58 protein-coding genes and 4 tRNA genes (1 of these 62 running past the window's edge) are annotated in these 55,166 nt (G+C 68.1%); 44 read left to right on the forward strand and 18 right to left on the reverse strand.

From position 1 onward, the window contains the following. Window positions 1-209: 209 nt before the first annotated feature. From ESP70_RS00005 to ESP70_RS00015, 3 genes are read right to left on the reverse strand one after another with little or no spacing between them, the layout of a single operon-like run. On the reverse strand, window positions 210-578 hold the full coding sequence (locus ESP70_RS00005; RefSeq protein WP_149687354.1) for a hypothetical protein: 369 nt from the start codon (window positions 576-578) through the stop codon (window positions 210-212). 16 nt (window positions 579-594) lie between these two features. Continuing rightward, window positions 595-1,452 (reverse strand): hypothetical protein, encoded by an 858-nt coding sequence (locus tag ESP70_RS00010; protein WP_149687355.1) that lies wholly within the window; start codon window positions 1,450-1,452, stop codon window positions 595-597. A gap of 54 nt (window positions 1,453-1,506) precedes the next feature. Then, entirely contained in the window at window positions 1,507-2,496 is a 990-nt protein-coding gene (locus ESP70_RS00015; protein ID WP_149687356.1) for a LacI family DNA-binding transcriptional regulator, read from the reverse strand. A 181-nt stretch (window positions 2,497-2,677) separates the two neighbouring features. Between ESP70_RS00015 and ESP70_RS00020 the strand changes: the two genes are divergently transcribed. The 4 genes from ESP70_RS00020 to ESP70_RS00035 all read left to right on the forward strand — a co-directional run bounded on the left by ESP70_RS00020 (window position 2,678) and on the right by ESP70_RS00035 (window position 7,737). Beyond that, window positions 2,678-3,601 carry a carbohydrate ABC transporter permease gene (locus tag ESP70_RS00020; RefSeq protein WP_149687357.1) on the forward strand — a complete coding sequence of 308 codons (924 nt, stop codon included), beginning with the start codon at window positions 2,678-2,680 and terminating at the stop codon, window positions 3,599-3,601. A gap of 1 nt (window position 3,602) precedes the next feature. Then, the gene (locus tag ESP70_RS00025) at window positions 3,603-4,505 is read left to right on the forward strand and encodes a carbohydrate ABC transporter permease (RefSeq protein ID WP_149687358.1); all 903 of its coding nucleotides are present in this window, start codon (window positions 3,603-3,605) and stop codon (window positions 4,503-4,505) included. 48 nt (window positions 4,506-4,553) lie between these two features. Continuing rightward, window positions 4,554-5,888, forward strand: coding sequence for an ABC transporter substrate-binding protein (locus ESP70_RS00030; RefSeq protein ID WP_149687359.1), 1,335 nt, complete (start codon window positions 4,554-4,556; stop codon window positions 5,886-5,888). 94 nt (window positions 5,889-5,982) lie between these two features. Next, window positions 5,983-7,737, forward strand: a complete 1,755-nt coding sequence (locus tag ESP70_RS00035; RefSeq protein WP_149687360.1) for a glycoside hydrolase family 35 protein — start codon at window positions 5,983-5,985, stop codon at window positions 7,735-7,737. A 23-nt stretch (window positions 7,738-7,760) separates the two neighbouring features. On the opposite strand, the gene ESP70_RS19915 is transcribed toward ESP70_RS00035, so the two are convergent. Continuing rightward, entirely contained in the window at window positions 7,761-7,925 is a 165-nt protein-coding gene (locus ESP70_RS19915; RefSeq protein WP_188110420.1) for a hypothetical protein, read from the reverse strand. Between the two features lie 171 nt (window positions 7,926-8,096). Between ESP70_RS19915 and ESP70_RS00040 the strand changes: the two genes are divergently transcribed. Further along, window positions 8,097-8,300, forward strand: coding sequence for a hypothetical protein (locus ESP70_RS00040; protein WP_149687361.1), 204 nt, complete (start codon window positions 8,097-8,099; stop codon window positions 8,298-8,300). A gap of 7 nt (window positions 8,301-8,307) precedes the next feature. On the opposite strand, the gene ESP70_RS00045 is transcribed toward ESP70_RS00040, so the two are convergent. The 4 genes from ESP70_RS00045 to ESP70_RS00060 all read right to left on the reverse strand — a co-directional run bounded on the left by ESP70_RS00045 (window position 8,308) and on the right by ESP70_RS00060 (window position 9,932). Then, entirely contained in the window at window positions 8,308-9,543 is a 1,236-nt protein-coding gene (locus ESP70_RS00045; RefSeq protein ID WP_149687362.1) for an adenine nucleotide alpha hydrolase family protein, read from the reverse strand. A gap of 107 nt (window positions 9,544-9,650) precedes the next feature. Then, a tRNA-Val gene (locus ESP70_RS00050) sits at window positions 9,651-9,727 on the reverse strand. Between the two features lie 34 nt (window positions 9,728-9,761). After that, window positions 9,762-9,832: transfer RNA gene (locus ESP70_RS00055), tRNA-Cys, on the reverse strand. A gap of 28 nt (window positions 9,833-9,860) precedes the next feature. After that, window positions 9,861-9,932 (reverse strand) — tRNA-Gly (locus ESP70_RS00060). An 81-nt stretch (window positions 9,933-10,013) separates the two neighbouring features. Between ESP70_RS00060 and ESP70_RS00065 the strand changes: the two genes are divergently transcribed. From ESP70_RS00065 to ESP70_RS00075, 3 genes are all read left to right on the forward strand, one after another. Beyond that, window positions 10,014-10,847, forward strand: coding sequence for an aminotransferase class IV (locus ESP70_RS00065; protein ID WP_149687363.1), 834 nt, complete (start codon window positions 10,014-10,016; stop codon window positions 10,845-10,847). Window positions 10,848-10,901: 54 nt separating this feature from the next. Next, window positions 10,902-10,973, forward strand: a tRNA-Val gene (locus ESP70_RS00070). A 356-nt stretch (window positions 10,974-11,329) separates the two neighbouring features. Beyond that, a complete protein-coding gene (locus ESP70_RS00075; RefSeq protein ID WP_149687364.1) occupies window positions 11,330-11,656 on the forward strand; it encodes a hypothetical protein in 327 nt (108 codons plus the stop codon). A 3-nt stretch (window positions 11,657-11,659) separates the two neighbouring features. Here the strand turns inward: ESP70_RS00075 and ESP70_RS20525 are convergent, their stop codons facing one another. After that, the gene (locus ESP70_RS20525; protein WP_281287280.1) at window positions 11,660-11,788 is read right to left on the reverse strand and encodes a hypothetical protein; all 129 of its coding nucleotides are present in this window, start codon (window positions 11,786-11,788) and stop codon (window positions 11,660-11,662) included. After that, the gene (locus ESP70_RS19920; RefSeq protein ID WP_188110421.1) at window positions 11,785-11,943 is read right to left on the reverse strand and encodes a hypothetical protein; all 159 of its coding nucleotides are present in this window, start codon (window positions 11,941-11,943) and stop codon (window positions 11,785-11,787) included. Before ESP70_RS19920 ends, ESP70_RS20525 begins: the two co-directional genes overlap by 4 nt. Window positions 11,944-12,138: 195 nt before the next feature. On the opposite strand from ESP70_RS19920, the gene ESP70_RS00080 reads away from it, so the two are divergent. Beyond that, on the forward strand, window positions 12,139-12,471 hold the full coding sequence (locus tag ESP70_RS00080; RefSeq protein WP_149687365.1) for a cupin domain-containing protein: 333 nt from the start codon (window positions 12,139-12,141) through the stop codon (window positions 12,469-12,471). Window positions 12,472-12,475: 4 nt separating this feature from the next. Here ESP70_RS00080 and ESP70_RS00085 read toward each other — a convergent pair whose 3' ends face one another. Genes ESP70_RS00085 through ESP70_RS00100 form a run of 4 tightly spaced genes read right to left on the reverse strand, consistent with a single transcriptional unit; the run spans window position 12,476 to window position 15,516 of the window. Beyond that, on the reverse strand, window positions 12,476-12,856 hold the full coding sequence (locus tag ESP70_RS00085; protein ID WP_149687366.1) for a hypothetical protein: 381 nt from the start codon (window positions 12,854-12,856) through the stop codon (window positions 12,476-12,478). Window positions 12,857-12,875: 19 nt separating this feature from the next. Further along, window positions 12,876-13,478, reverse strand: coding sequence for an acetoacetate decarboxylase family protein (locus ESP70_RS00090; protein ID WP_149687367.1), 603 nt, complete (start codon window positions 13,476-13,478; stop codon window positions 12,876-12,878). 3 nt (window positions 13,479-13,481) lie between these two features. Then, window positions 13,482-14,921, reverse strand: coding sequence for a flavin-containing monooxygenase (locus ESP70_RS00095; RefSeq protein ID WP_149687368.1), 1,440 nt, complete (start codon window positions 14,919-14,921; stop codon window positions 13,482-13,484). A 13-nt stretch (window positions 14,922-14,934) separates the two neighbouring features. Then, on the reverse strand, window positions 14,935-15,516 hold the full coding sequence (locus ESP70_RS00100; RefSeq protein ID WP_149687369.1) for a TetR/AcrR family transcriptional regulator: 582 nt from the start codon (window positions 15,514-15,516) through the stop codon (window positions 14,935-14,937). Between the two features lie 56 nt (window positions 15,517-15,572). Between ESP70_RS00100 and ESP70_RS00105 the strand changes: the two genes are divergently transcribed. Together ESP70_RS00105 and ESP70_RS00110 are read left to right on the forward strand one after the other, a co-directional pair. Continuing rightward, a complete protein-coding gene (locus tag ESP70_RS00105; protein WP_149687370.1) occupies window positions 15,573-17,261 on the forward strand; it encodes a GMC family oxidoreductase in 1,689 nt (562 codons plus the stop codon). Window positions 17,262-17,316: 55 nt separating this feature from the next. Further along, window positions 17,317-18,801 (forward strand): flavin monoamine oxidase family protein, encoded by a 1,485-nt coding sequence (locus ESP70_RS00110; RefSeq protein WP_149687371.1) that lies wholly within the window; start codon window positions 17,317-17,319, stop codon window positions 18,799-18,801. Window position 18,802: 1 nt separating this feature from the next. Here ESP70_RS00110 and ESP70_RS00115 read toward each other — a convergent pair whose 3' ends face one another. Then, on the reverse strand, window positions 18,803-21,142 hold the full coding sequence (locus ESP70_RS00115) for a PAS domain S-box protein (protein WP_188110422.1): 2,340 nt from the start codon (window positions 21,140-21,142) through the stop codon (window positions 18,803-18,805). A 136-nt stretch (window positions 21,143-21,278) separates the two neighbouring features. On the opposite strand from ESP70_RS00115, the gene thrS reads away from it, so the two are divergent. Further along, on the forward strand, window positions 21,279-23,255 hold the full coding sequence (gene thrS / locus ESP70_RS00120; protein WP_149687373.1) for a threonine--tRNA ligase: 1,977 nt from the start codon (window positions 21,279-21,281) through the stop codon (window positions 23,253-23,255). Window position 23,256: 1 nt separating this feature from the next. Here thrS and ESP70_RS00125 read toward each other — a convergent pair whose 3' ends face one another. Then, window positions 23,257-23,472 carry a hypothetical protein gene (locus ESP70_RS00125; RefSeq protein WP_149687374.1) on the reverse strand — a complete coding sequence of 72 codons (216 nt, stop codon included), beginning with the start codon at window positions 23,470-23,472 and terminating at the stop codon, window positions 23,257-23,259. A 106-nt stretch (window positions 23,473-23,578) separates the two neighbouring features. Here ESP70_RS00125 and ESP70_RS00130 point away from each other — a divergent pair, with 106 nt between their 5' ends. The 29 genes from ESP70_RS00130 (at window position 23,579) to ESP70_RS00270 (ending at window position 49,593) form a co-directional block, all read left to right on the forward strand. Beyond that, complete coding sequence (locus ESP70_RS00130) at window positions 23,579-24,130, forward strand: HIT family protein (RefSeq protein ID WP_149687375.1); 552 nt, start codon at window positions 23,579-23,581, stop codon at window positions 24,128-24,130. A 3-nt stretch (window positions 24,131-24,133) separates the two neighbouring features. Continuing rightward, the gene (pgsA, locus tag ESP70_RS00135; protein WP_149687376.1) at window positions 24,134-24,772 is read left to right on the forward strand and encodes a phosphatidylinositol phosphate synthase; all 639 of its coding nucleotides are present in this window, start codon (window positions 24,134-24,136) and stop codon (window positions 24,770-24,772) included. A gap of 125 nt (window positions 24,773-24,897) precedes the next feature. Further along, the gene (locus ESP70_RS00140) at window positions 24,898-26,532 is read left to right on the forward strand and encodes a sigma-70 family RNA polymerase sigma factor (RefSeq protein WP_149687377.1); all 1,635 of its coding nucleotides are present in this window, start codon (window positions 24,898-24,900) and stop codon (window positions 26,530-26,532) included. 84 nt (window positions 26,533-26,616) lie between these two features. Next, complete coding sequence (locus ESP70_RS00145; RefSeq protein WP_149687378.1) at window positions 26,617-27,222, forward strand: sortase domain-containing protein; 606 nt, start codon at window positions 26,617-26,619, stop codon at window positions 27,220-27,222. A 151-nt stretch (window positions 27,223-27,373) separates the two neighbouring features. Next, window positions 27,374-27,961 carry a superantigen-like protein SSL4 gene (locus ESP70_RS00150; protein ID WP_149687379.1) on the forward strand — a complete coding sequence of 196 codons (588 nt, stop codon included), beginning with the start codon at window positions 27,374-27,376 and terminating at the stop codon, window positions 27,959-27,961. 162 nt (window positions 27,962-28,123) lie between these two features. Next, window positions 28,124-29,143 (forward strand): AurF N-oxygenase family protein, encoded by a 1,020-nt coding sequence (locus tag ESP70_RS00155; protein ID WP_149687380.1) that lies wholly within the window; start codon window positions 28,124-28,126, stop codon window positions 29,141-29,143. Between the two features lie 34 nt (window positions 29,144-29,177). Beyond that, window positions 29,178-30,896: an FAD-dependent oxidoreductase gene (locus ESP70_RS00160; protein WP_149687381.1), complete on the forward strand. Its 1,719-nt coding sequence runs from the start codon at window positions 29,178-29,180 to the stop codon at window positions 30,894-30,896. Between the two features lie 34 nt (window positions 30,897-30,930). After that, window positions 30,931-31,821 (forward strand): pyridoxal 5'-phosphate synthase lyase subunit PdxS, encoded by an 891-nt coding sequence (gene pdxS, locus ESP70_RS00165; RefSeq protein ID WP_056214400.1) that lies wholly within the window; start codon window positions 30,931-30,933, stop codon window positions 31,819-31,821. A gap of 205 nt (window positions 31,822-32,026) precedes the next feature. After that, a complete protein-coding gene (locus ESP70_RS00170) occupies window positions 32,027-32,560 on the forward strand; it encodes an alternate-type signal peptide domain-containing protein (RefSeq protein WP_149687382.1) in 534 nt (177 codons plus the stop codon). 74 nt (window positions 32,561-32,634) lie between these two features. Further along, window positions 32,635-33,168 (forward strand): signal peptidase I, encoded by a 534-nt coding sequence (locus ESP70_RS00175; RefSeq protein ID WP_246161723.1) that lies wholly within the window; start codon window positions 32,635-32,637, stop codon window positions 33,166-33,168. Beyond that, window positions 33,155-33,766 (forward strand): TasA family protein, encoded by a 612-nt coding sequence (locus tag ESP70_RS00180; RefSeq protein ID WP_149687384.1) that lies wholly within the window; start codon window positions 33,155-33,157, stop codon window positions 33,764-33,766. Before ESP70_RS00175 ends, ESP70_RS00180 begins: the two co-directional genes overlap by 14 nt. Then, entirely contained in the window at window positions 33,763-34,710 is a 948-nt protein-coding gene (locus ESP70_RS00185) for a signal peptidase I (protein ID WP_149687385.1), read from the forward strand. Before ESP70_RS00180 ends, ESP70_RS00185 begins: the two co-directional genes overlap by 4 nt. 142 nt (window positions 34,711-34,852) lie before the next feature. Next, window positions 34,853-35,320, forward strand: a complete 468-nt coding sequence (locus ESP70_RS00190; protein ID WP_149687386.1) for a S24/S26 family peptidase — start codon at window positions 34,853-34,855, stop codon at window positions 35,318-35,320. A gap of 406 nt (window positions 35,321-35,726) precedes the next feature. Next, on the forward strand, window positions 35,727-36,248 hold the full coding sequence (locus tag ESP70_RS00195) for an alternate-type signal peptide domain-containing protein (protein WP_149687387.1): 522 nt from the start codon (window positions 35,727-35,729) through the stop codon (window positions 36,246-36,248). Between the two features lie 92 nt (window positions 36,249-36,340). Beyond that, window positions 36,341-36,895, forward strand: coding sequence for a signal peptidase I (locus ESP70_RS00200; protein WP_149687388.1), 555 nt, complete (start codon window positions 36,341-36,343; stop codon window positions 36,893-36,895). Beyond that, window positions 36,892-37,521 (forward strand): hypothetical protein, encoded by a 630-nt coding sequence (locus tag ESP70_RS00205; RefSeq protein WP_149687389.1) that lies wholly within the window; start codon window positions 36,892-36,894, stop codon window positions 37,519-37,521. Before ESP70_RS00200 ends, ESP70_RS00205 begins: the two co-directional genes overlap by 4 nt. Then, complete coding sequence (locus ESP70_RS00210) at window positions 37,514-38,107, forward strand: TasA family protein (RefSeq protein ID WP_149687390.1); 594 nt, start codon at window positions 37,514-37,516, stop codon at window positions 38,105-38,107. The genes ESP70_RS00205 and ESP70_RS00210 overlap by 8 nt, the downstream gene beginning before the upstream one ends. Beyond that, window positions 38,107-39,120: a signal peptidase I gene (locus ESP70_RS00215; RefSeq protein WP_149687391.1), complete on the forward strand. Its 1,014-nt coding sequence runs from the start codon at window positions 38,107-38,109 to the stop codon at window positions 39,118-39,120. Before ESP70_RS00210 ends, ESP70_RS00215 begins: the two co-directional genes overlap by 1 nt. A 31-nt stretch (window positions 39,121-39,151) precedes the next feature. Next, window positions 39,152-39,751: a pyridoxal 5'-phosphate synthase glutaminase subunit PdxT gene (gene pdxT, locus ESP70_RS00220; RefSeq protein WP_149687392.1), complete on the forward strand. Its 600-nt coding sequence runs from the start codon at window positions 39,152-39,154 to the stop codon at window positions 39,749-39,751. A gap of 15 nt (window positions 39,752-39,766) precedes the next feature. Continuing rightward, window positions 39,767-40,528: a YebC/PmpR family DNA-binding transcriptional regulator gene (locus ESP70_RS00225; RefSeq protein WP_149687393.1), complete on the forward strand. Its 762-nt coding sequence runs from the start codon at window positions 39,767-39,769 to the stop codon at window positions 40,526-40,528. A gap of 85 nt (window positions 40,529-40,613) precedes the next feature. Continuing rightward, the gene (gene ruvC, locus ESP70_RS00230) at window positions 40,614-41,153 is read left to right on the forward strand and encodes a crossover junction endodeoxyribonuclease RuvC (RefSeq protein WP_149687394.1); all 540 of its coding nucleotides are present in this window, start codon (window positions 40,614-40,616) and stop codon (window positions 41,151-41,153) included. Then, complete coding sequence (gene ruvA, locus ESP70_RS00235) at window positions 41,150-41,740, forward strand: Holliday junction branch migration protein RuvA (protein WP_149687395.1); 591 nt, start codon at window positions 41,150-41,152, stop codon at window positions 41,738-41,740. Before ruvC ends, ruvA begins: the two co-directional genes overlap by 4 nt. After that, complete coding sequence (gene ruvB, locus ESP70_RS00240; RefSeq protein ID WP_149687396.1) at window positions 41,740-42,786, forward strand: Holliday junction branch migration DNA helicase RuvB; 1,047 nt, start codon at window positions 41,740-41,742, stop codon at window positions 42,784-42,786. Before ruvA ends, ruvB begins: the two co-directional genes overlap by 1 nt. Before the next feature lie 149 nt (window positions 42,787-42,935). Continuing rightward, entirely contained in the window at window positions 42,936-43,229 is a 294-nt protein-coding gene (gene yajC / locus ESP70_RS00245) for a preprotein translocase subunit YajC (RefSeq protein WP_188110423.1), read from the forward strand. Further along, complete coding sequence (gene secD, locus ESP70_RS00250; RefSeq protein WP_149687398.1) at window positions 43,229-44,866, forward strand: protein translocase subunit SecD; 1,638 nt, start codon at window positions 43,229-43,231, stop codon at window positions 44,864-44,866. Before yajC ends, secD begins: the two co-directional genes overlap by 1 nt. Continuing rightward, window positions 44,866-45,963 (forward strand): protein translocase subunit SecF, encoded by a 1,098-nt coding sequence (secF, locus tag ESP70_RS00255; protein WP_149687399.1) that lies wholly within the window; start codon window positions 44,866-44,868, stop codon window positions 45,961-45,963. The genes secD and secF overlap by 1 nt, the downstream gene beginning before the upstream one ends. Before the next feature lie 85 nt (window positions 45,964-46,048). Continuing rightward, window positions 46,049-46,519, forward strand: coding sequence for a hypothetical protein (locus tag ESP70_RS00260; protein ID WP_149687400.1), 471 nt, complete (start codon window positions 46,049-46,051; stop codon window positions 46,517-46,519). Window positions 46,520-46,590: 71 nt separating this feature from the next. Then, a complete protein-coding gene (locus ESP70_RS00265) occupies window positions 46,591-47,121 on the forward strand; it encodes an adenine phosphoribosyltransferase (protein ID WP_149687401.1) in 531 nt (176 codons plus the stop codon). A 171-nt stretch (window positions 47,122-47,292) separates the two neighbouring features. Then, entirely contained in the window at window positions 47,293-49,593 is a 2,301-nt protein-coding gene (locus ESP70_RS00270; RefSeq protein ID WP_149687402.1) for a RelA/SpoT family protein, read from the forward strand. Between the two features lie 88 nt (window positions 49,594-49,681). Here ESP70_RS00270 and ESP70_RS00275 read toward each other — a convergent pair whose 3' ends face one another. Both ESP70_RS00275 and ESP70_RS00280 read right to left on the reverse strand, forming a co-directional pair. Continuing rightward, window positions 49,682-50,650 carry a hypothetical protein gene (locus tag ESP70_RS00275; protein WP_149687403.1) on the reverse strand — a complete coding sequence of 323 codons (969 nt, stop codon included), beginning with the start codon at window positions 50,648-50,650 and terminating at the stop codon, window positions 49,682-49,684. Window positions 50,651-50,777: 127 nt separating this feature from the next. Beyond that, the gene (locus ESP70_RS00280) at window positions 50,778-52,013 is read right to left on the reverse strand and encodes a DUF349 domain-containing protein (protein WP_149687404.1); all 1,236 of its coding nucleotides are present in this window, start codon (window positions 52,011-52,013) and stop codon (window positions 50,778-50,780) included. Between the two features lie 64 nt (window positions 52,014-52,077). Between ESP70_RS00280 and ESP70_RS00285 the strand changes: the two genes are divergently transcribed. The 3 genes in view from ESP70_RS00285 to aspS are tightly spaced (each overlapping or abutting the next) and all read left to right on the forward strand, a layout consistent with a single transcriptional unit that may run on beyond the window. After that, the gene (locus ESP70_RS00285; RefSeq protein ID WP_149687405.1) at window positions 52,078-52,773 is read left to right on the forward strand and encodes an MBL fold metallo-hydrolase; all 696 of its coding nucleotides are present in this window, start codon (window positions 52,078-52,080) and stop codon (window positions 52,771-52,773) included. After that, window positions 52,770-54,107, forward strand: coding sequence for a histidine--tRNA ligase (hisS, locus tag ESP70_RS00290; protein WP_149687406.1), 1,338 nt, complete (start codon window positions 52,770-52,772; stop codon window positions 54,105-54,107). The genes ESP70_RS00285 and hisS overlap by 4 nt, the downstream gene beginning before the upstream one ends. Continuing rightward, window positions 54,104-55,166 carry the 5' portion of an aspartate--tRNA ligase gene (gene aspS / locus ESP70_RS00295; RefSeq protein ID WP_149687407.1) on the forward strand. The gene runs 716 nt beyond the window's last position, so 1,063 of the gene's 1,779 nt are visible here — the first part of the coding sequence; it begins with the start codon at window positions 54,104-54,106; its stop codon lies off the right edge, out of view. The genes hisS and aspS overlap by 4 nt, the downstream gene beginning before the upstream one ends.

A 55,166-nucleotide genomic window follows, 5' to 3' on the forward strand; every position in this document is an offset into this window, starting at 1 on the left:
GGGAGTCATCTCAACCTTGGGGCCCACTGAAGGGTTCTCACCCGACCCATGTCGTTCCAGATCGGCGCACTGACAACACTACGACAGATCACCGACAAAGTCGAACACCTGTTCGAATGGTGAGACGACGGCGGGATGGTCCAAGAGAATCCGCTGTCGCTCCCAGCTGTGTGATCCGACCTTCGAGCGTACTTCGAACGCCGCGCGGCTCAGTCTTGGGACGAGCGAAGCGGCGTGAAAAGCGCGACGACGGTCGAAGTGGCGGCAACGACGGTGCCGAGCAGTGCAACGAGGCCGTCCCCGATCCCGACCATGCCGTCGTAGAAAAGTTCATCGAAGACCAGAACTCCCAGGCATGCGAGCCATCCCAAGCCCGCCGCGACGACTGGAATGCGTGTCACCCACCTGGCCGATAGCGCGGCCGCAAGCGCGAACGCGACCCCGGCGCCTGCAGCCGCGTAGACGGTCCCCGACCAGGTGAAGTCGTTCTCGTCACTGGGCGCGAATGCCCAGATCGAGAGCGGTGTGAGGAAGACCAACGCTGCGAGAAGGCGCGAGGTGACATAGTCACGAATCATGGGCAGTGCCTAACGGTCAGAGCTTGTCGAGCGGGTTGACCGCAGCCCACGCCACGATCGTCGGCACGATGATCCACACGAGCACCAGCAGGATCGACGCGATCGTGGCGAACAGCTTGGCCCGGTCACGGGGTGGGTTGCCGGCATCGCCGATGACCTCCCAGAGCGCCTTGAACGACGCGTCGAGCGCGATCCGCGTACGACTGCGGGCGATGCCGGCTGCGCGGAGGATGCACCAGAACATGCCGAGCCCGATCACGAAGAACGCTGCCGCGAACGTGTACTGGGCCCAGGTGTCGCCCGTCAGGCTGTTCTTGATCACCGAGAGGAGCCCGGAGATCGCGGCACCACCGACGAGGAACGCCGGCAGGGGGAGCGACGACTTGTTGAGGTCGTTCGTGATCGTGTCGACCTGGATCCGGGCGGTGGCCAGCAGCTGGTAGTCGTCGGACCCGACGGGGCTGTTGGCCTCGCGCAGGGCATACAGCTGCCGGAGGTCCTTGACGAGGCGCTTCTGGTGGCTGCGCACGATCGCCGTGATCAGGAGCTGGACGACCTTGTTGGCGACCGGCTTGATCAGTCGCGGCACCTTGAGCGCCGACGGCTGGCGGGCACCGTTGCGGTCGAACACCTCGAGCGCGCGCATCGCCCGGCGATGAGCCTCGTCGAAGCGGGCCGCGTGCTTCAGCGGCTGCCGGCTGCTGAGCTCCTGGAGCATCTGGTCCTCGATGACGCCGGAGCTGCCGAACTTCTCGAGCACGGCGTTGGCCTCGGCCTCGTCGTGCTCGCGGAACAGCCGCAGCGAGTCGAGCCGGGAGGTCAGCTCGTCAAGAAGCAGGCTCTCCTCCTCGCGCAGCGGTTCGTCGATCGCCATAACGCGAACGCTAGACCTCCGAGAGGTTCACTGTCCCCGTTATGCCCTCTCGTTTCAGTCCTGCGGGGGCGGGGCTGTGCTCTTGCGGACGACGAGCCGAGTGGGTACGAGGGTCACGCCGGGCTCGCTGACGCCGTTCTCGACCTGGTCGAGCGCGTCGGTCACGCACAGCCGGCCGACCTCAGCGAAGTCCTGATGGATCGTCGTCAGGGGCGGCAGGTAGGCCGCGGAGTCCGGCAGATCGTCGAACCCGACGACCGAGATGTCCTCGGGCACCCGCCGGCCGCCTTCGTGGAGCGCGTTCATCAGGCCGAGGGCCATCTGGTCGTTGGCGACGAACACCGCGGTGACGGACTCCTCCTGGAGCAGTTCTTGCCCGGCGGCATAGCCGCTCTCGGCGGACCAGTCGCCGCGCAGGATGTCGGGGACGGGGCGGCCCGCCGCCTCGAGGGTCTCGCGCCAGGCGGCCAGACGGCGTTCGCTGGCGAACGACTCCTCGGGACCGGCGACGTGCCAGACGGTTTCGTGGCCCAGCGAGAGCAGGTGCTCGACGGCGAGCCGGCCGCCGGCCGACTGGTCGGTGTCGACGACGGGGTAGCGGTCGCCGGCGTTGGAGTCCGCGACCACGACGGGCGCTCCGGGCGGAAGCCCGACTGTTGCGGCGTCGAGGAGATGGATCTCCATGATGACGATGACCGCGTCGACGGCGAGCTCCTCGAGGCGCCCGAACGCGCCGATCACCGCGGCCTCCGTCGGCATCGCCACGGGGATCAGCGTGATGCCGTAGCCGCGGGCGGTGGCCTCGGCGGCGATGCCCTCCAGGGTCTTGCTGTTGCCGACGTTGGCCAGCGAGAACAGGATCACGCCGATCGTGTGGAAGCTGCCCCACTTCAGGGCCCGTGCGGCGCTGTTGGGCCGGTAGCCCAGCTCCCGCATCGCGGCCTGCACGAGCTCGCGCGTGGCGGGGATGACGCCGGGGTGCCCGTTGGACACGCGTGACACCGTTTGTGAGGAGACGCCGGCCAGCTTGGCGACGTCCGCCATCGACACACGCCGGGGTCGGGATGTGCCATTCGAGACGGGCTCTAACTCGCTCACAGGTCTTGACGTTCCTTCCTAGGGGTGTAACGTAACGCGCGTCACAACGATGTTTACGTAAACATAGGCGGTTTCGCGCCGCATGTGAAGCGAACAGGCCGAAGGGCCGAGGAAAGGACCGAATCAGATGGTTGCCACGGGATCAGTGGTCGCGCCGGCCGACAAGGTCGCGACGTCCTCCCGTCACTTCCGTCGTTCCTGGGCCGGATGGGGCTTCCTCGCCCCGTTCGCAGTGGTCTTCGCGCTGGTGTTCCTCGCGCCGATCGCCTACTCGATCTACCTCAGCCTGTTCCAGGACCGGCTGATCGGCGGCAACAGCTTCGTCGGGGCGGACAACTACAATCAGGCGCTTCAGGACCCGGCGTTCTGGGAGTCGGTCCGCCGCGTGGGCCTGTTCCTCGTGGTGCAGGTGCCGATCATGCTGTTCCTTGCCCTGCTGGCCGCGCTGGCGATCGACGGCGGCCGCCTCTACGGCGCCTCGCTGTTCCGCATCGCGATCTTCCTCCCGTACGCCGTCCCGGCCGTCGTCGCGACGCTGATGTGGGGCTTCATGTACGGCAGCCAGTTCGGCCTGATCGGCAGCATCAACGACTCGCTCGGGCTCTCGCTGCCGGACCCCTTGGGCCCCAAGTGGGTGCTGGCGTCGATCGGCAACATCGTCACGTGGGAGTTCGTCGGCTACAACATGCTGATCTTCTACTCGGCCCTGCGGGTCATACCGGCGTCGCTCTACGAGGCGGCCGCGATCGACGGGGCGAGTGAGTTCCGGATCATCCGCGCGATCAAGCTGCCTGCGATACGCGGCGCTCTCGTGATCGCCACGATCTTCTCGATCATCGGCAGCTTCCAGCTCTTCAACGAGCCCAACATCCTCCACTACGTCGCGAAGAACGCGATCAACACCCAGTACACGCCCAACATGTACGCGTACTCGCTGTCGTTCTCCGGCCAGCAGTACAACTACTCGGCGACCATCGCGATCATCATGGGCCTGCTGACGATGGTCATCGCGTACACGGTCCAGCTCCGCGGCATGCGAAAGGCCCTCTGACATGGCGACGACGAATGCCCTCCGGCCCAAGCAGCGAGCGCGTGCCGCGCACTCGTTCGCGAAGCCTCGCCGCAGTCCGCTGCTGACGGCACTGACCGGCCTGATCCTGATCTACAGCCTCGTGCCGCTCGCGTGGCTCGTCATCAACGCGACCAAGTCGCAGGAGGACCTGCTGTCGTCGTTCGGCCTGTGGTTCGGCGACGGGTTCTCGTTGTTCTCCAACATCAAGGACACGTTCACCTACAACGACGGCATCTTCCTGCGCTGGTTCGCCAACACCCTCTTGTACGTCGTCGTGGGCGCCGGCGGAGCGACGATCCTCGCGGTGATGGGCGGCTACGCGCTCGCCAAGTTCGACTTCCCGGGCAAGAAGGGCGTGTTCGCCGTCGTGCTCGGCGCCGTGGCGGTGCCCGGCACGGCACTGGCCGTCCCGACGTTCCTGATGTTCAGCAAGATGGGCATCACCGACACCCCGTGGGCCGTCATCATCCCGTCGCTGATCTCGCCGTTCGGGCTCTACCTCATGTGGACGTTCGCGACCGACGCGATCCCCACCGAGCTGATGGAGGCCGCCAAGGTCGACGGCGCGTCGGAGCTGCGCACGTTCTTCCAGGTGTGCCTGCCGATGCTGGCGCCGGGAATCGTCACGGTGCTGCTGTTCTCGATGGTCGCGACCTGGAACAACTACTTCCTGCCGCTGATCATGCTGAAGGACCCGGACTGGTACCCCCTGACCGTGGGCCTCAACTCGTGGAGCCAGCAGGCCCTGACCGCAGGTGGAGACGTGATCTTCAACCTGGTCATCACCGGATCGCTCCTGACGATCCTGCCGCTGATCGCGGCCTTCCTTCTTCTGCAGCGCTTCTGGCAGTCCGGGCTGTCGGCAGGGAGCGTCAAGGAGTAGGCCAGCTCGGGCTGGCCACCACAGTTTCGAACCAACGAGAGGAAACACATGAACACCAAGCACGGGAGGCTGCTTCGCGCAGTCGCCGTCTCCGTCGTGGCAGCGCTCGCCCTTGCGGCGTGCGGCGGCTCCGACGGTGACAAGTCGAGCTCGACCGGGGGAGCGGCCGACGTCAAGGCGGCGCTCAAGAAGGGCGGGACGATCACCGTCTGGGCCTGGGAGCCGACGCTGACCAAGGTCGTCAAGGACTTCGAGGCCGAGCACAAGAACGTGACGGTCAAGCTCGTCAACGCCGGAACCGGCAACGATCAGTACACCGCGCTGCAGAACGCGATCAAGGCCGGCAAGGGCGTCCCGGACGTCGCGCAGATCGAGTATTACGCCCTGCCGCAGTTCTCGCTCGCCAAGTCCGTCACCGATGTCAGCTCGTACGGCGCCAGCGGCCTCGACAAGACGTTCACCCCCGGCCCCTGGGCCTCGGTCCAGCAGGCCGGCGGCATCTACGGCCTGCCGATGGACTCGGGACCGATGGCGCTGTTCTACAACAAGACGGTCTTCGACAAGTACGGCGTCGCGGTCCCCAAGACGTGGGACGAGTACGTCGACGCGGCTCGCAAGATCCACAAGGCTGACCCCAAGGCGTACATCGCGAACGATGCGGGAGACGCGGGCTTCACGACGAGCCTCATCTGGCAGGCCGGCGGCCAGCCGTTCAAGGTCGACGGCGACAAGGTCAAGATCGACCTCTCCGACGCCGGCTCCAAGCGGTTCGCCGACACGTGGCAGAAGCTGCTCGACGAGAAGCTGCTCGCACCGACTCCGTCCTGGAGCGACGGTTGGTACAAGGGTCTGGCTGACGGCAACATTGCCACGCTGACGATCGGCGCATGGATGCCGGCCAACCTCGAGTCGGGCGTCAAGGCCGGTGCGGGCAAGTGGCGCGTCGCGCCGATGCCGCAGTGGGATGCCGGCGCCAACGCCACGTCCGAGAACGGCGGAAGCTCGCTCGCGATCCCGACGGCCAGCAAGAACAAGGCGCTGGCCTACGCGTTCATGGACTACGCCACCGCGGGCCAGGGTGCCCAGACGCGCGTCGATGCCGGAGCGTTCCCGGCGACGACCAAGCAGATCAGCGACCCGGCGTTCGTCGACAAGAAGTCGGCCTACTTCGGCGGCCAGGAGATCAACAAGGTGCTGGCCGCGTCCGCTGCGGACGTCGTCAAGGGCTGGTCCTACCTGCCGTTCCAGGTCTACGCGAACAGCATCTTCAACGACACGGTCGGCAAGGCCTACGTGTCGAAGACCTCGCTCGCTGACGGCCTGGCGGACTGGCAGAAGAAGTCGGCCTCCTACGGAGACCAGCAGGGCTTCACGGTCAACTGACCGCCGCACGCGCACGGGCTGTGAGGGCTCCTCGATCAGGGGTCCTCACAGCCGGCGGACGGCACACCTCTCACTCACCCCACGAAGGACCGGCATGACATTCGCGATCGGCGACCACGACTTCCTGCTGCACGGGAAGCCGTTCCGGATCCTGTCCGGTTCGATCCACTACTTCCGGGTCCACCAGGACCAATGGGCCGACCGGATCCGCAAGGCCCGGCAGATGGGCCTCAACACGATCGAGACGTACGTCGCGTGGAACGCGCATGCACCCCGGGAAGGCGAGTTCGACCTCTCGGGCAACCTCGATCTCGGGGCGTTCCTCGACGCCGTGGCGGCCGAGGGCATGTACGCCATCGTCCGACCGGGACCGTACATCTGTGCCGAGTGGACCAACGGCGGTCTGCCGGCCTGGCTGTTCGGTGACGGCGCCGGCGTACGCCAGGACGAGCCGCGCTACATGGCCCACGTCGATCGCTACCTGCAACAGCTCGCGCCGGTGCTCGAGCCGCGGCAGATCGATCGCGGCGGGCCGATCATCCTGGTGCAGATCGAGAACGAGTACGGCGCGTACGGCAGCGAGAAGTCCTATCTGCGCAAGCTCGTGGCGATCAACCGGCGCATCGGGATCACGGTGCCGCTGATCACGGTCGACCAGCCGGTCGACGACATGCTCGAGAACGGCAGCCTCCCGGAGCTGCACCGCACCGGATCGTTCGGCTCGCGCTCGCACGAGCGCCTCGACACGCTGCGGCGCCACCAGCCGACCGGGCCGCTGATGTGCTCGGAGTTCTGGGACGGCTGGTTCGACGACTGGGGGAGCCACCACCACCTGACCTCGGTGGACGAGACCGCCCACAGCCTCGACGAGCTGCTCGAGCGCGGCGCCTCGGTCAACATCTACATGTTCCACGGAGGTACGAACTTCGGGTTCACCAACGGCGCGAACGACAAGGGCACCTATCTGCCGATCGTCACAAGCTATGACTACGACGCACCGCTCGACGAAGCGGGCAACCCGACGGAGAAGTACTGGGCGATGCGTGACGTGATCTCCAAGTACGCGCCGGTGGGCGACGAGAAGCCCCAAGCCGCGCCGGAACCGCCCTCGTTCACCGCGCCTCTGCGCAGCGTCCTGCCGCTCTGGAGCGTGCTCGACCTGCTCGGCGACTGGACGACCCACGACGATCTGCCGACCCTCGACTCGCTGGGCCACTACGAGGGCTTCGCGCTCTACCGCACCACGATCGACGTGGCCGGCCCGGCGATCCTCCGGATCGACGAGGTACGTGACCGGGCGCAGGTCTTCCTCGAGGGCGACAGCATCGGCGTGCTGGCCCGCGATCACCACGACACCGCGATCCCGTTGCCGGCCGATGCGAAGGGCACACTCGACCTGCTCGTCGAGGACCAGGGCCGGGTCGACTACGGACCGCGCATCGGTGAGCCGAAGGGCCTCATCGGCGAAGCGAGCATCAACGGGGAGCCGCTGCGGGGCTGGTCCGTGCTGCCGCTGGACCTGTCCGCCATCGACCGGGTGTCCCATGCGTTGGAGTCGGCTGGAGCGCCCTCGGTGATCGCCGGGCCGGCGTTCGCCGGTGCCACGTTCGATCATCCCGGGTCCGGTGACCTCTACCTCGACACCTCTGCCTGGGGCAAGGGCGTCGTCTGGATCAACGGGTTCTGCCTCGGCCGCTACTGGTCGCGGGGTCCTCAGCGCACGCTGTACGTCCCCGGTCCGGTGCTGCGCGAGACCGGCAACCAGCTCGTCGTGCTCGAGCTGCAGGCGGCGTCGGGCAGCGACGTGTCATTCGTCCCCGCGGCCGACCTGGGTCACACGGAGGCCTGAGCGCGGTCTCCAGCGCGTACGGCTCAGACCTCGTCGGCCACCGGATCCTGCGGATGATGATCGGCGGTCCAACCCATGTCCTGGAGACGTTTCTCGAGCTTTCGACCGGCGGTCGAGCTCATGCGCGAGGAGAGCTCGTCTTCGGGAATCGGCGATTCGTACTCGAAATTCTTGCGCTGTCTTGCCACGGCCCAACCTCCCCATAATCGTCACATCACAGAGATTTTCGAAGCCGAGATTAGAGCGGCCGGGTCCGACTTTCAAGTCCGACTTCCGCGTCACGTCTGCGCAGGTCGGAGGCGGTTCGGGTCGGATTGGAGGGGTACGCCTGACGACACGCCGACAAGAGGAGAAGTCTCATGACCGAATCACCCGTGCCACCCGCCGACCCCAACTCCACGCCGGAGGATCCGGACGTCGCACCGGCTCCCAATCCAGGTGAGGATCCCGACCCGACCGACCCCGCTCCCGGGGCCGACTCGGGTCAGGGTGACCCCGTCGACCCGGTCCAGGAGGGCGCTCCTGCCACTGGCCCGGAAGCACCTCAGCCGCCGCTGGGCTGAGGCCTCGTCAGTGCTGGGCGAGCACCCCGGCTCGGAGATACATCTCGGCTGCTGCCGCGGTCCTGACCCTCAGGTAGTCCTTGGCGGTCGGTGAGTCGCCCATCAGGTTCTGCAGCGACGCCGACACGGCGACGTCAGGGATGATCCTGCGGTCGTCGAACGCCGCCACGGTGTCGTGCAGCACCGCCGCCATGCTGGCGTTGCGGCGTACGTCGCCCCGCCCGTCGACTGGCGCGGGGCGCGGGGCGACGGCCGGCGGCAGGTCGGGCCGCTGCAGGAAGCGATCGCGCAGCCGTCGGGGCGGAGTGGGCGGTCGAGGGACCACCGGAGGTGGATCGTCCGGGAACACGACAGGGAACGCGTCGCGCAGCAGCTGCTTGTACGTCTGCCCGCCCAGTCGTTCGCCCAGAGACTTGGACATCCAGTGCCGGACCCAGCGGGGGTCCTCGAACGGCGAGAGCGACGCGCGATAGGCGCCGCTCGCGACCGACCTGACGATCCCGTTCTGGCGGAAGCCGAGGTGCACGAGGTCGTACAACGTCAGCCCGGCGAAACAGTCCACCAGATCCTTGTGCAGGTCGATGAACTCGTCGAGCATCGCGGTCAGCCGCTCGCGTCCGCGCATCGGAGTCAGGGCCAGGTTCTTGGCGTGCTCCTTGTCGAGGAACGCGGCGGACGTCGCGGCACCGTTCCTGCGGTTCTCGCTCCGGGGCAGGTGCGAGCCGGAAGAGACTCCGCCGAGGTAACCCGAGAGCACGAGCCGGTCACCGATCGCGTCTGCCATCGCTCCGAAGATGGCGAGCGCGTCGATGGGTCCCAGGGAGTGCCACCGCTCCCACGTGGCGACGCCGGCCTTCGTGATGGTCGGCAGGTCCCAGGTGATGAAGTCGGGATCGACCCGCTGATGTCTCACGCCGAGCCGTTCGCATGTCGCGACGGCCGCCGCCGCGTCTGGGAACCTCGCCGTGCCGAAGGTGATGCAGCCGATCGCGTCTGGGGGCAGGACCATCAGAGCCGCGCCCAGGAGCGCGCGCGAGTCCAGGCCGGCGGTCAGCGGGATGACGATCTCCGAACGGCCGCGGGTGGCGTCCTCGATGATCTGGCACAGCAGCTCGATCGGGTCCTCGGCGACTGGTGCGTCCGGGACCAGGAGCTGTCGGACGTACGTGCTCGCGGCTTCGGCATCGGGCACGAAATAGAGCGACACGTAGTCGTCGAGCGCATGCGGGAGACGGGGCGACACAAGGCCTTCACCGTAGGGCCAACGGCGTTGAGTCGTCCGGCATTTTGACGGATTGAGTGTTGGAGAAGGAACGGACAAGGCCCCCGCCGAAGCGGGGGCCTTGTGGATGGTGGGCGATACAGGACTTGAACCTGTGACCTCTTCCGTGTCAGGGAAGCGCGCTACCAGACTGCGCCAATCGCCCGTGCAAAATTCAGTTGTCATGCTGGTGTTGCTCGAGGTGGGTACGGGATTTGAACCCGTGTAAACGGATTTGCAGTCCGTTGCCTCGCCTCTCGGCCAACCCACCGCTGGATGGGTATGGAGACCCGCTTCCGAGCGGACAACGAGATTCGAACTCGCGACCCTCACCTTGGCAAGGTGATGCTCTACCACTGAGCTATGTCCGCACTGCCTCAAATCGAGGCGACACGAAACTTTAGCCGATCACGGCGGCCGAACCCAAACCGGGGTCGGGGTAGCGTGGCCACATGAAGACATGGCTGAACGGCGACCTCCTGCAATCGCCGGAAGCACCGTCCATTAGTGCCCTTGATCACGGGATCATCGTCGGTGACGGCGTGTTCGAGACCATCAAGATCGAGGACGGGCAGCCGTTCGCACTGACGCGTCACCTCGACCGGTTGGTGCGGTCCGCCGAGGGTCTTGGCATCGGCAAGCCGGACGTCGGCGCGATCCGCGAAGGAGTCGCGGCGACCATGGAGAACCAGGACCTGGTCTTCGGTCGCATCCGGGTGACCGTGACCTCGGGACCGGGACCGCTGGGTTCGCCCCGGGGGAGCACAGGACTGACGCAGGTGGTCATCACCGAGCCGTGTGAGCGTCCACCGTCGGTCAGCGCCATCGTGACCGTGCGGTGGCCCAGGAACGAGCGTGGAGCGCTCGCGGGCCTCAAGACGACGTCGTACGCGGAGAACGCCCTGATGGTCGAGCACGCGCTCGCTCGTGGCGCTTCAGAGGCCGTCATGCCCAACACGGCGGGCATGCTGTGCGAGGGCACCGGGTCCAACATCTTCTACGTCGTCGGCGAGCAGCTCATCACCCCGACGCTGCAGGCCGGTCCGCTCGCGGGCGTCACCCGTGCGCTCGTGCTCGAGTGGTGCGCCGCCGAGCTCGACGTGGTCGAGCGTGATGCGCCGATCGAGGTGCTGCAGACCGCCGACGAGGTGATCCTCGTCGGCACGACCCGGGACGTACAGGCGATCTCACGAGTCGACGGCCGTGACGTCGCGGCGCCGGGGCCGATCACGCGCAAGGCGCAGGAGATCTGGGCGCGCGAGTCGGTCAAGGACGTCGATCCTTAGACCGGCCTCGTTGGGAGGCCGCCCGGTCGATGGGTTAAGGTTTCTGACGCACGCGGGCGATTGGCGCAGTGGTAGCGCGCTTCGTTCACACCGAAGAGGTCACTGGTTCGAACCCAGTATCGCCCACCCGTGAGACATGGCCCTCTGATCGACGCTCGAATGGTCAGAGGGCCCTCTTGTTGCCTGGGCCGGTCGCAGCATCGTGGACAATTCGCGCATGGCACATGAGACCGAGGCAACCAGGCTGCCGATCGGCGAGGTGCTGAATGGCCACGGGATACATCCACTCAACGCGGGAACCACGGTCGTCACGCGATGTGGGCTGGTCGTTCCGAACGACGGAGCCGCCCAACGAGGAAGCTGCTGGGTGCACTGACTCATCAGGTCGAGCTCTTGCGACAGAGCATTCTTGAGGACTGGACGTCCGGCGACTGTGGAAGGCGCCACTGCTGTGCCGCGCCGGTCGCAGATAGGCTGTCGCCATGTCGAATGAGCTCGGGCTGTCGCTGATGCTGGGTCCGCCACTGATCATCGTGGCGCTCATCGTGACGTTCCGCGTGCTCGGTCCGGGCCGGCCGACGTCAACCACGCCCGTTTCCGTTCCGGCCGACATGAGCCGGGCCCGGCTCGACGTCGCGCAGTCCGTTGCCTCGGGGATGCTGGCGGGCCAGGTCGTGGAGGACGAGACGCTGGCCGAGGTGATGGCGCTCAAGGACCAGCGCAGGCCGACGCACGCCGTCAAGCTGCTGCGGCAGCGCACCGGGCTCGAGCTGGGCGACGCCAAGCGGCTCGTCGACCGCCTGCCCTGACCCTCAGTCCGGCTCGGCCGGTCGATCGCCCTCCGGTGGGTTCTCCTCGACCTCGTGCTCGGGATCGGGCGCGAGTCCGGGATCCATGTCGGGCTCCTGGCGGCGGATCGGGTCGCTCGGATCGATCGTCATCCGTCACCCCCGGTCCCGTCAGCGTCCGGGTTGGTCACGCTGGGCTCGGGGATCACGGTGGAGCCGCCGTCGGGATTCGACGAAGGCGTGATCTCAGGATCTTCGGTGGGCCTGGCCTCTGGATCGGCGCCGGGCTCGATGGGTGACTCGCTCATGGTGCTCTCCCTTCCATGGCCGGCCCGGATGAGATCGGCGGGCTGGAGAGTCTGCGTAAGGCCTCCAGCCCGCCCGATATCTCGACTGCCGGTCGAGGTCCGCGATATACCCCAATGGTCTGGAGCCAAACACCGTTTCTGGACCATTCGTGGAAGGTCTTGACCGGCGTTGCGGCAGGGGATGACACTCGACGGATGTCAGACCCGGTCGAGTCCAATCCGTCGCTCTACTCCGTCGTGTTCGAGAACGAGCGGGTCCGCGTGCTGGAGTATCGCGACGTGCCGGGCGACCGCACGACGCCGCACTCCCACCCCGACAGTGTCATGGTCACGTTGAGCGGCTTCGACCGTCGGCTCAGCGTCGGCGACCAGGTCCGCGACGTCACGCTCGAACCGGGTCATGCGGCGTGGCTCCCGGCGCAGACGCACGCGGGGGAGAACATCGGCAGCACCGAGACGCACGTGATGTTCGTCGAGCTCAAGGAGCCGGGCGAGCCGTCCGGGGGCGCAGCCCTCGGCCCGGCCTGAGCGGCTACTCGCCCGTGCAGGCGGTGTAGGCCTTGCCGAACTCCGGCGTGTCCTGCATCGGTGCGACCTTGGGCTTGCTGATGCGCCCACCGGTGACCGCGAAGAACGTGTCGGAGTAGGCCACGAGCTTGGTGCCGTCCTGGCACTCGGTGACGTCCTGCAGCCCGTACGCCCCACCGTCGACGCACTTCGTGTAGTCGGCCGGCAGGGTGGCACCGTCCTTCCAGATGCCGGAGCACGCGGGGCCGGTCGGGGCCGGGGTGGTCTTGGTCGTGGGTGGCTTCGCGGTGGGCTGGCCGTCCTCGCCCCTGCCGTTGCCGTCGGACGAGGTGCATCCCGCGAGCAGCAGGAGGGCGGTCACGGTCAGAACGACGAGGCGAGGCATGCCTCGACCCTAACCGGCTCTAGGGGCGTCGCCCGAAGAGCAGGTGGAACGGCTTGCAGGCCAGGGTCAGCAGCGGCTTGCGGCCGACGAGGAACCCCAGCGGGCCGTCGGCGGCGAGCGACCACCTCGCGGTCGCGAGGCCCATCCGGATCCGCCCGGAGACCGGGGAGACCAGGAGCGTCCCGGCCCGGTCCTGCGCGATGCGGAAGCCCAGAGGGAGGCGTACGGGCAGGCGGCGTGCCCGGGTCACCGCGAGCGAGCCGATGCCCTGAGCGGCGTACGAGGAGTGGCGGGCGACCTCGAAGTCGGCGAGGTCCTTGGGGATCGACCACAGTCGGCGACCGCCGTCGCGTGAGGCGATGCTGTTGACCCAGATGTGGGTGATCGACACCCGCGGCCGCCACCCCTCACGGACCAGCACGGTCGCCATGATCTCGTCGTACGTCAGCGGGCTGGGCTCCTCGTAGACGAAGAACGCGGCGCACACGATGGCCCGGCCGAAGATCGTGATCGTCTTGGTCGCCGGTGAGTTCGGCGCGGGCGCGTCGCCCTTGGGCAGCAGCCACACGCCGACGTATGCATGTCCGTGCAGGTCCCACGGCTCTGGGGGGTAGTCAGTCATGCGTCATGCCCACCGGAACGCTGTCGCATCGAGGGTCTTGGTGGCCTGGGCGAACGGGCGGGTCGAACCGGGCCAGTTGGAGGTGATGCGACCCGAACGGTGGCGGTACCAGTTGTCGCAGTGCGCCCACGGCGAGTGCTCGAGCTTCTCGGAGAGCTCGCGGTCGTATGCCAGCTCGGCCTCTTCGGTGACCTCGACGGTCCGGTAGTCGCCGGCCACGAGCCGGTCGAGGGTCTGACGCATGTGTCGCGCCTGCGCCTCGAGCATGAAGATGATCGACCCGCCGCCGAGGTTGGTGTTGGGGCCATAGGTGACGAACAGGTTGGGGAAGTTCGGGACGTACATGCCGAGGTAGGCGTGCGCGCCGTCGGCCCACTGGGTCGCGAGCTTCTGCCCGCGGGTGCCGGTGATGTCGATCGACTGGAGGAAGTCCTGTGAGTCGAAGCCGGTCGCGTAGATGATCGCGTCGACCTCGTGCTCGACGCCCTCGGTGTCGACCACGCCCTTGGGAGTCACCTTGGTGATCGCGTGCGTGACGACGTCGACGTTGTCCTGCGCCAGCGCGGGATAGAACTCGTTGGAGAACAGGATGCGCTTGCACCCGATCGGGTAGTCGGGCGTCAGCTTGGCTCGCAGCTCGGGATCCGTGACCTGCTTGCGGAGGTGCCACATCGCGATCGCCTTGTTGATGCGACCGACCCTCGACTCGTCGTCGAGACCACGGGCGAACTGCTCCGTCACGGCCCACACACCGCCGCGCTCGAGCCGCTGGCTCACCGGCGCGATCTGGAACAGCTTCTTGTGGAACGACGTGTAGGGCTTGTCGGGCTTGGGCATCAGGTAGTTGGGGGAGCGCTGGAACACGACGAGCTTGCGGGCGTCGCGGGCCAGGTGGGGGATGAGCTGCACCGCGCTGGCACCAGCGCCCACGACCGCGACGGACGTGCCGGTCGCGTCGAACGAGTGGTCCCACTGTGCGGAGTGGAACGAGGTGCCCTCGAAGGAGTCGATGCCCTCGATGGGTGGCAGCACCGGCCGGGACAGCTGGCCGACGGCGCTGACGAGGATGTCGACGGTCTCCTCGGTCTCACCGATCGTCACGGTCCAGGTCGCGGAGTCCGCGTTCCACCGCGCCGCCACGACCTCGCTGTCGAAGCGTACGAGCGGCGTGATGCCGTAGGTGTCGGCGACCGAGCGGATGTAGGCGTGGATCTCCTCCTGCAACGCATAACGCCTGGACCAGTGCGGGTTGGGCTCGTAGGAGAACGAGTAGAGCGGCGAAGGGACGTCACAGCCGGCGCCGGGGTAGGTGTTGTCGCGCCACACCCCGCCGAGATCGTGCGAACGCTCCCAGAGCCGCAGGTCGGTGTGGCCGGCGCGCTTGAGCTCGATCGCGACTGCGAGCGCACCGAAGCCCGAGCCGATGATGCCGACGGACGTCATGATCGTCGCTTCTTCACGGGAGCTCCTTCTGGACGAACAACAGGACTGATGCGGTGAGCAGGTCGAGCGCTTCGTCCCGGCTGAACGTACCGCGCTGGAGCCACTCCCGGCAGACGGATTTGGTCAATGCCGCGGTCGGCCGCAGCCGCGCCCGCAGACGGGGATCGTCTGGCAGGCCCAGCGCGTCGAGCACGAGGCGGGCCGCGCGATCGTCGGCCTCGTCGACGATCGCCTGGATGTCCGAGCTGCCGTGCAGGTTGGCGGCACCGCTCGCGGCGACCCACGCCTGGCCGTACGTCGTGGCGGCGTCGAGGATCCAGTCCATCGTGAGCCGGGCGCGCTCCTCGATGGGCCGCCCCTCGAGGCCGGTCAACGGGCGCTCGGGCATCAGGATCGACTCGCGCATGACCGCCAGGAAGAGCTCGCGCTTGTCGCCGAAGTAGTGGTTGATCAGGCCACGGGCGACACCGGCCGCCTCGGCGAGCTCGCTCGTCGACACGTCGTCGTACGGGCGGTCGGAGTAGAGGACCCGTGCTGCGTCGATGATCTGCTGGCGGCGTTGAGCGGGTGCCAGGCGCTGACGGGTCGCGGTCATGAGCCCAGTCTCACCGGCTATTGGCACAGTGTCAACAAGCCCGTATGCTGCCCGCCATGACTGGGTATGACTATGACGTCGTCGTGGTGGGTTCTGGCTTCGGGGGCAGTGTCGCCGCGCTCCGGCTGACGGAGAAGGGCTATCGCGTGGGCGTGCTGGAGATGGGTCGCCGGTTCGCCGACCACGAGCTGCCGAAGACGTCATGGCGTACGCGTCGCTACCTCTGGGCGCCGTGGGCGCGATGCTTCGGCATCATGCGGCTGACGCTCCTGCGCGACGTGCTGATCGCCAGCGGCACCGGCGTCGGCGGCGGATCGCTGGTGTACGCCAACACGCTCTACGAGCCGCTCGACGCGTTCTACCGCGACCCTCAGTGGGCCCACATCGCCGACTGGAAGGACGAGCTGGCGCCGCACTACGCGCAGGCCAAGAAGATGCTCGGCGTCGTCACCTATCCCGGTCGTACGCCGGCCGATGACCTGATGGAGTCCCTGGCCAAGGACTACGGCGTCGGCGACACGTTCCACGCCGCGGACGTCGGCGTGCTGTTCGGTGCGGAGCCCGGCGTCGAGGTGGATGACCCGTTCTTCGGTGGTGCGGGACCCCGTCGGCGTACGTGCACCGACTGCGGCGCATGCATGACCGGCTGCCGCCACAACGCCAAGAACACCCTGCCCAAGAACTACCTCCACCTCGCCGAGGCCGCGGGCGCGGAGGTGCACCCGCTGACGACCGTGACGGACGTACGGCCGAAGGAGGGCGGCTACGAGATCCGTACGCGGCGCACGGGCAACCGCCTCCGTCGGCGGACCTTCACCGCCCAGCAGGTCGTGTTCGCCGGCAACGCGCTCAACACCCAGAACCTGCTCCACCGGCTCCGGACCAGCTCGCTGCCCGGGCTCTCGCCGCGCATCGGCGAGCTGAGCCGCACCAACTCCGAGGCGGTGTTGAGCGCGCGGGCCAGCGACAAGCGGGCCGACTACACGCCCGGCGTCTCGATCACGTCGTCGTTCCATCCCGACGAGCACACCCATGTCGAGCCGGTCCGGTACGGGCGAGGGTCGAGCGCGCTGTCGCTGCTCAACGCTCCGCTCGTCGACAAGGATCAGCCCGGATCGACGATCCGCAGCATCTGGCGGGTCTATCGCGAGCTCGGACTCAAGGGCGCGTTCAGGCTGCACAACCCGCGTCGCTGGGCCGAGCAGTCGATCGTCGTGCTGGTCATGCAGTCGCTGGACAACTCGATCACGACCTACCTCAAGCGTGGTGTCCTCGGCCGGCGCATGACGAGCAAGCAGGGCGTTGGTGAGCCGAATCCAACGTGGATCCCGGTGGCCAACCGGGTCGCGCGCGACCTGGCCCGACGTATCGGCGGGTACGCGGGAGGATCGACGACCGACATGGCCGGCATCCCGTTGACGGCGCATTTCATCGGTGGCTGTGCGATCGGCGAGTCGGCCGAGACCGGGGTCATCGACCCGTACCAGCGGGTCCACGGCCATCCCGGGCTGCACGTGTCGGACGGGTCGGCCGTCACCGCCAACCTGGGGGTCAACCCATCGCTCACGATCACGGCGCAGTCCGAGCGCGCGATGGCGCTGTGGCCCAACAAAGGGGAGCCGGATCCGCGTCCAGCGCTGGGCGCTCCGTACGTACGCGTGCCGGTCGTGGCGCCGAGATCGCCTGCGGTTCCGGCGCACGCTCCGGCGGCTCTGTTGCCGATCCCGGAGGTCCCGTCGCGCTAGAACGCGTTCCCTTTCGGCGCATCCCTCGTTGACACAGCAAACGAGAGGGCATCGCATGGCTGAGCACGGACTGTCACGACGCGGACTGCTGAGCGGCGCTGCCGCGGGAGGTGCGATCCTCGCGATCGGAGGACTGGGCGAGGCCGCCGAGGCGGCGACGACCTCCGGAAGCCTGCCCACGAGCGTCGACGTCGTGGTCGTGGGTGGCGGGCTGTCGGGCCTCGTCGCCGCCCGGAAGCTGGTCGCGAGCGGCAAGAAGGTGCTGGTCCTCGAGGCGCGCAACCGTGTCGGCGGCCGGCTGCTCAACCACACCCTCAGGAACGGCTCGGTCATCGAGTCCGGCGGCGCGTTCGTCGGGCCGACGCAGGACCACGTGCTCGCGCTCGCCAAGGAGCTCAAGGTCGAGACGTTCAAGGAGTACGTCACCGGCAAGAACGTCTACGTCAGTGCCGACGGCAGCACCATGAAGTACACCGGCACGGTCCCGCCCGACCCGCTGATCCTCGCCGACGCCCTGCTGCTGCAGCTCCGTATCGACGAGATGTCCAAGCAGGTCCCCGTCGACGCACCGTGGACCGCCAAGCGGGCGGCCGAGTGGGACACCATGACGGTCGACACCTGGATCCGGCAGAACACGTTGATCCCCACCGTGCGCGAGGTCATCAAGGCCTACTTCCAGTCCGCATTCGGCGTCGATGCCGAGGGCATCTCGCTGCTGTTCCTGCTCTGGTACATCGCGACGGCCGGCAACGAGACCAACGCGGGCACGTTCGAACGGTCATCCGGTACGCCCGACGCGGCGCAGGACTCGAGGTTCGTGGGCGGCTCAGGCCTGCTCCCGCTGCGAGTCGCGTCGGCGCTGGGCTCACGGGTCGCGCTCAACGCCCCGGTGCGCAAGATCAAGCAGACGAGCACGGGCGTCACGGTCGTCAGCGATCGCGGCACCGTCACGGCGAAGCGGGTCATCGTCGCGATCCCGCCGCCGCTGGTGCTGGGCATCGACTGGTCGCCGCTGCTCCCACCGCGTCGCCTGCAGCTGATGCAGCGCATGCCGATGGGCACCTTGATGAAGGTCGACGCGGTGTACGCCACGCCGTTCTGGCGCGCCAAGGGTCTCTCGGGCTCCGGCGTCCTCAACAGCGGCGTCGTGCGCACGGTCTTCGACAACTGCCCCGCAGACGCCAAGGTCGGTGTGCTCCTGGCGTTCGTCGGCGGCTCGTCGTGGCAGCAGTGCGCGATGCTGCCGCTCGCCGAGCGTCGCCAGCTCGTGCTCGAGGGATTCGCCAAGGTCGTGGGTGCTGAGGCGCTCAACCCCGTCGAGTACGTCGAGCACGACTGGACCCACGAGCGGTGGACGATGGGCAGCCCCATCGCCACGGTGCAACCCGGCGCCACCGTCGCGTACGGCTCGACGATCCGCGAGCCGCACGGTCGCGTGCACTGGGCCGGCACCGAGACCGCGACGTACTGGTCCGGCTACATGGACGGTGCCGTACGAGCGGGGGAGCGCGCGGCCGCGGAGGTCGCCAAGCTCGTCTGACTCAGGCGACCGGCACGGTCAGCACGAACGTGCCGGCCGAGTTGCCCGGCGTGGAGGGCTCGTAGAACGCTTCGCCACCCGAGGCCCGGGCGAGCTCGCGGGCGATGAACAGCCCGAGACCCGTGCCGCGGACGTTGTCGCCGGTCGCGAACCGTTCGAACAGCCGCGGCAGGACGTCGGTGTCCACCCCCGAGCCCGAGTCGCTCACGCGGACCTGTGCCATGTCAGCGGACACGGCCACGTCGAGCCTGACCGGAGGAGTGCCGTGCGAGATGGCGTTGCCGATGAGGTTGTCGATCGCCTGGCCGATCCGGTTGGTATCGACCAGGACGTCGACCTCCGGGATCGCGCCGACCTGGATGTCGACGCCGGTGCTTGCGAGACGGGCGCCGTCGACGGCCGTGGTGACCAACGTGGCGATCGAGACACGTACAGGGCGCAGGTTGAGCGCGTCGGAGTCGAGCTTGGACGCCGTGAGCAGGTCGTTGAGCAGCCGGCCGAGACGATCGGCGCTCGACGACATGCCGGCCAGCAGACCGGTGCGCTCCTGCTCGCCCAGGTCGGCCCAGTGCCGGGACAGCGTGTCGGCCGTCCCGCGAAGCACCGCTGCGGGGGTACGCAGCTCGTGTGCCGTGACGGCGAGGAATTGGGTCTGGTCCGCGGCGGCCTGCCGGAGTCGTTCGTTGAGCGCGGCGAGCGAGGCGTTGGTCTGCTCCCGCTCCTCTTCGGTGAGCCGCTTCTCGGTGCGGTCGCGCGTCACCTTGGCGAAGCCGACGTGCTCGCCGACGTCGTTGAACACGGCGGTGATCACGACGTTGGACCAGTAACGCGTGCCGTCCTTGCGCACGCGCCAGCCCTCCTCCTCGTAGCGGCCGGTGTCGAGGGCGATCTCGAGCTCGCTCTCGGGATGCCGCTCGGCCTGGCTCTCGGGCAGGTAGAAGATCCGGAAGTGCTGGCCGATGATCTCGCGGCTCGAGTAGCCGGTGCTTCGTTGAGCACCGGTGTTCCAGCTCATGACGTGACCTTCGGGATCGAGCATGAAGATCGCGTAGTCGGCCACCGCCTCGACGAGCAGCCGGAAACGCTCCTCGCTCTGCCGCAGCTCTTCCTGCGACTCCCGGTTGGTGGTGATGTCGCGGGTGACCTTGGCGAAGCCCAGGTGCTGCCCGGCGTCGTCGAACACGGCGGTGATCAGGACGTGCGCCCAGAACACCGAGCCGTCCTTGCGTACGCGCCAGCCCTCCTCGGAGTAGTGACCATCGGCCAGTGCGCGCTCGAGCTCGTACTCGGGGTGCCGGGCCTCCTGCAGCTCGCGGGGATAGAACGTCCGGAAGTGCCGCCCGATGATCTCCTCGGCGCGGTATCCCTCGCTGCGCTGCGCTCCGGGGTTCCAGCTGACCACGATGCCTTCGGGCGAGAGCATGAAGATCGCATATTCCTCGACGGCGTCGACCAGGAGCCGGAAGCGCTCCTCGCTGAGCCGGAGCCGTTCCTCGGCGGCGCGCTGAGCCGTGACGTCCTGGACCTGCAGGAACAGGTAGAGCGGCGCGCCGGCCTCGTCGCGGATCGCGGCGATCGAGGCCTGCACGTGGCGGGGTTCGGGTGTCCCGCGCACCTCGTGCTCCAGGTGCACCAGGTCCGCGGCGCCCACCACGATCTCGTCGAGGGCTGCGCCCAGCTGTGCGCCGCGGCCGAAGGTGAGGGTGGCGTAGTCGACGCCGACCAGGTCCTGGTGCTTGCGGAGCAGGATCTCGCCGAGTGCTCGGTTGGCCCGCACGATGCTGCCGGTCAAGGTCATCGTCGCCATGCCGATCGCAGCCTGCTCGAACACCTCGCGGAACCGTTCGAGGTGCTCGTCGAGCACGCTCTGGTCGTCGTGCGCGTGCTCCTGCTCGGTGCTCACCTGGCGCTCTGCGGGATCCGGTACGACTTCCAGTCGTCGCTCCGGGGCCGGTGACGCAGCGGTGTCGGCCACGATGGCGTGCAGGCGATTCGCCATCTGCTCGATCGGGACCGACTTCTCCAGGAACGCGGCGGCGCCCAGCTCGATCGCCCGGTCGGCGAGGCCGTTGCTCTCGAACCCGGTGTAGATGACGACACGGGTCTGGGGGGAGACCGTGAGGATCCCGTGCAGAGCGTCGAGCCCGTCCATCGAGGGCATCGAGAGGTCGAGCAGCAGCAGGTCGGGCTGGTGCCGGTGCGCCAGTCCGATGGCCTCGACCCCGTTGGCTCCGTCACCGACGACCGTGAGCAGCCCGGACAACCTGAACTGGGTCTTGAGGAGCTCGCGTACCTCAGCAGAGTCGTCGATGAGAACGACTGTCGCAGTGGTGTTCCCCATGGTCGCAACTATGGCCCCCGCAGCCGCATTTCGCGACCGCTGCGACCACCTCTGTTCACGTCGCCGCACTGCCATAGGGTGGACGGAAGCAGCACGCGCCATCCGTAGGGCGCGTCATACCGAACAGAGGTCACGCATGCCCGACATCCAGATCGTCCTGAACGCAGAGTCACGAGCTGTCGAGACGGGCACCAAGGCGTGGCAGCTGTTCGCCGAGACGCCCGACGTCATCGCGGCCCGGGTCGGCGGTGAGCTCAAGGACCTCGCCTACGAGCTGGTCGACGGCGACGAGGTCGAAGGTGTCGCGATCGACTCCGCCGACGGCCGCGACATCCTGCGCCACTCGACCGCGCACGTCATGGCGCAGGCCGTGCAGGAGCTGTTCCCCGAGGCCAAGCTCGGCATCGGCCCGCCGATCACCGACGGCTTCTACTACGACTTCGACGTGCCCGAGCCGTTCGTGCCCGAGGACCTCGACAAGATCGAGTCGCGCATGCGCAAGATCGTCAAGGAGGGGCAGAAGTTCGACCGCCGTGAGATCTCCGACGACGACGCCCGCACCGAGTTGTCCGACGAGCCCTACAAGCTCGAGCTCATCGGCCTCAAGTCCACCGCCGGTGACGCCGCCGAGGGAGCCAGCGTCGAGGTCGGCGCCGGCGGCCTCACGATCTACGACAACCTCAAGCGTGACGGCTCGCTCGCGTGGAAGGACCTGTGCCGCGGCCCGCACCTGCCGACCACCAAGCGCATCCCGGCGTTCAAGCTCATGCGCAGTGCCGCTGCCTACTGGCGCGGCGACGAGAAGAACAAGCAGCTGCAGCGCATCTACGGCACCGCCTGGGAGACCAAGGAGGCCCTCGACGAGCACTTGCACCGCATCGAGGAGGCGCAGCGCCGCGACCACCGGCGGCTCGGCACCGAGCTCGACCTCTACAGCTTCCCCGACGAGATCGGCTCCGGCCTGCCGGTGTTCCACCCCAAGGGCGGTGTGATCAAGCGCGAGATGGAGGACTACGTCCGCCGGCGCCACATCGAGGAGGGCTTCGAGTACGTCGGCACGCCGCACATCGCCAAGGAGGAGCTGTTCTACACCTCCGGCCACCTGCCCTACTACGGCGAGGGCATGTTCCCCGCGCTCGACGTCGACGGCAACGACTACCGGCTCAAGGCCATGAACTGCCCGATGCACAACCTGATCTTCCGTTCACGCGGTCGGTCATACCGTGAGCTCCCGCTGCGGCTCTTCGAGTTCGGGCACGTCTACCGGCACGAGAAGTCGGGCGTGATCCACGGACTGACGCGCGTCCGCGGGTTCGCCCAGGACGACTCGCACTCCTACGTCACTCCTGAGCAGGCGCCGGACGAGATCCGCCACCTGCTCGACTTCATGCTCAGCCTGCTGCGCGACTTCGGCATGCCCGACTACTACCTCGAGCTGTCGACCCGCGACGACTCCAAGCCCGACAAGTTCATCGGCTCCGACGAGGACTGGGCGATCGCGACCAAGGTGCTCGAGGACGTATGCATCGACAGCGGGCTGGAGCTCGTGCCCGATCCCGGCGGCGCGGCCTACTACGGCCCCAAGGTCTCGGTCCAGGCGCGCGACGCGATCGGTCGCACCTGGCAGCTCGGCACGATCCAGTACGACTTCAACCAGCCGTCACCCGAGCGCTTCAACCTCGAGTACGTCGCCGCAGACGGCTCGCGCCAGCAGCCCGTCATGATCCACTCGGCCAAGTTCGGCTCGATCGAACGCTTCATGGGTGTGCTCGTCGAGCACTACGCCGGCGCCTTCCCGCCCTGGCTCGCGCCCGTGCAGGTCGTCGGCATCCCGGTTGCCGAGCGGCACGCCGACTACCTCTACGAGCTCGCGGCCAGGCTCAAGGCCCAGGGCATCCGCGTCGAGGTCGACGACTCCGACGAGCGCATGCAGAAGAAGATCCGCAACGCGCAGACCCAGAAGGTCCCGTTCATGGTCATCGCCGGCGACAACGACATCGAGGCCGGTGCCGTGTCGTTCCGCTACCGCAGCGGTGAGCAGGAGAACGGCATCGTGCTCGACGACGCCATCGCCCGCATCGTCGAGGCGGTCACGACACGAGTGCAGGTCTGAGCTAGGAGGATCGCCGCCGGCGCAGCAGCTGGTGGGATGCCAGGCCGGCGCTGCACAGTCCGGCCACGAGGGCGGCGATCCCGAAGATGACGAGGCCTCGATCGGTGGACGACGTGGCGGAGATCCACAACAGCGATGCTCCGGCGAGCGCGGTCATGATGCCGGCACCCAGGAACACCGCGGGTCCGGATGTGGGCTGGTGCTCCCAGTCGACCATGTGAATCCTCTCGGTCCGCCCCGCACGGAGCACGTGGAACCCAGTCAACACGACGCGGTGGCACCACGGCTCGTGCCCCGCCACGGCGCACCACTAGGCTGCTGGGGTGGCTGATCACGACGAGCGTCTCGGGCAGGATGGCGTGGGCGAGCCAGATGCATTCGAGCGGCTCTGGACCCCGCACCGGATTGTCTACATCAAGGGCGAGGGCAAGCCGGCTACCGGCGACGAGGCCGACTGCCCGTTCTGCCGCATCCCGCAGATGGACGACGTCGAAGGGCTCATCGTGCACCGGGGCGAGCACGCGTACGCGGTGCTCAACCTCTACCCCTACAACGCCGGTCACCTGCTGGTCTGCCCCTACCGTCACGTCGCGGACTACACCGACCTGACCGACGAGGAGACGCTCGAGGTCGCCGAGCTGACCAAGACCGCGATGCGCACCATGCGCGAGGTCACGAGTCCCCAGGGCTTCAACCTGGGCATGAACCAGGGCAACATCGCGGGTGCCGGCATTGCCGCGCACCTGCATCAGCACATCGTGCCGCGCTGGGGTGGGGACGCCAACTTCCTGCCTGTCATCGGCCAGACCAAGACCATGCCGCAACTGCTGGGCGACACCCGCGACATGCTCGCGGCCGCCTGGCCCAAGGAGTAACCCATGCTCGAACGCTTCCGCCAGTTCTGGTCCAACGTCTGGGCGCCGCTCGGCGACCTGCTCCTTCGGCTCGGGGTCAAGCCCGACTGGGTCACCTGGGTCGGCACGATCGGCGTCAGCGCCGGAGCGCTGATCTTCTTCCCACAGGGCGAGTTCCTGATCGGTGTCCTGGTCGTCACCGCGTTCGTGTTCAGCGACATCATCGACGGCTACATGGCCCGCAAGTCCGGCCAGTCGTCCAAGTGGGGGGCGTTCCTCGACTCGACGCTCGACCGGGTCGGCGACGCCGCGATCTTCGGCGGCCTGCTGCTCTACTACACGACGTCTGACGCCAAGGCCGAGCTTGGTGACCCGCGGATCTACCTCTACCTCAGCCTGGCGTGCCTCGTGCTCGGCGGGCTCACCTCGTACGCCCGTGCGCGTGCCGAGAGCCTCGGCATGACGGCCAAGGGCGGCATCGCGGAGCGTTCGGACCGGCTGGTGGCGATCCTCGTGATGACGGGCTTCTCCGGCATGTTCGACGCGCCGTTCCTGCGCGAGATCACACTGTGGGCTCTGGCGGTGGCCAGCACGATCACGGTGATCCAGCGGATGCTGATGGTGCACAAGCAGGCTGTCGCCGATCCCGGTCTCGGCAGCTGATCGCCAGAAAGTTGTAAGACCCGGCCCGCTCGCGACTCCTACTGGTGACAAGACCACCAGGAGAAGAGAGTGACCGATGTCGCGCGTTGCCCGTACGGCCCTGCGATTCTTCGTAGGATGCCTGCGTGAGCGAGCCCACCAGTCCCACGGACGCGGACCTCGTCGCGGGGGTGCTGGCTGCGGACCGCGACGCGTTCGCCGCGGTCTACGACCGCTACGGGACCAAGCTCTACGACTTCGCCTACTCGATGCTGCGGCACCGGGAGGACGCCGCCGACGCGGTGGCGGACTCGTTCGTCCTCGTGGCGGAGCGGCTCAGCCAGCTGCGGGACCCCGAACGGTTGCGGCCCTGGCTGTACGCCATCGTGCGCAGCGAGTGCCTGCGCAAGCTGCGAGCGCGCAAACGCGTCGCGTTCGGCGGCGAGGAGCAGCTGATTCAGATGGCTGACGACGCCTTGACTCCGGACCAGGAGGCGGAGCGCGCCGCGATGCAGAAGATCGTGTGGGACGCCTCTGCCGGCCTCGCCGACCGCGATCGCGCCCTCCTCGACCTGCACCTGCGGCAGGGCCTCGAGGGCGCCGAGCTCGGCGAGGCGATGGGGGTGTCGGCCTCCAACGCGTACGTCATGCTCAACCGCCTGCGGGCTCAGGTCGACCGGTCCCTCGGCGCGTTGCTGATCGCCCGGCTCGGTCGCGACGACTGCGACGACCTCGACGACCTGCTCGCCGACTGGGACGGCACGTTCTCTCCACTGATCCGCAAGCGCGTCTCGCGCCACGTCGACGACTGCGACGTGTGCTCCAAGCGGCGCAAGAAGATCCTGAGCCCGTGGATGCTGCTGGCGTCCGTGCCGATCTTCGCGGCGCCGCTGACGCTGCGTGACCGCGTCGTGAGCGACCCGCAGCTCGTCGCCTACACGACGCCGACCGGCGAGCCCCTCACCGTGACCCCCGCGCTGGCGCCCCGCGGACGACCCAAGGCCGCGGTGACGGCCGTCGCCGCCGCTGTCGTCATCATCCTGGCCGGCATCGCGGCACTGTTCTGGGCCGGCAACGACGACGACCCGTCGCCCAAGGGGGATGTCGTGACGAGCCAGCCGACGGTGCAGCCGTCGACCGAGCCGACGCTCGACGCCAAGCCGACCACGACGCCCACCCCCTCGCCGACCGCGACGACGCCGGCGCCGGGCAACCTCACGGTGTCGACCACGTCGATCGCCCTCGGTCGTAGTGGCAGCACCTCGACGATCACCCTCACCAACACCGGTGGGCTGCCGGTCGACTATCGCCTGTCGTCCGGCGCCGCGTGGCTGTCGGCGTCGCCGTCGACCGGACGCGTCGCGGCCGGCACGTCGTCACGCGTCACCGTACGCGCCGATCGTGGCGATGTCGGCGAGGGCAGGTCGTCGGGCCGCCTCAGTGTCTCGTGGGCAGCAGGCAGTGCCGCGGTCAACGTGTCGGTCGTCGAGGAGCGCGACCCGGTCGTCGGCCGGCCCAGCCTCGGCTCCAGCTCGACCTGCACCAGCAATCCCGTACGCGTCAGCGTCTCGGACGAGAGCGGTCTCTCGTCGGTCGTGCTGCGCTGGAGCGGCGCCGGCTCGGGCAGCACGTCGATGTCCCGCTCGGGCTCGGTCTGGACGGCTGACATGGGCCAGTTCGCCGCCGGCGGCTCGGTGACCCTGCGGGTCACGGCCACCGACAGGCGCGGCAACACGGCGTCGTCGTCGCGCACCGTCAACGTCGATCCCTGCCCGGGCTGAGGATCCAGCGGGGAAAAGTTGTAAGAAGCAGGGGCGTCAGGTGCTCCCACTCGTGTAGGCACACGAGACCCGGAGGCACCTGGCATGAACCGCATCGTCCGCACCACTCTCGTCACCGCGGTGTCCGTCGCCGCGCTCGGAGGGCTCGTCGGCTCGGGCCGCACCGCGCCCGAGGTCCGCACGCCTGAGCCGGCACCCGTCCAGGCCGCGCCGCCGCCTCCACCGGTGTCCGTACGCCATGAGGCCCGTCCCGTCGGCCGGCCGACCCATCTGTCGATCCCGGCGATCACGGTCAGCGAGCGCCTCCATGGCGTCGGTCTCAAGGCGAACGGCGCCATGCAGACCCCCGACTTCGGCGACGCCGGCTGGTACGACCTGGGGCCGCGCCCCGGCGCCCCGGGCCCGGCTGTGCTCGTCGCCCACGTCCACGGCCCCGCGGGCGACGACGTGTTCGCCCGGCTGCACGAGCTGGCGCCGGGGGACCGCGTGACGGTCGAGCGTACGGACGGCCGGTCGACGTTCGTCGTCGAGTCCGTGGAGCGGGCCGGCAAGGACCGGCTGCCGTACGACCGGATCTGGAACGAGACCGACCGCTCCGTGCTGCGCCTCATCACGTGCGGCGGCACGCCGGACCCGGTGACCCGTATGTATCCCGACAACACGATCGTCTTCGCCCGCTTGGCGCCCTGACCTGCGATTTCACACCTCAGCAACAGCTGTCCGGAAAAACGTCCAGAAAAGTTGCAAGGACATCGGGGGTCTCGTGCTCCTACATCCGAGCAAGCAACAACCACAGCCACCACCACACCAGAAGCACCACCGACCAAGAGGAGAACATGACATGAACGCCACCATCCGCAACCTGATCGTCGCCGTCCCGCTGGCCACCGCCGCGCTCACGATGGTTCCGGCCGCCGCCATGGCGACCGAGCCCGGCCCGGTCATCATCGTCCCGCCGCACACCGACCCGCAGCCCGATCTCGACATCAAGGCCCCGGCTCCGAAGCCGGAGGTTCCCGAGGACAAGGCTCCGGCTCCCAAGCCGGCCGACCCGAAGGGTCCCGGCAACCTGAGCGATGCCCCCAAGCCCGAGGGTCCTGACGACAAGGTCGGCCCCGCGCCGAAGCCCAACGACCCCAAGGGTCCCGGTGACCTCACCAACCCGGAGCCCTGCCCGACGCACGGCGTCGACTGCACGCCCGACAGCGACGAGCCGAACGATGGCGACGACGGCGAGTCGAAGAACTCGGTCGACGATGTCGTCGACACCCGGGACACGGTCGAGCTGCCGAACCGCATCGATGCCGGCCTCGCCTCCGAGCAGCAGGACGCGGGCCTCGACCTGGCCTGGCTGTTCGCCGGTGGCCTCGCCGTGACCGCTTCAGGTGCCGCGTTCGCGGTGCGCCGGCGCACGCGCGGCAACGCCTGAGCCACCCAGACCGAAGGGCCTCGCACCGTCCAGGGGTGCGGGGCCCTTCGCTGTGCAACGACCCCTGTGAAAAGCGTGACACTCCCTATGTGACATCGTCGTTGACACATACCCTCGGTATGGCGCATGCTGACGGAAGAACCGACTGACGAGGAGCCCCAGATGTCCCAGACGCTCGACCACGTGGAAGACCTGCCCGACATCCCGGTGGACGTGACGCCCGAGCAGTACGCCGACATCCTCGAAGGGCTGTCGCAGGCGTCGGTCGACCGCCACTTCGACGCGTTCATCGACGTGCCGTGGAGCGATCCGGACTTCCAGGTCCACCACGACGACCCGCGCTGGGTGCTGCCGGCCGACGTCGACCCGCTCGGCGCCCACCCGTGGTACCAGTCGCAGTCACTGGCCCGGCAGATCGAGATCGGGCAGTGGCGCCAGGCCAACATCCTCAAGGTTGGCCTGCAGTTCGAGAACATCCTGATCCGCGGCATCATGCAGTACGTCTTCACGCTGCCCAACGGCTCGCCGGAGTACCGCTACCTCACGCACGAGGCGACCGAGGAGTGCCACCACACGCAGATGTTCCAGCAGACCGTCAACCGCATCGGGGTCGACGTCGCCGGCATGCCGTGGCTCATGCGCAAGGTCGCCGGAATCCTGCCGTTGGCCGGTTCGGCGGTGCCGTTCGCGTTCTTCATCGGGGTGCTGGCGGGTGAGGAGCCGATCGATCACACGCAGAAGGGGATCCTGCGCAGCGGCAAGGACCTGCCGCCCGTCCTCTCGCGCATCATGGAGATCCACGTCGCCGAGGAGGCGCGGCACATCTCGTTCGCGCACCACTACATCCGGCGCAACGCCTCGCGGCTCGGCCGCGTCGAGAAGTTCGTCATCTCGCTGCTGTTCCCGGTCATCATGCGCGTGCTGTGCGACGTGATCATGGTGCCGTCCAAGGCGTTCCGCAAGGAGTTCGGCATCCCGCGCAAGGTCATGAAGGACCTCTACTGGAGGGCGCCGGAGTCCCGCGAGCGCCTGCAGGAGCTGTTCGGAGACGTGCGCATGCTGGCCGACCAGTCGGAGCTGCGCAAGAACCGGATGGCCCGCTGGATGTGGAAGCTGTGCCGCATCGACGGTCGCCCGTCGCGCTACCGCAGCGAGCCGCCCGTCGCGTTCTCCCAGGGTTGAGAGTGACTGAGCGCCAGCGAAGGAGCCATGCGTCGTGAGCCATGTCGTCACCCAGGCGTGCTGCGGCGACGCGTCGTGCGTCTTCGCCTGCCCGGTCAACGCGATCCACCCGACGCCCGACGAGGCCGACTTCGGCCTGGCCGAGATGCTCTACGTCGATCCCGTCTCGTGCGTCGACTGCGGCGCGTGCGTGAGCGCGTGCCCGGTCGGCGCGATCGTCCCTGACACCAAGCTGCAGGAGGCCCAGCTGCCGTTCGTCGAGGTCAACGCCTTGTTCCACGGAGCTGGCCGGGAGCACCCGGCGCAGGCGCCGGTGACACCGATCCTCGCGAAGGATCCCAGCCGAGGCGGCCTCCGTGTGGCGATCGTCGGCTCGGGACCGGCGGCGCTCTACGCGGCCGACGAGCTGTTGAAGCGGCCGGGGGTCGACGTCACCGTGGTCGACCGGCTCCCCACACCGTACGGGCTGGTCCGCGCCGGAGTCGCGCCGGATCACCAGCACACCAAGGCGATCGACGAGCTGTTCCGGCAGGTCGAGGACCAGCCGGGGTTCGCGTACGCGCTCAACGTCGAGGTCGGGGCGGACGTGACGCATGACGAGCTGCTCGAGCACCATCACGCGGTGGTCTATGCCACGGGAGCGTCGCAGGACCGGGTGCTCGGCCTGTCGGGGGAGCAGCTGCCCGGCAGCGCAACGGCGACCGACTTCGTGGCTTGGTACAACGGGCACCCCGATCACGCCGGCGACGACGTCGACCTGAGCAGCGAGCGCGCCGTCATCGTCGGCAACGGCAATGTCGCACTCGACGTCGCTCGCATCCTGGCGACGCACCCCACTCGGCTGGTGTCGACCGACATCGCGGACCACGCGCTCGCGGCGTTGCGAGAGAGCGCCGTGCGAGAGGTCGTGCTGCTCGGCAGGCGCGGCGCCGCGGAGGCCGCGTTCACGCTCCCGGAGCTCATCGGGCTGCTGGGCCGCGACGACATCGACATCGCCGTCGAGGGCGCCGACCTGACGCGGCCGGTCGAGGACGTCATGATCGGCCAGAAGCTGTCGGCCCTCCGCGCGGCTGTCGCCCGGCCGGCGCGCGAAGGCAACCGGCGCATCGTGTTCCGCTTCGCGACGTCTCCGGTCGAGCTCCTCGGCGACGACCGCGTCACCGGCGTGCGGGTCTGCCGCAACGAGCTGGTGACCGACGACGGGATCGTGCGCCCGGTGCCGACCGATGACGTCATGACGATCGAGACCGGCCTCGTGCTGCGGTCGATCGGCTATCGCGGTGTGCCCGTCGCCGGAGTCCCGTTCGACGAGGAGACCGGCACGATTCCCCACGCCGGGGGACGTGTCAACGGGTCCGCAGGGACGTACGTCGTCGGGTGGATCAAGCGGGGACCGACGGGATTCATCGGCACCAACAAGACGTGCGCGCAGGAGACCGTCGAGCACCTGATCGCCGACTTCAATGCGGGGCTGCTCGCCGATCCGTCGCGCGACGGGTTCGCCGCGTTCGTACGCTCGCGCGTGCCGGATCACGTCGACGTCAGGGGGTGGCGCGCGATCGATCGTGCGGAGCGGCTCGACGGTGCGCGGCAAGGCCGTCCACGGCGCAAGCTGACCCGCGTCGGCGACCTGCTCGGGGCCGCTGCGAGCGGGCCTGAGGAGCGGCGGCGGTGGCGGGATCTGGCCCGGCGTCGCGGCGTACGTCCGGCAGTTGTCCACCGCGTGGAGGCGAGCTCGTCCCGAGTAGACTGAGGACGATCATCCAGGCACATCAAAGGACACAGCAGTGAGCAACGAGGCAACCGGTACGTCGCGGGTCAAGCGCGGCATGGCAGAGATGCTCAAGGGCGGCGTGATCATGGACGTCGTCAACGCCGAGCAGGCCAAGATCGCGGAGGATGCCGGCGCGGTCGCCGTGATGGCGCTGGAGCGCGTACCCGCCGACATCCGTTCGCAGGGCGGCGTTGCCCGGATGTCCGATCCCGACCTGATCGACGGCATCATCGAGGCCGTCTCGATCCCGGTCATGGCCAAGGCCCGCATCGGTCACTTCGTCGAGGCGCAGGTGCTGCAGTCTCTCGGCGTCGACTACATCGACGAGTCCGAGGTGCTGACCCCGGCCGACTACGCCAACCACATCGACAAGTGGCAGTTCACGGTGCCGTTCGTCTGCGGTGCGACCAACCTCGGCGAGGCGCTTCGCCGGCTGACCGAGGGCGCGGCGATGATCCGCTCCAAGGGCGAGGCCGGCACCGGTGACGTGTCCAACGCGACGACGCACATGCGCCAGATCCGTGCGCAGATCCGCCGCCTCGGCTCGTTGTCCGAGGACGAGCTGTTCGTCGCGGCCAAGGAGCTGCAGGCCCCCTACGAGCTCGTCAAGGAGGTCGCCGAGAACGGCAAGCTCCCTGTGGTGCTCTTCACCGCCGGCGGCATCGCGACCCCGGCCGACGCCGCGATGATGATGCAGCTCGGCGCCGAGGGCGTGTTCGTCGGCTCGGGCATCTTCAAGTCCGGCAACCCGGCTCAGCGCGCCGAGGCCATCGTCAAGGCCACCACGTTCTTCGACGACCCTGACGTGATCGCCAAGGTCTCGCGCGGTCTGGGTGAGGCCATGGTCGGCATCAACGTCGACGACATCCCCGAGCCCCACCGGCTGGCTGAGCGCGGTTGGTGAAACGCAACCACTAGGCGTCACCTCTTGAGACGGCCGGGACTCTTTCGGGTCCCGGCCGTCTCTGTCTGCTCCTGACCTCTGGGTAGTCAGTTCGAGTCATCTTTTCCCGATTGCCTGCCAGGCGGTGCCCTGAGGGTGCACGCTCGACGTGGGAGATCGACTGCGCGACCCCTCTGGTGCGCAGCGATGAAAGAGGGAGTAACTCATGAAGAGGTCTACTAAGGGCGCCCTGGCGGCGTCCGCCGCCGGCATTCTGCTGCTTGGCGGAGCCGGTTCGCTCGCGTTCTGGAACGCCGACGTCAGCGTGCCGGGTGGCGCGATCGCGGCCGGTGAGCTCAAGCTGTCGACGCCGGACTGCGGCGCAGGCTGGCTGCTGGACGACGGCGAGTCAGCGCCGAACGATCCGTACGAGCCGGGCGACAAGGTCGTCCCGGGCGATGTCATCACCAAGGTCTGCACGTTCGACATCACGGCGACGGGTGATCACCTTCGCGCGACGCTCGATGTCACCGGTGGGGGATTCGCCGCCACCAACGCGCTGACGGACGATCTCGACATCGTCGCGACGTACCAGATCGATGGCGTCGACATCCCGGCCGAGATCACCGAGGCCAACGGCGGCGACACCGTCACCGCGACGATCGCCGTCACGTTCGACTCGGGCTCGCTCAACGCGACGCAGACCTTGTCGGCGACGCTCAACGCGGTCACGATCGCGGCGCAGCAGGTCCACAGCTGATCTGATCCGGTCCGCCTCCAGGGGGCGGGCCGGCTCGGGGACCCACGATGTCGACACATCGCAACGAACGACCTGTGCGGGGATGGCTGATCCAGGCCATCTCCTGGTTCGTCATGTCCGCATTCCTGCTGGTGCTCGTCGTCTCGGTGCTGGTGCCGCGGTTGGCGGGCGCCACGCCCTACACGATCCTCACGAGCTCGATGCGGCCCGGCATGCCGCCCGGGACGTTGGTCGTGGTCAAGCCGGTCGACGCGTCGGACATCGCGATCGGCACCGTCATCACGTACCAGCTGGAGTCCGGCGAGCGGGACGCCGTCACCCACCGCGTCGTCGGCATCGGCTTCGACGGGCACGGCGAGCGCATCTTCCGCACGCAGGGCGACGCGAACGGCGCGCCCGATCCGGCGCCCGTCAGGCCGGTGCAGGTCAAGGGCGAGCGGTGGTACGCCATCCCGTACCTCGGCCGCGTGACGAACGTGTTGACGAATGCGCAGCGGCAGACCGCCGTGGTGATCGTCGCCGTCGGTCTGCTCGGCTACGCCGCCGCGATGTTCACGGCTGCAGCGCGGTCTCGAGGCCGCAAGGAGGGCACGCATGTCCAGTCATAGGCGCACCACGCGGAGCCGTATGCCGTCGGTGCGGGTCCGCGCACTGCTGAGCCTGGGTGTCGCTCTGGGCATCGGCTCGGTCGGCACGTTCGCCTCGTGGACCGACGACGTGACGGTCAGCGGCACCACGTTCACGGCCGGCACGCTCGACCTGCAGGTCAACAACTCCGACTCGTACGCCACCACGACACTGAGCATGAGCGCCATGGTGCCGGGCACGACGTCGGCGGAGGTGCTGACCGTCAAGAACAACGGGACCGTCCCGTCGAAGTACACCTTGACCGGCGGGCTCACCGGCACCAACGCGGCCGACTACAACGCGGCGGCGGCAAACGGGCTGCTGCTGACGGTCCGCCTCGGCGGCGCCAAGTCAGGTGCCACGTGCACGGGTGGCACGGCACTGGTCACGGACCAACCGCTGACCAGCACGACGACGACCACGATCCTCGCCAAGCGCCCGAGCACGGCGCTGACCGCTTCTGGCGGCAACGAGGTCCTGTGCTTCCAGGTCAAGCTCTCCGACACCGCCCCCAGCAGCTTGCAGGGCAAGACGGCGACAGCCACGTTCACCGCAACCGGCACCTCGGACATCTCATGACCGGGCGCAGGTTGGTCCGCGGCACTCGCGAGGCCGCCCTGACCGGGGGCGCAATCCTCGGCTGTGTGTGCCTTGCCGCGACCGTGGCGGGGTACGCGTTCGGGATCACGCCGTTGGTGTTCCGCTCCGGGTCGATGTCACCCGCGATCCACACGGGCGACCTCGCCGTCGCGCGTACGGTCGACGCCCGGTCGTTGGACGTCGGTGACATCGTCTCGGTGATCAATGCGGACGGTCATCGGGTGACCCATCGCCTCCGCGACATGTCGGCCGAAGGGGATGCTCGACAGCTGACCCTGCAGGGCGACGCCAACCAGGCTCCGGATGCCGAGGTCTACACCGTGACCCGCGCCGAACGGGTGCTCTTCGACGTCCCGAAGGCGGGATATGTCGTCAGCGCCGCGTCGGGTCCCGGAGGACTGTTCGTGCTCGGGGCATACGTGACCGGGATGCTGGTGCTGGCCTTTCGACGGCGACCCCCGGACGATCCGGTCGCACCGACGAAGCGCGGGGGAGCGCGCAAGGCAGGGCGCCGCACGAGGGTGGCGGCCCGCTCCGCGGTCGTCGCGGTCACCGGTGCCACGCTGGCCGTGGCCGCTCCGGCGTCCGCGGCCTTCTGGACGGATCCGGCACCCGTCACCGGCACGAGCCTGACGGCGTACACCCTGCCGGCGCCGGCGACGTTCACCTGTGGGGGACTCGGCGTGCTCTCCGTGACGTTCAACTGGGCAGCAGTCACCGGAGCGACCGACTACACGCTGCACTACGGACCGGGCGGAGCGACGACCAAGACCGTGACGGGCACCTCGACCAGCATCACGTCGGCGATCAGCGGCGGTACGGCCTGGATCGTGGCGAATCGCGGCTTCACCTCGACGACGTGGAGCTCGGTCGCCTCCACCACCCGGAGCTACACCGTTGCCGTCGTCAGCCTCTGCAGCTGACGGGGCCGACGCGTCAGGGCGGGCCGCCGATAGAGTCTTCGCCGGGTGGGAGACCCGAAGGGACGCGATGCCTCACGTGGGACGACGCAGGGCCAGATCAGGCCCGCGGACCGGTGGCTTCTGGCGCACGACCCTTCTCAACGTGGGGGCGGCGCTGGGTGTCGTGTGCCTGCTCGCGGCCGGGCTCGGAGCGGCACTCGGCGTGACCCCCATCGCCTTCCGCTCCGACTCGATGGCACCGGCCATCTCCTCGGGCGACCTGGCCCTGGCGAGGAGCGTCTCGGCCGGCGACATCGGCAACGGCGACATCGTGAGCGTGTCCGACCGCCAGGGCTCCCGGGTGACCCATCGCGTGGTCCAGGTCGAGCCGTACGGCAGCAGCATCCGGCTGACGCTCCAGGCCGACGACAGCGCGGCGCCCGACGCCGAGACGTACGACGTGACGTCGGTCGAGCGGGTCTTCGTCTCGGTCCCGCTCCTCGGGTACGTCTTCGGTGCGGCCGGCGGCCTGGTGGTGATCGGCATCGGTGGGGTCTTCGTGGCCTGCCTCGCCATCGTGGTCTTCGTCCCGCGGCGGAAGATCGCCGGCACGCGACGCGCCGTCGACTGAGGTTGTGGCGAAGTCGCGATTCCGCACTGATACCGCGTATGATTCGTGGTGATCGCCGCGCTGAAGTATGGGAGTGCTTCGCAAGGTGCGGTGATGGAACAGAGGGAGCACGACCCCTGCACGGACGCTCTGCGTCCCAGGCGTGCTTGCCTCCGTCGAACCCGATCGGGAGGGATATCCGAGAGGGAGCGGCGGCGGTGGCGTATCCCCTGGAGATTCGTCTCTCACGCCGCCGCCGTCGCCTGACGGACTGCGCATGGCTCCTCTGACCCATTCGGACAAGCCGTCTAGTCCCTTTGAGTCATCTTCTCCCCATTGCAGTGTCCTTGTGGTCCACGTCTCGTTTGTCGAGTGAAAGCAACGCGTGACCTGCCCGGGTCGCGCCGAACTCGGATGGGACTCCCACATGAAGAAATCCACCAAGGGCGCACTCGCTGCCGCCGCCGCAGGCACGCTGCTTCTCGGCGGCGCCGGATCGCTGGCCTTCTGGAACGCGACCGCGACGATCGACTCGTCGAGCGTCAACGCCGGCTCGCTGACCTTGACCGACGACGACTGCTCGGACTGGATCCTGGACAACGGCGAGGACGTCGGCGGAGTTGCCCTCGTCGACTCGATCGTCCCGGGCGACCAGCTCACCAAGACCTGCACGTACAAGATCACCGCGACCGGTGATCACCTCCGCGCCACGCTCGGTGCCAGCGGCGGAACCCCGTCCGGTGACCTGGCCGGCGTCGTCACCGTCACCCCCTCGTTCGACGTGGACGGCAACACCGTCACCGAGATCACCGAGGACAACGACGGCGACACGCTGACGGCCAAGATCGTTCTCGACTTCCCGTACGGCACGGGCGTCGACAACGACACACAGCTCGATCAGCTGAACCTCAGCGACTACGTGGTCACGGCCACGCAGGTTCACAACTGATCGATCAGTAGGTATCCCTCCCTGGCAGGGGTGCCGGCGCACGCCGGCACCCCAACGCCAGGGACACCTGACATGACACGAAACGGGGACGCATGAAGAGCACCGCTGGATGGATCGGCCAGGTCGTCTCCTGGTTCGTCATCTTCGCGATGCTCGCTGTCCTCGCGGTCTGTGTCCTGATCCCCAGGCTCGGCGGCGGCACGCCGTACACGATCCTGACGGGCTCCATGAAGTCGTCCTTGCCGCCCGGAACCCTCATCGTCGTCAGGCCCACGCCGGCGAACGAGATCAACATCGGAGACGTCATCACCTTCCAGATCGAGACCGGCAAGCCGGCTGTCGCGTCGCACCGGGTCATCGGCAAGACCGTTGCCGACGACGGCACCCCGCGTCTCATCACCAAGGGCGACGACAACGCGGCCGCGGATCCCGATCTCGTACAGCCGGCGCAGATTCGCGGCAAGCTCTGGTACTCCGTCCCCGTCCTGGGTCGGGCCAACACCCTTCTCGACAGGTCCCAGCACCAGACGCTGGTGATCTCGGCCGGTGGCGCGCTGCTCGTCTATGCCGCGTTCATGCTCGTGTCGGCCGCCACCGACTCCCGCGCGCCGCGCGCCGCGCGCCGCAAGACGGAGGTCGTCGCATGAAGCGCCTCCTGACCCTCGTGCTGGCGATCGGCCTCGTGCTCATCGGCGGCCCGGCTTCCGCGGCCGACGAGATCGGCCTCAGCCGCGACGGCGTGACGTTCACGTCCTCGCTCAGCGGCTCCCTGTTCGACTCGGCGTTCATCTGGGTGCCAGGAGACGTCGAATCGGAGACGTTCTACGTACGCAATCAAGGTGGCGACACGGCTCGGCTGACGGTCGACATCATCGGCGAGCAGATCAGCGACCTGATCGAGTCGGGCGACCTGCACGTCACGGCGACCAGTGGCAGCCACAGCACGACCGTCTCGGCTCCCGGCGACCACCGGCTCCTGAGCATCCCCGGCGTCAAGGCCGACCAGATCGTGCCGGTGACCGTCACGGTCGCCTTCGACGAGGCATCGACCAACGAGACGCAGCTGCTCTCGAGCGACCTCACCTTCCGCATCAACCTCAAGCAGACCTCGGCCGTCCTGGGCGAGGACGACGAAGACGACGACGGCCTGCTGCCCGACACCGGGGCCCTGACCCCGCTGTGGCTCGCGGGCCTGGCCGCCATCTGCATCGGCAGCGGTGCCGCACTCATCTCACGACGACGCACTCACACAGAGGGAGCCTCCCATGGCTAAGCACTCCACGTCCCGACTCCGCCGCGCTGCGAGGGGCCTGCGATCGACGCCGGTCCGTGCCGTGCTCAGCCTTGGCGTCGTGTTCGGCCTGGGTGCCGTGGGCACGCTGGCCTACTGGACGGACACCGCGGCCCTGGCCGGCGGCACGTTCACGGCCGGCACCCTCGACATCAAGCTGTCAGGGGTCGACAACAACCCCGCCGCGTTCACGACGAGCTTCGCGATGACCAACATGCAGCCCGGTGACAGCAAGGCGGCGAGCGTCTCGGTCCAGAACGCCGGCAGCCTCGACTTCACCTACACCGCGACGGGCACGGCACCCGGCGCGCTGAACTCGACCTTGGTGTTCCGGGTCGTCCCGGGCGGCACGGTCTCCGGCGGCACCTGCACCGGTGGGACCCAGACGTACAACGCGAGCCTGACGGCCGGCAACACCGGCGTCATCACGACGAACCGCCCGCTGGCTGCCGGTGCGAACGAGTCGTTCTGCGTCAGCGCCTCGATCCCGTCCGGCGCCACCACCGGTCAGGGCCTGTCGACCACGGCCTCGTTCACCTTCAACGCGAAGCAGGTCGGAGCCCCGTAATGAAAGAGCCCAACATGCGGCTCGTCTACGTGCAGAATTCGGAGACCCGAGCCGAGCGGCGCAAGCGTCGCCGTCGTGCCCTGTTCTCCCTGCGCGCCGTGCGCGAGGTCGTGCTGACCGTTGGTGCGATCCTCGGGGTGCTCTGCCTCGTGAGCGGTGTCGCGGCGATCGCGTTCGACATCAAGCCGATCGTGTTCCAGTCCGGCTCGATGGCGCCTGCCGTCGACACCGGCGCACTGGGCATCTCCCGCACGGTGCCGGCCAGCGACCTCAAGGTCGGCGATGTCGTCACGGTGCGTACGGGCACTGGCGTACGCGTGACCCACCGCATCAAGGACATCAGCCATTCCGGCGACAAGGCGACGTTGGTGCTCAAGGGTGACGCCAACAAGGTCCCCGACGACAAGGTGTACGTCGTGAAGTCCGCACCGCGCCTGCTGTTCGACGTGCCCAAGGCGGGATATGTCGTGTCGTTCATCTCGGGGCCGATCGGCATCTTCGCCGGCGGGCTCATGGTGGGCGTCGTCCTGCTGACGGTCTTCCGACCCGGCAACCCACGCTCCAAGAGCAAGGGCGGCGGCTCCCGCAAGGCGTTCTCCGCGGCTGCTGTGATGATCATCGGCACGAGCGTCACCGGGGTCTTCAGCGGCGCGCAGACGCAGGCCTACTACACCGACAGCGCGACGGCGACGTCCGGGACGTTCAGCGGCGCAGCTGCCGTGGTGATCACGAACTGCACCACGAGCGGCAACAGTCTCACGATCACCTGGACGGCTCCGGTCAGCCCGACGACGTGGGAGTTCCGCTACGCCTACACGACGCCCGCAGGCGGCACCGAGGTCGACTCGTTCGCCGGCTCGCTGCGGACGAGGACGTCGTCGACGAACCTCAACAACAAGGCCGGCACCGTGACGCTGGTCGGGATCTTCCCGTCGCCGACGGGTGAGAAGACGTCGTTCACGTACGCGTTCTCCGGCAATGGTGCCAACCGCTCCTGCACCCTGGTCCCGTAGGCGTCGATCTCGTCGCCGGTAGGCTCGTACGGTGGCTTCCCCATCGATCGGCGTGTTCGCGCTGCAGGGCGACGTGCGCGAGCATCTTCGTGCCCTGGGCGACCTCGGCGTGCCGGCGTTCACGGTGCGCCGGCCCGAGGAGCTCGAGCGGTGCGACGCCCTGGTGCTGCCGGGTGGGGAGTCGACCACGATGTACAAGCTCGCCCGCTCGTTCGACCTCTTCGAGCCGCTCGCCGCGCGCATCCACGGTGGGATGCCGACGTTCGGCACATGTGCGGGCATGATCATGCTCGCCGACCGCATCGAGGACGGGATCGCCGGCCAGGAGACGCTCGGTGGCCTCGACATCACGGTGCGGCGCAACGCCTTCGGGCGCCAGGTCGACTCGTTCGAGGGCGACATCGAGTTCGACGGGTTCAGTGAACCCGTGCACGCCGTGTTCATCCGCGCGCCATGGGTCGAGACCCTCGGCCCGGACGTGCAGCCCCTCGCCACGATTCCTTCCGGCGAGGCCGCCGGTAGAATCGTGGCCGTTCGGCAGGGCAACCTGATGGCGACGTCGTTCCACCCCGAAGTCGGGAGCGACGACCGCATCCATCGTTACTTCGTCGACCTCGTCAAGCAGTCGTAGAAAGAAGGCACCCTCATGTCAGGCCACTCCAAGTGGGCGACGACCAAGCACAAGAAGGCCATCGTCGACGCCAAGCGCGGCAAGATGTTCGCCAAGATGGTCAAGAACATCGAGGTCGCGGCCCGCATCGGCGGACCCGATCCTGAGGGCAACCCCACGCTCTACGACGCGATCCAGAAGGCCAAGAAGTCCTCGGTGCCCAAGGACCACATCGATCGCGCGGTCAAGCGCGGTGGTGGCGTGGGCGACGACGCCGTCGACTACATCACGATCATGTACGAGGGCTATGCCCCGGGCGGCGTCGCGCTGCTCGTCGAGTGCCTCACCGACAACCGCAACCGCGCCGCGATGGAAGTACGCACCGCGATGACGCGCAACGGCGGCACGATGGCCGATCCGGGCTCGGTGTCCTACATGTTCCACCGCAAGGGCGTCATCATGGTGCCGCAGGAGCAGGAGGGTGGCGCGACCAACGAGGACGACGTCCTGATGGCCGTGCTCGACGCGGGCGCCGAGGAGGTCAATGACCTCGACGGCTCGTTCGAGGTCATCTGCGAGGCGACCGACCTGGTGGCCGTACGCACGGCGCTGCAGGAGGCCGGGCTCGACTACGACTCGGCGGACGCCTCGTTCGTACCCACGGTGACGGTCGAGGTCGACGTCGACGCGGCGACCAAGGTCATGCGGCTGATCGACGCGCTCGAGGACAGCGATGACGTGCAGAACGTCTTCGCCAACTTCGACGCCTCCGACGAGGTCATGGCGCAGGTCCAGTAGCCGTTTGGCCTCGGCGCGTCGCCCACAGCCTGAGGGAGTCGCCGTCTAGGCTGTCGAACATGCGTTCGGTATGCGTGGTGCGGCGATGAGGGTTCTCGGCATCGATCCCGGCCTCACCCGGTGCGGTGTGGGTGTCGTCGACGGCTCGGTCGGCCGGCCCCTGACGATGGTGCACGTGGGCGTCTACCGCACGCCGGCCGACCTCGACATCGCCAAGCGCCTCCATCAGCTGGAGCAGGCGGTCGAGGCGGGCATCCTCGAGCACCGCCCCGATGTGGTCGCGGTCGAGCGGGTCTTCAGCCAGCACAACGTCCGCACGGTCATGGGCACGGCCCAGGCCAGCGGCATCGCGATGGTCGTCGCGGCCCGTCACGGCATCCCGGTGCAGCTGCACACCCCGAGCGAGGTCAAGGCCGCCGTGACCGGCAGCGGCCGCGCCGACAAGGCACAGGTCACGCAGATGGTGACCCGGCTGCTGCGACTCACCTCCGCCCCGACGCCCGCCGACGCCGCCGACGCGCTGGCGCTGGCGATCTGCCACATCTGGCGCGGGGGAGCGCAGACCCGGCTCCAGGCCGCTGTCGAGGCTCAGTCACTACGCACCTCCGGCACGGCGAGCCGATGATCGCGCACGTACGCGGCCCGGTCGCCGCCGTCACCCTGACCTCGGCCGTCATCGACGTCGGCGGCGTCGGCATGCAGGTCATGTGCACGCCCAGCACGATCGCGTCGCTGCGCATCGGCCGCGAGGTGCAGCTCGCCACCTCGATGGTGGTCCGTGAGGACTCGCTCACGATCTTCGGCTTCGCCAGCACCGACGAGCGCGACATGTTCGAGCTCGTCCAGACCGCGAGCGGGGTCGGCCCCAAGGTCGCCCAGGCCATGCTGGCCGTGCTCGATCCTGACCGGCTGCGCCAGGCGATCGGCCAGGGCGATCTCGCGACGCTGACGTCGGTGCCCGGCATCGGTCGCAAGGGCGCCGAGCGCATCGTCGTCGAGCTCAAGGACCGGGTCGGCGTCACGACGATCGCGGCCAGCGGCGCTCCCGCGTGGCGCGACCAGGTGCACGAAGCGTTGCTCGGGCTCGGCTGGTCGGCTCGTGACGCCGACGCCGCCCTCGAACGCGTCGCCGCAGACCTCGAGCCCGGAGCCAGCCCCGACGTCTCGACCGTGCTGCGCGACGCGCTCCGCACCCTCTCCAAGGCCCGCTGATGGACGAACGCGAAGAGTTCGAGGCGATCGTCGCCGAGGCCGGCCCCGAGGACCGGGCGTTCGAGGCGGCCCTGCGGCCCCGCACGCTCGACGAGCTGATCGGCCAGGAGCGCGTGCGCGAGCAGCTCTCCCTCATGCTCGAGGCGGCCGTGGCTCGCGGACGTACGCCCGACCACGTGCTGCTGTCGGGCCCACCGGGGCTCGGCAAGACCACGATCGCGATGATCATCGCCCACCAGCTCTCGGCGCCGCTGCGCATCACGAGCGGCCCGGCCATCCAGCACGCCGGCGATCTCGCGGCGATCCTGTCCGGCGTCAACGAGGGCGACGTCCTGTTCATCGACGAGATCCATCGCATGTCGCGGCCTGCTGAGGAGCTGCTCTACATGGCGATGGAGGACTTCCGCGTCGACGTCATCGTCGGCAAGGGCCCTGGCGCCACCGCGATCCCTCTGGAGATCCCGCCGTTCACGGTCGTCGGTGCGACGACGCGCGCCGGGCTGCTGCCCAGCCCGTTGCGCGACCGCTTCGGGTTCACGGCCCAGCTCGACTACTACGGCGCCGACGAGCTGCACCGCATCGTCGACCGTTCCTCCGGTCTCCTCGACCTCGAGGTGACTGCCGAGGGTGGGCGCGAGATCGCGTCCAGGTCGCGAGGCACACCGCGCATCGCCAACCGCCTGCTGCGGCGGGTCCGCGACTTCGCCGAGGTGCGTGCCGGGGGAGTCGTCGACCACACCGTGGCTCGTGACGCGCTGGCGCTCTACGAGGTCGACGAGCTCGGCCTCGACCGGCTCGACCGCGCCGTCCTCGACGCGTTGTGTCGCAGCTTCGGCGGCGGGCCCGTCGGCGTCTCGACGCTCGCGGTCGCCGTCGGCGAGGAACGCGAGACCGTCGAGGAGCTTGCTGAGCCGTTCCTCGTACGCCTGGGATTCCTGGCCCGCACGCCGCGTGGACGCGTCGCCACCCCGGGCGCCTGGCGGCATTTGGGACTCCCTGTCCCTGCCGCGCTCGACCAATTGCCGCTCGACGACGACCCTCGGTGACGCCATACGCATGAGCCAGGTCACGGTCGCTGCGTCGAGGGGTTAAACTTCCCGAGGCTCCGGCGCTAGACTGCGCGGCGGCCCATGGCACTCAGCCGAGCCGTCCACAGGCGGCGGGCATCTCCGAACTCGTACGGGAGCATCAAAGCGTGAAAGATCTGGGCGTACTCCTGCCCCTCATCCTCCTCATCGCGGGGTTCTACTTCCTGGTGCTCCGCCCGGCGCGGGCGCGTCAGCAGTCGTTCGTCAAGGTGCAGTCCGAGCTGGCTCCCGGCGCGCGCGTCATGATCGCGAGCGGCATCTTCGGCGACATCGTGTCCGTCGGCGACGACACGATCGAGCTGCGCGTCGCCGCCAACACGGTCATCACCGTCAAGCGCCAGGCCGTTGCGCAGGTCATCCCGGCCGAGGGACCCGAGACCGAGACGAGCACTGACGACTGATGGCGACCACTCCCAAGAACCGGGGCAACCTGCCGCGCCCCCGACGCACCTTGGTGCTGTTCCTCGCGGCGATCATCGCGCTCTACGGGCTGGTCGCACTGATCAACCTCGACAACAAGAAGGGCGATGACAGCGCCTGGAAGCCCAAGCTGGGTCTCGACCTCGAGGGCGGCACGCGCATCACGCTGGAGGCCAAGGCCAACCAGGGCAAGGTCACCAAGCCCAAGCTGGACCAGGCCCGCGACATCATCGACCAGCGTGTCAACGCCACAGGCGTGACCGAGGCCGAGGTGACGACGCAGAGTGGCAACCAGGTCATCATCGAGATCCCGGGCGAACGCAAGGCGGGCATCGTCGACCAGGTCGGCAAGACCGCCCAGATGCGCTTCCGCCTGGTGTGGACCCAGAACCTCACGAGTGCTGCCAAGAAGGTCGACACCAGCGCCGAGCAGAAGATCATCGACGGGATCGACTGGAGCAAGGTGTCGCTCGACCAGATGATCAAGGCCGAGACGACCGGGCTCGCCGCGTTGCCCAAGGACGTCCAGCCGGGCATCGCCGCACTGCAGAAGCAGGCAGCCGGCTTCGTGTGCACCCCTGGCGGCGTCCAGGTCGAGGACGTCTCGAGCAAGCCCCTCGTCACCTGTGACACCAAGACCGGCGAGGTCCAGATCCTCAGCCCGGCCGTCATCGAGGGCTCTGAGGTCAAGAGCGCCAACCAGCAGTACAACACCCAGACCGCTCAGTGGACCGTGCAGATCAAGCTCAAGGGCAAGGGTTCTGACGTCTTCGAGACTGTCACCAAGGCGTTGACGCCGGCGCAGAACCGCTTCGCCATCGTGCTCGACGGCGAGATCATCACCGCGCCGTCGTCGCAGGCGGCCATCACCAACGGCGTCTCGGAGATCACCGGCAGCTTCACGCCGACATCGTCCAAGGCACTTGCGGACCAGCTCAAGTACGGCGCCCTGCCGCTGACGTTCGGCGTGAACGGCAGCGAGGAGATCGGCCCGTCGCTGGCCGGCACGCAGCTCCACGCTGGGCTGCTCGCCGGCGTCATCGGCCTGATCCTCGTCGTGGTCTACTGCCTCTTCTACTACCGCGGCCTCGGCCTCGTCATCATCGGCTCGCTGCTCGTGGCGTCCGCCCTCACGTACGTGATGGTGCTGCTGCTCGGCAAGGGGATGGGCTTCACCCTGACCTTGCCCGGCATCGCCGGACTCATCGTCGCGATCGGCATCACGGCGGACTCGTTCATCGTGTTCTTCGAGCGCATACGAGACGAGGTGCGTGACGGCAAGTCGCTGCGCCTCGCGGTGGAGGCCGGCTGGGTACGGGCACGGAGCACGATCCTGGCAGCGGATGCAGTGTCGATCCTCGCGGCGCTGACGCTGTTCATCTTCGCGATCGGCGTCGTCCGCGGGTTCGCGTTCGCTCTTGGTCTCACGACCCTGATCGACGTGTTCGTGGTCTTCTTGTTCACCAAGCCGCTGGTGTCGCTGCTGGCGCGTACGAAGTTCTTCGGTCAGGGCCACAAGCTGTCGGGCCTCGACGCGGCGCACCTCGGCATCGAGGGTCGCAAGGTCTCGCAGATCGCCCGCACCGCAGAAGCCCGCACCACTGGAGAGGTCAACTGATGGGCCGCATCAGCGCATTCGGACAGCACCTGTACGAGGGGCGCGTCTCGTTCGACTTCGTCGGTCGTCGCAAGCTCTGGTACTCGATCTCCGCGATCATCGTGATCGTGGCGGCGCTGGCGTTCGTCGTCCGTGGGTTCAACTACGGCGTGGAGTTCAAGGGCGGCGTCGAGTTCACCGCGACGGTCAAGACCGCCAACTCGGCGTCCTCCGACCGGATGGCCAAGGCTGTCGAGGACTCCGGGGTGCCGGAGGCCGGCGATCCGACGGTCCAGACCTCCGGAAGCGACCGCATCCGGATCCAGACCCGCGCGTTGACGCAGGACCAGGCCACCCAGGTCACGAAGTCCCTGACCAAGGCCGGTGCCACCGAGGTCAGCCAGCAGCTGGTCGGACCGACGTACGGCAAGCAGGTCGCCAAGAAGGCCCTGACCGGTCTGATCGTCTTCCTGTTCATCGTCGTGATCTTCATCTGGGCCTATTTCCGCGAGTGGCGCATGTCCGTCGCGGGCATCGTCGCCCTCGCACACGACCTCGTCATCACGGGAGGCGTCTATGCCTTGTCGGGGTTCGAGGTCACGCCGGCCACGGTGACGGGCCTGTTGACGATCCTGGGCTACTCGCTCTACGACACCGTCGTGGTCTTCGACAAGGTGCGCGAGAACACCAAGGGCATCCTCAAGTCGACGTCCAAGACGTACGCCGAGCAGGCCAACCTCGCGCTCAACCAGACGCTCGTGCGCTCGATCAACACGTCGATCACGGCTCTGCTTCCGGTCGGCGCGCTGCTGTTCGCCGGTGCTGCGATCCTGGGCACCGGACCGCTCAAGGACCTCGCGCTCGCGCTGTTCGTCGGCATGCTGGCGGGCACCTACTCCTCGATCTTCATCGCGACACCGTTCGCGTCGCAGCTCAAGGAGCGCGAGCCGGCCATCAAGGCTCAGGCCGCCCGGGTCCTGGCGAAGCGCGCCAAGCAGGTCGACGCGCCGGTCGAGACCCCGGCGCCGGTCGCTCACCGACCGGTGGCTTCCTCGGGTGCCTCGAAGCGCACGCAGCCGTCGCGCCAGCCGAGGTCCAAGCGCGGCAAGGGTCACTAGCCGAGGCCGGACCGTGCCATGCTGTACCCACTGATTCAGTGGCGCGGGGACAGTCCGGGCCACGTCGCATCTTGGAGGAGAACCCATGAAGATCCCCATGGCCATTGCCAGCGCGGTGCTGCTCGCCGGCACCCTTGCTGCATGCGGTGGCGGCGACGGCGGCAGCGGCGGTTCGGGCAGCGACTACTGCAAGGACCTCAAGAAGGCACAGGGATCCTTCGGCGACCTCTCGTCAGGTGACCTCGGCGAGCTCGATGCCGCGTTCAAGACGTTCCACAAGCTGGCCGACGAGGCCCCGAGCGACATCGACGCCGACTGGAAGAAGCTCGACACCGCGCTCGACACGGTCGAGAAGGCCATGAAGGACGCCGGCCTGAAGTTCTCCGACCTCGCCGAGATCCAGAAGGGCAAGATGCCCGAGAACGTCGACCCGTCGAAGCTCCAGGGACTCGCGGCCGAGATGACCAAACTCGGCAGCTCGGACTTCACCCAGGCGTCCAAGTCGATCGAGGCGCACGCGAAGAAGACCTGCAAGGTCGATCTCAGCGGTTCATAAATCACATCGACGGCAGGTCTCGCGGGCACCAGCCGGCGGGGCCTGCTGTCATTCGCCACCCAAGGGAGAACATGAGCGACCTGACCGAGACGATCGACGGTCTCGTGCGCCCCATCGAGGACTGGCCCGAGCCCGGTGTGACGTTCCGCGACATCACGCCGCTGCTGGCCGATCCTGCGGCGCTGGCGGCTGTCATGGACGGGCTCGTCGAGCTGGCCCAGCAGGCCGGCCCGATCGACGCCGTCCTGGGCATCGAGGCGCGCGGGTTCCTGTTCGGCCCCAGCGTCGCGCTGCGCCTCGACGCGGGCTTCGTACCGGTCCGCAAGGCCGGCAAGCTGCCGGCCACCTCGCTGTCCACGTCGTACGAGCTGGAGTACGGCGCGGCGGTGCTCGAGATGCATGTCGACGCGCTCACGCCCGGCGCCCGGGTGCTGGTCGTCGACGATGTGCTCGCCACGGGCGGCACGATGCTGGCGGCGGCCGACCTCGTGCAGCAGGCCGGCGCGACGGTCGCCGGCAACCTCGTCCTGATCGAGCTGCTCGCGCTCGGGGGGCAGGCGCGCCTCGCGCCCGTAGGCTGTGCGAGTCTGCGTACGTACTGAGTCCTCGTCCCAGAATCGAGATCCATGAATCCCCATCAGGTCCGCGTCGTCGCCATCGTCCTGGTTGCCGTGCTGGTGCTGGCCGCCGGTGCCACGTTGATCGACGGTCTGCTGACCTGACCTGCGCGTTGACCGGCTGGCATACCATTGTCAGACACAGTGAGGAACGCGATGGCTGAACGGATCGAGGCGCCGCCGGCCGAGTCGAAGAACGCCGACTCGGCACCGGCTTCTGCGCGCGTCCGCAACCGGTTGGCCCGCATCGGCGGCAAGTCCGGGTCCACCGACGTCGTGCTCGATCCGCTGCTCAAGGTCTATCGCTCGACGCACGCCAAGGGTGACGTCTCGTCGATCCGCAAGGCCTACGAGATCGCCGAGCGCATGCACGAGGGGCAGACCCGCAAGAGCGGCGACCCCTACATCACCCACCCCCTGGCCGTCGCCACGATCCTCGCCGAGCTCGGCATGACCGCGCCGACCCTGTGCGCCGCGCTGCTGCACGACACCGTCGAGGACACCGACTACACGCTCGAGCAGCTGAGCACCGACTTCGGCGACGAGGTCCGGCAGCTCGTCGACGGCGTCACCAAGCTCGACAAGGTCAAGTACGGCGACTCGGCGCAGTCCGAGACGATCCGCAAGATGGTCGTCGCGATGAGCCGCGACATCCGCGTGCTCGTGATCAAGCTCGCGGACCGCCTGCACAACATGCGTACGCTCCGCTATCTGCGGCAGGACAAGCAGGAGCGCATCGCGCGCGAGACGATCGAGATCTTCGCGCCCTTGGCTCACCGGCTCGGCATGAACACGATCAAGTGGGAGCTCGAGGACCTCGCGTTCGCGACGCTGCACCCCAAGGTCTACGACGAGATCGTGCGCCTGGTCGCCGATCGTGCGCCGTCGCGTGAGCAGTTCCTCGAGCGTGTCGTCAGCGACGTCGAGTCCGACCTGCGGCACGTCAAGCTCAAGGCCAAGGTGTCGAGCCGGCCCAAGCACTACTACTCGATCTACCAGAAGATGCTGGTCGGCGGCCGCGAGTTCTCCGACATCTTCGACCTCGTCGGCGTACGCATCCTCGTCGACACGGTCGCGGACTGTTATGGCGTCCTCGGCGTGCTGCACGCGAGGTGGAACCCGATTCCCGGCCGGTTCAAGGACTACATCTCGGTCCCCAAGTTCAACATGTACCAGTCGCTGCACACGACGGTGATCGGCCCGCAGGGCAAGCCCGTCGAGCTGCAGATCCGCACGTACGCGATGCACCGCCGAGCCGAGTACGGCGTCGCGGCGCACTGGAAGTACAAGGAGGACGCCACCGCCGGCAAGGCTGGTAAGGGTCCCGACAAGGACGACATGCTGTGGCTGCGCGAGCTGCTCGACTGGCAGTCCGAGACGGCCGACTCGGTCGACTTCCTCGACTCGCTGCGCTTCGAGATCAACAACGCCGGCGTCTATGCCTACACGCCGCGTGGCGACCTGATCCAGCTCCCGGCCAAGGCCACGCCTGTCGACTTCGCCTACGCGGTGCACACCGAGGTGGGCCACGCCTGCATCGGGGCGCGGGTCAACGGCCGGCTCGTGTCACTGGAGTCCGAGCTCGAGAGCGGCGACGTCGTGGAGATCTTCACGTCCAAGTCGCCCGACGCCGGGCCGAGCCGCGACTGGCTGGAGTTCGTCGCCAGCCCGCGTGCGCGCAACAAGATCCGGCAGTGGTTCACCAAGGAGCGCCGCGACGAGGCGATCGAGCGCGGCAAGGACCTCATCGCCAAGCAGATGCGCAAAGAGGGGCTGCCCCTCCATCGCCTGTTCCGACACGAGACCCTCGACACCGTCGCCAAGGAGCTGCACCTCGCCGACGTGTCGACGCTCTATGCCTCGGTGGGCGAGGGCAACGTCGGCGCCCAGAACGTCGTCGAGCGAGTCATCGACCTCGCTGGTGGCCGCGAGGGCGCCCAGGAGGACCTGGCTGAGGCGACGTCGCTGCCCGGGGTCGGGATGCGCAGGCCGCGCGCCGAGACCCGCGATGCCGGCGTCGTCGTCGAAGGGCTCGATGGTGACATCATGATCAAGCTGGCCCGGTGCTGCACGCCGGTGCCCGGCGACGCGATCGAGGGGTTCGTGACGCGTACGGCTGGCGTCTCGGTCCACCGCACCGACTGCGTCAACCTGATCGCGCTGCGCAGCCAGCCCGAGCGCCTCGTCGCGGTGCACTGGGCGCCGACCGGCAAGAGCACGTTCCTCGTCGCGGTGCAGGTCGAGGGGCTCGATCGTCCCAGGCTGCTGAGCGACATCACGCGGGTCATCTCCGACCAGCACGTCAACATCTTGTCGGCGTCGCTGTCGACGGGCCGCGATCGCGTGGCCAAGTCGAAGTTCACGTTCGAGATGGCCGATCCCAAGCACCTGGGCCACGTCCTGTCAGCCGTACGCACCGTCGAAGGCGTCTTCGACGTCTACCGCCTGACCCAATAACCCCCTCCCGCTGACGAGTCACTCCCGTCGTGCTGAGGAGTCACTCCGGTGGTGGTGAGGAGTCGCGCCGGTGATGGTGAGGAGTCGCTCAGCTCGCCAAGCCAGCACGTTCGGCCCACCAGCGCGATTCACCACGTCCGTGCCCCCACCAACGCGCGATCGGTTTGATACCGAGCAAGTCTCCGAGCTCATCCTCGAACGATGTGTCCGTCCCGAAGAGTCGCGCACGCGTGCCGATCACCCATCGCCACCCGTGCAAGTCGCTGAGGTACTCCCGGCGTTCTCGGTCGTGGGCCACATGGTGTCCGGCGGTATGGAACTCGCGTCCATCAAACTCCGTGCCAATCAGAAGGTCCGGATAGGGAAGATCGATAAACATGCTCCGCCCGAAATCGTCGATGACCTCGAATTGAGGCTCCGGTGGTGGAAATCCCGCGTCGCGAATCCGGAGCCGTTGCCACGACTCGCCAGGGGACTGCATTCGCGGATCCACCATCGTGGCCAGTGTTCGTGCCTGGACAATGCCGCGGTAACCCTTCAGACGGTTGACGTACTCGGTGAGCTCGTCGGGATCGACGAGACCGTCGTGGGCGAATGCATCGGCGGCAGCAAGGGCGTACGGCCGATACAGCTTTCGCAGCAAGTCTGATGCTGTGCGTACCGGAGTGGTGACGTGCACACCGTCGACGAAAGTGATGTCTCTGGCCTTGATGAGCGCCTGGCGAGGGCGTGTCCCAGGTCGTCGAACCCGCGTCGCCCCATGAGCGACAACCAGCGCCGGCTCCAAGTTGTGTCGCTCACGGGGTGGAAAGACATCAAGGCCGTAGAGCCACGCTGCGGTCTCGTCGCTGACAATCGCTTGAGTGGGCGTGACGAGCTTGATGGCGCGAAGGCGATGAGCTCGCGAATCCGGTACTCGTGCATCCACGTAGACACCACGGAAGACCCTTCTCAGTAGTCCGAGGCTGGTCTGCTCGACGAGCGCCGCGTGTGCCATGCCGAGATCTCGAGCCTGTGAGGCTGTGAACGGGAATCCATCGTTGACGAGCGTGGGCATACACGGATGGAACCCTCGCAGCTATCGCGAGGCGACTTCGCCGTCCACAGGTACATACGGAGTGACTCGTCAGCGTGGCCGGAGTGACTCGTCAGCGTGGCCGGAGTGACTCGTCAGCGGGGAGGGGTCAGGAGTAGTCGGCCTGGGCCTTCTTGGCCATGTCGAGGAACGCTTCCTTGGAGGCCTTATCGGCTTCCAGGTCCTTGACCTTCTTCTTGTCGCCCTTGGCCTCGGCCGCCGCGATCTTCTCGCCGACCTCGTCGATCGCGCGCTGCAGCTTGCCGATCATGTCGTCGGCGCGGGCGGACTTCTCCGGATCGGTCTTCTTCCACTTGCTCTCGGTCGCGTCGCGCACGGCCTGCTCGACCTTGCGGATGCGCGCCTCGAACTCGCCGATCTTGGCCCGCGGCACCTTGCCGGCCGCCTCCCAGCGATCGGCGATGTCGAGCCAGGCCTTGCGGGCGGCGTCGATGTCCTTGATCGGGATGAGCTTCTCCGCCTCGGCGAGGATCTCGAGCTTCTTCTCGGCGTTGACCTCGTACTCGGCGTCGAGCTGGGCATTGGCCTCGTCGCGCGCCGTGAAGAACGCGTCCTGTGCGGCACGGAACCGCTTCCAGAGCTTGTCCTCGACGTTGCGGGGAGCCGATCCGGCCTTCTTCCACTCCGTCATCAGGTCGCGATACTTGCCCGCCGTCACACCCCACTCGGTCGACGTCGAGAGTGCCTCGGCCTCGACGATCAGCTTCTCCTTGATCGTCTTGGCGGCCTCACGGAGCGTCGACTGCTCGCCGAAGTGCGTCTTGCGACGTCGCGTGTACGCCGTGCGGGCCGTGCTGAAGCGGTGCCACAGCTCGTCGTCGGCGGACTTGCTGAGCCGGGGGAGCGCCTTCCACTCGTCGAGCAGGGCACGGAGCTTGTCGGCGCCGGCCTTCCAGTCGTTGCCGGCGGCGATCTTCTCGGCCTCGTCGGCGATGCGGATCTTCTCGGTCTGTGCCTCGGCGACCTTGGCCGCACGCTCGACCTTGCGCTGCTCGCGCTGCTTGTCGATCGCCGGCTGCAGGGCATCGAGTCGCTTCAGCAGCGAGTCGAGATCGCCGAGTGCCTGGGCGTCGACGATCTGCGCGCGCACCTTGGTGACGGCCTTGGCGGCGTCGTCGGGCGACAGCGCACCACCCTCGAGGCGCTTCTCGAGCAGGTCGACCTCGACCTCGAGTCCTTCGTAGCGTCGTACGTACAACGACATCGCCTCAGCGGGATCACCGCCGGGCCACTGGCCGATCAGTCGTTCACCGTCAGTGGTCTTGACGTAGACATTGCCTTCGTCGTCGACACGACCCCAAGGGTTCGTGGGCGCAGAACTCATGGGCGACAGTGTAGGCGTCAGCCGGTCGCAGGGTTGCCAGTGCGTCTCGCGTACCCTGTCGCACGTGCTTCTCACGTCATTTCCGGCCGGCCCGCTGCAGGCGAACTGCTATTTCGTCTCCCGCGGTCCCGGCACGGGTTGCGCGATCGTCGACCCCGGCATGGACGCGATGGACGGCGTCCGCACGGTCGTCGCCGAGCACAACCTGACGCCCTCCGCGGTGCTCATCACGCACGGCCACTTCGACCACATGTGGTGCGCCCAGGACGTCGCGCGCGACTACGGCTGCGCAGTGTGGATCCACCCCGCCGACCGGCACCTGCTGGCCGACCCCATGGCCGCGATCTCCAACGAGTCCGCCACGATGCTGCGCTCGCAGCTCGGCATGACCGACATCCCCGACTTCACCGAGCCCGCTGACGTACGCGATGCGGTCGACGGCGCCCGGATCGAGGTCGACGGGCTGACGTTCCTCGTCGACCACGTGCCCGGCCACACGCCCGGCACGGTGTTCTACCGCGTCGACTACGACGGGCCCGAAGACGTCTCGCAGGTGATGTTCTCCGGAGACTTCCTGTTCGCCGGGTCGATCGGGCGTACGGACCTCAACGGCGGCTCGCACCCGCAGATGCAGGACAGCCTGCGCGACCGGGTGCTGCCGCTCGACGACGACATCGTGGTGCTGCCCGGCCACGGCGGCCAGACGTCGATCGGCCGCGAGCGCGCCACCAACCCGTTCCTCGCCGAGGTCATGTCATGAGCAAGCTGAGCGGCTTCCCGGAGTTCCTGCCGGCCGAGCGCAACGTCGAACTCATCGTCCTCGATCACCTGCGTACGGTCTTCGACCTGCACGGCTTCGCCTCGATCGAGACGCGTGCGGTCGAGACGATGGACCAGCTGCTCCGCAAGGGCGAGATCGACAAAGAGGTCTACGTCCTGCGCCGCCTGCAAGCCGGCGAGGGTGACAGCGACTCGGGCATGGGGTTGCACTTCGATCTGACCGTCCCCTTCGCCCGGTACGTCCTGGAGAACGCCGGCAAGCTCGAGTTCCCGTTCCGCCGCTACCAGATCCAGAAGGTGTGGCGCGGCGAGCGTCCTCAGCAGGGCCGGTTCCGCGAGTTCACCCAGGCCGACATCGACATCGTCGCCAAGGACGAGCTCCCGTTCCACTTCGACGTCGAGGTCGCGCAGGTCATGGCCGAGGCGTTGTCGGGCCTTCCCGTGCCGCAGCTGACGCTGCAGGTCAGCAACCGCAAGGTGCTCGAGGGCTTCTACCTCGGCCTCGGCATCGCCGAGCCCACCGCCGTCATGCCGATCGTCGACAAGCTCGACAAGGTGCCGGCCGACAAGATCGCCGAGCAGCTGCAGACCGACGCCGGGCTCACCGCTGAGCAGGCCGCGACGTGCCTGGCCCTGGCAGACGTACGTACGACCGACGAGTCGTTCGTCGAGGCCGTACGCGCGCTGGGCGTCACGCACCCGCTGCTCGACGAGGGCCTCGAGGAGCTCCGTCAGGTCGTGATCGGCGCTGCGGGCGCCAAGGGCGTCGACATCGTCGCCGATCTCCGCATCGCCCGCGGGCTCGACTACTACACCGGCACGGTGTTCGAGACCCGCATGGCCGGCTACGAGCACCTCGGCTCGATCTGCTCGGGCGGTCGCTACGACCAGCTCGCCAGCGACGGCAAGAACACCTATCCCGGCGTCGGCATCTCGCTGGGCGTCTCGCGCCTGCTCGTGCCGCTCGTCGCAGACGGCCTCACCGCCGACCGTTCGGTGCCCAGCACGGTTCTCGTCGCGCTCGTCGACGAGGAGTCGCGCGCCGCCAGCGTCGACGTCGCCTCGGCGCTGCGGGCTCGCGGCATCCCGGCCGAGGTGGCGGCGAGCGCGCAGAAGTTCGGCAAGCAGATTCGCTACGCCGAACGCCGGGGCATACCGTTTGTGTGGTTCCCCGCCAACGGCGACGAGCCGCACAAGGTGAGGGACATCCGCGTCGGCGACCAGGCGGACGCCGATCCCGCCACCTGGGCCCCGCCCGCCGGAGACCTCAAACCTCGCATCCTCAGAACACCTAGCAAGGAGCAGAACACGTGATCCGCACCCACGACGCCGGAAGCCTGCGCGCCGAACACATCGGCCAGCAGGTCACCCTCGCCGGATGGGTGGCGCACCGTCGAGATCACGGTGGTGTCGCGTTCATCGACCTGCGCGAGGCCTCGGGAGTCGTCCAGGTCGTCATTCGCGAGGAAGTCGCTCGCCAGCTGCGGGCCGAGTTCTGCCTCAAGGTCGTCGGCACGGTGCAGAAGCGCCCCGAGGGCAACGAGAACGCCGGCATCCCCACGGGCGACATCGAGGTCATCGCGGACGACGTCGAGATCCTCAGCGCAGCGGCGCCCCTGCCGTTCCCGATCGACGACCACGTCGACGTCGGCGAGGAGGCGCGCCTCAAGTACCGCTACCTCGACCTGCGCCGCACGGGCCCGGCTGCCGCGATCCGGCTGCGCAGCAAGGTCAACGCCGCCGCCCGTGAGGTGCTCGCCGCCAAGGACTTCGTCGAGATCGAGACGCCGACGCTGACCCGCTCGACGCCCGAGGGCGCTCGTGACTTCCTGGTGCCCGCCCGGCTCAAGCCCGGCAGCTGGTACGCGCTGCCGCAGAGCCCTCAGCTGTTCAAGCAGCTACTGATGGTCGGCGGCATGGAGCGCTACTACCAAATCGCGCGCTGCTACCGCGACGAGGACTTCCGCGCCGACCGGCAGCCCGAGTTCACCCAGCTCGACATCGAGATGAGCTTCGTCGAGCAGGCCGACGTCCTCGAGCTGATGGAGCAGATCCTGGTCAAGATGTGGTCGCTCATCGGCTACGAGATCCCGACGCCGATCCCGCACATGACCTACGCCGAGGCGATGCGCCGGTTCGGCTCCGACAAGCCCGACCTGCGGATGGGCCAGGAGCTGGTCGAGTGCACCGAGTTCTTCAAGGACACCCCGTTCCGGGTGTTCCAGGCCGAGTACGTCGGCGCGGTCGTGATGCCCGGAGGCGCTTCGCAGCCGCGCCGTCAGTTCGACGCCTGGCAGGAGTGGGCCAAGCAGCGTGGTGCGCGCGGCCTGGCGTACATCACGATCTCCGAGGACGGCGAGCTCGGTGGTCCCG

The organism is Aeromicrobium ginsengisoli (genome assembly GCF_004134905.2).
In the GTDB taxonomy this organism is placed as follows: domain Bacteria; phylum Actinomycetota; class Actinomycetes; order Propionibacteriales; family Nocardioidaceae; genus Aeromicrobium; species Aeromicrobium ginsengisoli.

Bases quoted from the DNA above. Each gene is read 5' to 3' on its own strand.
- ESP70_RS00170 (WP_149687382.1), top strand. From the start codon at position 32,027: ATGAAGAGGTCTACTAAGGGCGCCCTGGCGGCGTCCGCCGCCGGCATT.
- ESP70_RS20525 (WP_281287280.1), bottom strand. From the start codon at position 11,788: ATGACGATCGATCCGAGCGACCCGATCCGCCGCCAGGAGCCCGACATG.
- ESP70_RS00080 (WP_149687365.1), top strand. From the start codon at position 12,139: ATGTCAGACCCGGTCGAGTCCAATCCGTCGCTCTACTCCGTCGTGTTC.
- ESP70_RS00015 (WP_149687356.1), bottom strand. From the start codon at position 2,496: ATGGCGGACGTCGCCAAGCTGGCCGGCGTCTCCTCACAAACGGTGTCA.
- ESP70_RS19920 (WP_188110421.1), bottom strand. From the start codon at position 11,943: ATGAGCGAGTCACCCATCGAGCCCGGCGCCGATCCAGAGGCCAGGCCC.
- ESP70_RS00100 (WP_149687369.1), bottom strand. From the start codon at position 15,516: ATGACCGCGACCCGTCAGCGCCTGGCACCCGCTCAACGCCGCCAGCAG.
- ruvC (WP_149687394.1), top strand. From the start codon at position 40,614: ATGAGGGTTCTCGGCATCGATCCCGGCCTCACCCGGTGCGGTGTGGGT.
- ESP70_RS00180 (WP_149687384.1), top strand. From the start codon at position 33,155: ATGTCCAGTCATAGGCGCACCACGCGGAGCCGTATGCCGTCGGTGCGG.
- hisS (WP_149687406.1), top strand. From the start codon at position 52,770: ATGAGCAAGCTGAGCGGCTTCCCGGAGTTCCTGCCGGCCGAGCGCAAC.
- ESP70_RS00275 (WP_149687403.1), bottom strand. From the start codon at position 50,650: ATGCCCACGCTCGTCAACGATGGATTCCCGTTCACAGCCTCACAGGCT.
- ESP70_RS00155 (WP_149687380.1), top strand. From the start codon at position 28,124: ATGTCCCAGACGCTCGACCACGTGGAAGACCTGCCCGACATCCCGGTG.
- ESP70_RS00270 (WP_149687402.1), top strand. From the start codon at position 47,293: ATGGCTGAACGGATCGAGGCGCCGCCGGCCGAGTCGAAGAACGCCGAC.
- pgsA (WP_149687376.1), top strand. From the start codon at position 24,134: ATGCTCGAACGCTTCCGCCAGTTCTGGTCCAACGTCTGGGCGCCGCTC.
- ESP70_RS00150 (WP_149687379.1), top strand. From the start codon at position 27,374: ATGAACGCCACCATCCGCAACCTGATCGTCGCCGTCCCGCTGGCCACC.
- ESP70_RS00095 (WP_149687368.1), bottom strand. From the start codon at position 14,921: ATGACGTCCGTCGGCATCATCGGCTCGGGCTTCGGTGCGCTCGCAGTC.
- ESP70_RS00210 (WP_149687390.1), top strand. From the start codon at position 37,514: ATGGCTAAGCACTCCACGTCCCGACTCCGCCGCGCTGCGAGGGGCCTG.
- ruvB (WP_149687396.1), top strand. From the start codon at position 41,740: ATGGACGAACGCGAAGAGTTCGAGGCGATCGTCGCCGAGGCCGGCCCC.
- ESP70_RS00035 (WP_149687360.1), top strand. From the start codon at position 5,983: ATGACATTCGCGATCGGCGACCACGACTTCCTGCTGCACGGGAAGCCG.
- ESP70_RS00110 (WP_149687371.1), top strand. From the start codon at position 17,317: ATGGCTGAGCACGGACTGTCACGACGCGGACTGCTGAGCGGCGCTGCC.
- secD (WP_149687398.1), top strand. From the start codon at position 43,229: ATGGCGACCACTCCCAAGAACCGGGGCAACCTGCCGCGCCCCCGACGC.
- ESP70_RS00215 (WP_149687391.1), top strand. From the start codon at position 38,107: ATGAAAGAGCCCAACATGCGGCTCGTCTACGTGCAGAATTCGGAGACC.
- ESP70_RS00010 (WP_149687355.1), bottom strand. From the start codon at position 1,452: ATGGCGATCGACGAACCGCTGCGCGAGGAGGAGAGCCTGCTTCTTGAC.
- secF (WP_149687399.1), top strand. From the start codon at position 44,866: ATGGGCCGCATCAGCGCATTCGGACAGCACCTGTACGAGGGGCGCGTC.
- ESP70_RS00195 (WP_149687387.1), top strand. From the start codon at position 35,727: ATGAAGAAATCCACCAAGGGCGCACTCGCTGCCGCCGCCGCAGGCACG.
- ESP70_RS00225 (WP_149687393.1), top strand. From the start codon at position 39,767: ATGTCAGGCCACTCCAAGTGGGCGACGACCAAGCACAAGAAGGCCATC.
- ESP70_RS00185 (WP_149687385.1), top strand. From the start codon at position 33,763: ATGACCGGGCGCAGGTTGGTCCGCGGCACTCGCGAGGCCGCCCTGACC.
- ESP70_RS00260 (WP_149687400.1), top strand. From the start codon at position 46,049: ATGAAGATCCCCATGGCCATTGCCAGCGCGGTGCTGCTCGCCGGCACC.
- ESP70_RS00115 (WP_188110422.1), bottom strand. From the start codon at position 21,142: ATGGGGAACACCACTGCGACAGTCGTTCTCATCGACGACTCTGCTGAG.
- ESP70_RS00040 (WP_149687361.1), top strand. From the start codon at position 8,097: ATGACCGAATCACCCGTGCCACCCGCCGACCCCAACTCCACGCCGGAG.
- ESP70_RS00125 (WP_149687374.1), bottom strand. From the start codon at position 23,472: ATGGTCGACTGGGAGCACCAGCCCACATCCGGACCCGCGGTGTTCCTG.
- ESP70_RS00020 (WP_149687357.1), top strand. From the start codon at position 2,678: ATGGTTGCCACGGGATCAGTGGTCGCGCCGGCCGACAAGGTCGCGACG.
- ESP70_RS00085 (WP_149687366.1), bottom strand. From the start codon at position 12,856: ATGCCTCGCCTCGTCGTTCTGACCGTGACCGCCCTCCTGCTGCTCGCG.
- ESP70_RS00265 (WP_149687401.1), top strand. From the start codon at position 46,591: ATGAGCGACCTGACCGAGACGATCGACGGTCTCGTGCGCCCCATCGAG.
- ESP70_RS00065 (WP_149687363.1), top strand. From the start codon at position 10,014: ATGAAGACATGGCTGAACGGCGACCTCCTGCAATCGCCGGAAGCACCG.
- ESP70_RS00075 (WP_149687364.1), top strand. From the start codon at position 11,330: ATGTCGAATGAGCTCGGGCTGTCGCTGATGCTGGGTCCGCCACTGATC.
- ruvA (WP_149687395.1), top strand. From the start codon at position 41,150: ATGATCGCGCACGTACGCGGCCCGGTCGCCGCCGTCACCCTGACCTCG.
- ESP70_RS00200 (WP_149687388.1), top strand. From the start codon at position 36,341: ATGAAGAGCACCGCTGGATGGATCGGCCAGGTCGTCTCCTGGTTCGTC.
- ESP70_RS00145 (WP_149687378.1), top strand. From the start codon at position 26,617: ATGAACCGCATCGTCCGCACCACTCTCGTCACCGCGGTGTCCGTCGCC.
- ESP70_RS00030 (WP_149687359.1), top strand. From the start codon at position 4,554: ATGAACACCAAGCACGGGAGGCTGCTTCGCGCAGTCGCCGTCTCCGTC.
- ESP70_RS00005 (WP_149687354.1), bottom strand. From the start codon at position 578: ATGATTCGTGACTATGTCACCTCGCGCCTTCTCGCAGCGTTGGTCTTC.
- ESP70_RS00205 (WP_149687389.1), top strand. From the start codon at position 36,892: ATGAAGCGCCTCCTGACCCTCGTGCTGGCGATCGGCCTCGTGCTCATC.
- ESP70_RS00105 (WP_149687370.1), top strand. From the start codon at position 15,573: ATGACTGGGTATGACTATGACGTCGTCGTGGTGGGTTCTGGCTTCGGG.
- thrS (WP_149687373.1), top strand. From the start codon at position 21,279: ATGCCCGACATCCAGATCGTCCTGAACGCAGAGTCACGAGCTGTCGAG.
- ESP70_RS00280 (WP_149687404.1), bottom strand. From the start codon at position 52,013: ATGAGTTCTGCGCCCACGAACCCTTGGGGTCGTGTCGACGACGAAGGC.
- ESP70_RS00025 (WP_149687358.1), top strand. From the start codon at position 3,603: ATGGCGACGACGAATGCCCTCCGGCCCAAGCAGCGAGCGCGTGCCGCG.
- ESP70_RS00090 (WP_149687367.1), bottom strand. From the start codon at position 13,478: ATGACTGACTACCCCCCAGAGCCGTGGGACCTGCACGGACATGCATAC.